This is a genomic window from Alkaliphilus crotonatoxidans (assembly GCF_054658015.1).
The window spans coordinates 57,672-115,342 of sequence record NZ_BAAHXS010000003.1 but is presented as its reverse complement, the minus strand read 5'-3'; the positions used below and the strand labels follow the sequence as shown (position 1 = coordinate 115,342).

General features: G+C 36.8%; 49 protein-coding genes and 2 pseudogenes (2 of these 51 cut by a window edge). 8 read left to right on the top strand and 43 right to left on the bottom strand.

Annotation, left to right across the window (positions count from 1 at the left end; translation table 11 throughout):
- From ACYQ1I_RS01545 to ACYQ1I_RS01475, 15 genes are all read right to left on the bottom strand, one after another.
- Positions 1 to 364, bottom strand: partial view of an ABC transporter ATP-binding protein gene (locus ACYQ1I_RS01545; RefSeq protein WP_459761804.1) — the 5' portion only. Its footprint begins 344 nt before the window's first position; only the first 364 of its 708 coding nucleotides appear in the window; it begins with the start codon at positions 362 to 364; the stop codon falls past the left edge of the window.
- A gap of 315 nt (positions 365 to 679) precedes the next feature.
- Positions 680 to 1,009 (bottom strand): hypothetical protein, encoded by a 330-nt coding sequence (locus tag ACYQ1I_RS01540; protein WP_459761803.1) that lies wholly within the window; start codon positions 1,007 to 1,009, stop codon positions 680 to 682.
- Positions 1,010 to 1,051: 42 nt separating this feature from the next.
- On the bottom strand, positions 1,052 to 2,344 hold the full coding sequence (locus ACYQ1I_RS01535) for an ABC transporter permease subunit (protein ID WP_459761802.1): 1,293 nt from the start codon (positions 2,342 to 2,344) through the stop codon (positions 1,052 to 1,054).
- Positions 2,326 to 2,649 (bottom strand): hypothetical protein, encoded by a 324-nt coding sequence (locus ACYQ1I_RS01530; protein WP_459761801.1) that lies wholly within the window; start codon positions 2,647 to 2,649, stop codon positions 2,326 to 2,328. Before ACYQ1I_RS01530 ends, ACYQ1I_RS01535 begins: the two co-directional genes overlap by 19 nt.
- A gap of 288 nt (positions 2,650 to 2,937) precedes the next feature.
- Positions 2,938 to 4,062 carry a sensor histidine kinase gene (locus ACYQ1I_RS01525; protein ID WP_459761800.1) on the bottom strand — a complete coding sequence of 375 codons (1,125 nt, stop codon included), beginning with the start codon at positions 4,060 to 4,062 and terminating at the stop codon, positions 2,938 to 2,940.
- Positions 4,052 to 4,750 (bottom strand): VanR-ABDEGLN family response regulator transcription factor, encoded by a 699-nt coding sequence (vanR, locus tag ACYQ1I_RS01520; protein WP_459761799.1) that lies wholly within the window; start codon positions 4,748 to 4,750, stop codon positions 4,052 to 4,054. The genes ACYQ1I_RS01525 and vanR overlap by 11 nt, the downstream gene beginning before the upstream one ends.
- Positions 4,751 to 5,005: 255 nt before the next feature.
- Positions 5,006 to 6,010 (bottom strand): D-alanyl-D-alanine carboxypeptidase family protein, encoded by a 1,005-nt coding sequence (locus tag ACYQ1I_RS01515; RefSeq protein WP_459761798.1) that lies wholly within the window; start codon positions 6,008 to 6,010, stop codon positions 5,006 to 5,008.
- Positions 6,011 to 6,257: 247 nt separating this feature from the next.
- Positions 6,258 to 7,697: a sensor histidine kinase gene (locus tag ACYQ1I_RS01510; protein ID WP_459761797.1), complete on the bottom strand. Its 1,440-nt coding sequence runs from the start codon at positions 7,695 to 7,697 to the stop codon at positions 6,258 to 6,260.
- Positions 7,698 to 7,718: 21 nt separating this feature from the next.
- Positions 7,719 to 8,408 (bottom strand): response regulator transcription factor, encoded by a 690-nt coding sequence (locus ACYQ1I_RS01505; protein WP_459761796.1) that lies wholly within the window; start codon positions 8,406 to 8,408, stop codon positions 7,719 to 7,721.
- A gap of 353 nt (positions 8,409 to 8,761) precedes the next feature.
- Positions 8,762 to 9,544 carry a lantibiotic immunity ABC transporter MutG family permease subunit gene (locus tag ACYQ1I_RS01500; RefSeq protein WP_459761795.1) on the bottom strand — a complete coding sequence of 261 codons (783 nt, stop codon included), beginning with the start codon at positions 9,542 to 9,544 and terminating at the stop codon, positions 8,762 to 8,764.
- Positions 9,544 to 10,299, bottom strand: coding sequence for a lantibiotic immunity ABC transporter MutE/EpiE family permease subunit (locus tag ACYQ1I_RS01495; RefSeq protein ID WP_459761794.1), 756 nt, complete (start codon positions 10,297 to 10,299; stop codon positions 9,544 to 9,546). Before ACYQ1I_RS01495 ends, ACYQ1I_RS01500 begins: the two co-directional genes overlap by 1 nt.
- A complete protein-coding gene (locus tag ACYQ1I_RS01490; RefSeq protein ID WP_459761793.1) occupies positions 10,299 to 10,997 on the bottom strand; it encodes a lantibiotic protection ABC transporter ATP-binding protein in 699 nt (232 codons plus the stop codon). Before ACYQ1I_RS01490 ends, ACYQ1I_RS01495 begins: the two co-directional genes overlap by 1 nt.
- Before the next feature lie 681 nt (positions 10,998 to 11,678).
- Positions 11,679 to 12,497, bottom strand: a complete 819-nt coding sequence (locus ACYQ1I_RS01485) for a TraX family protein (protein ID WP_459761792.1) — start codon at positions 12,495 to 12,497, stop codon at positions 11,679 to 11,681.
- The gene (locus ACYQ1I_RS01480; protein WP_459761791.1) at positions 12,494 to 14,086 is read right to left on the bottom strand and encodes a M56 family metallopeptidase; all 1,593 of its coding nucleotides are present in this window, start codon (positions 14,084 to 14,086) and stop codon (positions 12,494 to 12,496) included. The genes ACYQ1I_RS01485 and ACYQ1I_RS01480 overlap by 4 nt, the downstream gene beginning before the upstream one ends.
- Before the next feature lies 1 nt (position 14,087).
- Entirely contained in the window at positions 14,088 to 14,447 is a 360-nt protein-coding gene (locus ACYQ1I_RS01475; protein ID WP_459761790.1) for a BlaI/MecI/CopY family transcriptional regulator, read from the bottom strand.
- A gap of 342 nt (positions 14,448 to 14,789) precedes the next feature.
- Between ACYQ1I_RS01475 and ACYQ1I_RS01470 the strand changes: the two genes are divergently transcribed.
- The gene (locus tag ACYQ1I_RS01470; protein WP_459761789.1) at positions 14,790 to 15,341 is read left to right on the top strand and encodes a VanZ family protein; all 552 of its coding nucleotides are present in this window, start codon (positions 14,790 to 14,792) and stop codon (positions 15,339 to 15,341) included.
- Positions 15,342 to 15,934: 593 nt separating this feature from the next.
- On the opposite strand, the gene ACYQ1I_RS01465 is transcribed toward ACYQ1I_RS01470, so the two are convergent.
- A complete protein-coding gene (locus tag ACYQ1I_RS01465) occupies positions 15,935 to 16,411 on the bottom strand; it encodes a pyridoxamine 5'-phosphate oxidase family protein (protein ID WP_459761788.1) in 477 nt (158 codons plus the stop codon).
- 615 nt (positions 16,412 to 17,026) lie between these two features.
- On the opposite strand from ACYQ1I_RS01465, the gene ACYQ1I_RS01460 reads away from it, so the two are divergent.
- Both ACYQ1I_RS01460 and ACYQ1I_RS01455 read left to right on the top strand, forming a co-directional pair.
- Positions 17,027 to 17,269, top strand: coding sequence for a hypothetical protein (locus ACYQ1I_RS01460; protein ID WP_459761787.1), 243 nt, complete (start codon positions 17,027 to 17,029; stop codon positions 17,267 to 17,269).
- A gap of 214 nt (positions 17,270 to 17,483) precedes the next feature.
- Positions 17,484 to 17,618, top strand: a complete 135-nt coding sequence (locus ACYQ1I_RS01455; RefSeq protein WP_459762140.1) for an ATP-binding protein — start codon at positions 17,484 to 17,486, stop codon at positions 17,616 to 17,618.
- A 169-nt stretch (positions 17,619 to 17,787) separates the two neighbouring features.
- Here the strand turns inward: ACYQ1I_RS01455 and ACYQ1I_RS01450 are convergent, their stop codons facing one another.
- The 6 genes and pseudogenes from ACYQ1I_RS01450 to ACYQ1I_RS01425 all read right to left on the bottom strand — a co-directional run bounded on the left by ACYQ1I_RS01450 (position 17,788) and on the right by ACYQ1I_RS01425 (position 21,497).
- Positions 17,788 to 17,997: a KOW motif-containing protein gene (locus tag ACYQ1I_RS01450; RefSeq protein WP_459761786.1), complete on the bottom strand. Its 210-nt coding sequence runs from the start codon at positions 17,995 to 17,997 to the stop codon at positions 17,788 to 17,790.
- Positions 17,998 to 18,084: 87 nt separating this feature from the next.
- Complete coding sequence (locus ACYQ1I_RS01445) at positions 18,085 to 18,240, bottom strand: hypothetical protein (protein WP_459761785.1); 156 nt, start codon at positions 18,238 to 18,240, stop codon at positions 18,085 to 18,087.
- Positions 18,241 to 18,634: 394 nt separating this feature from the next.
- A complete protein-coding gene (locus ACYQ1I_RS01440; RefSeq protein WP_459761784.1) occupies positions 18,635 to 19,432 on the bottom strand; it encodes a DUF6273 domain-containing protein in 798 nt (265 codons plus the stop codon).
- Between the two features lie 2 nt (positions 19,433 to 19,434).
- Positions 19,435 to 19,560 (bottom strand): annotated as a pseudogene (locus ACYQ1I_RS01435) (hypothetical protein); the annotation flags it as partial.
- 28 nt (positions 19,561 to 19,588) lie between these two features.
- Positions 19,589 to 19,666: a hypothetical protein gene (locus tag ACYQ1I_RS01430; protein ID WP_459762138.1), complete on the bottom strand. Its 78-nt coding sequence runs from the start codon at positions 19,664 to 19,666 to the stop codon at positions 19,589 to 19,591.
- Positions 19,667 to 20,366: 700 nt separating this feature from the next.
- A pseudogene (locus tag ACYQ1I_RS01425) lies at positions 20,367 to 21,497 on the bottom strand (IS256 family transposase).
- A gap of 176 nt (positions 21,498 to 21,673) precedes the next feature.
- Here ACYQ1I_RS01425 and ACYQ1I_RS01420 point away from each other — a divergent pair.
- The 4 genes from ACYQ1I_RS01420 to ACYQ1I_RS01405 all read left to right on the top strand — a co-directional run bounded on the left by ACYQ1I_RS01420 (position 21,674) and on the right by ACYQ1I_RS01405 (position 24,426).
- Positions 21,674 to 22,426, top strand: coding sequence for a recombinase family protein (locus ACYQ1I_RS01420; RefSeq protein ID WP_459761783.1), 753 nt, complete (start codon positions 21,674 to 21,676; stop codon positions 22,424 to 22,426).
- 20 nt (positions 22,427 to 22,446) lie between these two features.
- Positions 22,447 to 22,929: a recombinase zinc beta ribbon domain-containing protein gene (locus tag ACYQ1I_RS01415; RefSeq protein WP_459762136.1), complete on the top strand. Its 483-nt coding sequence runs from the start codon at positions 22,447 to 22,449 to the stop codon at positions 22,927 to 22,929.
- Positions 22,869 to 23,147, top strand: a complete 279-nt coding sequence (locus ACYQ1I_RS01410) for a hypothetical protein (protein WP_459761782.1) — start codon at positions 22,869 to 22,871, stop codon at positions 23,145 to 23,147. The genes ACYQ1I_RS01415 and ACYQ1I_RS01410 overlap by 61 nt, the downstream gene beginning before the upstream one ends.
- Positions 23,148 to 23,211: 64 nt before the next feature.
- Positions 23,212 to 24,426: an IS256 family transposase gene (locus tag ACYQ1I_RS01405; protein WP_459761781.1), complete on the top strand. Its 1,215-nt coding sequence runs from the start codon at positions 23,212 to 23,214 to the stop codon at positions 24,424 to 24,426.
- A 310-nt stretch (positions 24,427 to 24,736) separates the two neighbouring features.
- On the opposite strand, the gene ACYQ1I_RS01400 is transcribed toward ACYQ1I_RS01405, so the two are convergent.
- The 18 genes from ACYQ1I_RS01400 to ACYQ1I_RS01315 form a co-directional block, all read right to left on the bottom strand.
- A complete protein-coding gene (locus tag ACYQ1I_RS01400; protein WP_459761780.1) occupies positions 24,737 to 25,642 on the bottom strand; it encodes a zf-HC2 domain-containing protein in 906 nt (301 codons plus the stop codon).
- Positions 25,642 to 26,124 (bottom strand): RNA polymerase sigma factor, encoded by a 483-nt coding sequence (locus ACYQ1I_RS01395; RefSeq protein ID WP_459761779.1) that lies wholly within the window; start codon positions 26,122 to 26,124, stop codon positions 25,642 to 25,644. Before ACYQ1I_RS01395 ends, ACYQ1I_RS01400 begins: the two co-directional genes overlap by 1 nt.
- Positions 26,125 to 26,766: 642 nt before the next feature.
- Positions 26,767 to 27,138 (bottom strand): VOC family protein, encoded by a 372-nt coding sequence (locus tag ACYQ1I_RS01390; protein ID WP_459761778.1) that lies wholly within the window; start codon positions 27,136 to 27,138, stop codon positions 26,767 to 26,769.
- Between the two features lie 178 nt (positions 27,139 to 27,316).
- Entirely contained in the window at positions 27,317 to 27,745 is a 429-nt protein-coding gene (locus ACYQ1I_RS01385) for a MarR family winged helix-turn-helix transcriptional regulator (RefSeq protein WP_459761777.1), read from the bottom strand.
- 631 nt (positions 27,746 to 28,376) lie between these two features.
- Entirely contained in the window at positions 28,377 to 29,816 is a 1,440-nt protein-coding gene (locus ACYQ1I_RS01380; RefSeq protein WP_459761776.1) for a serine hydrolase domain-containing protein, read from the bottom strand.
- A gap of 535 nt (positions 29,817 to 30,351) precedes the next feature.
- On the bottom strand, positions 30,352 to 31,632 hold the full coding sequence (locus ACYQ1I_RS01375) for an IS110 family RNA-guided transposase (RefSeq protein WP_459761775.1): 1,281 nt from the start codon (positions 31,630 to 31,632) through the stop codon (positions 30,352 to 30,354).
- Positions 31,633 to 32,055: 423 nt separating this feature from the next.
- Entirely contained in the window at positions 32,056 to 32,796 is a 741-nt protein-coding gene (locus ACYQ1I_RS01370) for a class I SAM-dependent methyltransferase (protein ID WP_151147792.1), read from the bottom strand.
- Positions 32,777 to 33,646: a nucleotidyltransferase domain-containing protein gene (locus ACYQ1I_RS01365; RefSeq protein WP_459761774.1), complete on the bottom strand. Its 870-nt coding sequence runs from the start codon at positions 33,644 to 33,646 to the stop codon at positions 32,777 to 32,779. Before ACYQ1I_RS01365 ends, ACYQ1I_RS01370 begins: the two co-directional genes overlap by 20 nt.
- A gap of 19 nt (positions 33,647 to 33,665) precedes the next feature.
- The gene (gene mef(A) / locus ACYQ1I_RS01360; RefSeq protein ID WP_027625762.1) at positions 33,666 to 34,883 is read right to left on the bottom strand and encodes a macrolide efflux MFS transporter Mef(A); all 1,218 of its coding nucleotides are present in this window, start codon (positions 34,881 to 34,883) and stop codon (positions 33,666 to 33,668) included.
- 430 nt (positions 34,884 to 35,313) lie between these two features.
- Positions 35,314 to 35,898: a recombinase zinc beta ribbon domain-containing protein gene (locus tag ACYQ1I_RS01355; protein ID WP_459761773.1), complete on the bottom strand. Its 585-nt coding sequence runs from the start codon at positions 35,896 to 35,898 to the stop codon at positions 35,314 to 35,316.
- A 198-nt stretch (positions 35,899 to 36,096) separates the two neighbouring features.
- Positions 36,097 to 36,783, bottom strand: a complete 687-nt coding sequence (locus tag ACYQ1I_RS01350; RefSeq protein ID WP_337986224.1) for an ATP-binding protein — start codon at positions 36,781 to 36,783, stop codon at positions 36,097 to 36,099.
- A 169-nt stretch (positions 36,784 to 36,952) separates the two neighbouring features.
- A complete protein-coding gene (gene istA / locus ACYQ1I_RS01345) occupies positions 36,953 to 38,248 on the bottom strand; it encodes an IS21 family transposase (RefSeq protein ID WP_459761772.1) in 1,296 nt (431 codons plus the stop codon).
- A gap of 294 nt (positions 38,249 to 38,542) precedes the next feature.
- On the bottom strand, positions 38,543 to 40,396 hold the full coding sequence (gene drmB, locus ACYQ1I_RS01340; protein WP_459761771.1) for a DrmB family protein: 1,854 nt from the start codon (positions 40,394 to 40,396) through the stop codon (positions 38,543 to 38,545).
- Positions 40,397 to 40,400: 4 nt separating this feature from the next.
- On the bottom strand, positions 40,401 to 44,063 hold the full coding sequence (locus tag ACYQ1I_RS01335; protein WP_459761770.1) for a helicase-related protein: 3,663 nt from the start codon (positions 44,061 to 44,063) through the stop codon (positions 40,401 to 40,403).
- On the bottom strand, positions 44,060 to 46,687 hold the full coding sequence (locus ACYQ1I_RS01330) for a DrmE family protein (protein WP_459761769.1): 2,628 nt from the start codon (positions 46,685 to 46,687) through the stop codon (positions 44,060 to 44,062). Before ACYQ1I_RS01330 ends, ACYQ1I_RS01335 begins: the two co-directional genes overlap by 4 nt.
- 81 nt (positions 46,688 to 46,768) lie before the next feature.
- Positions 46,769 to 47,926 (bottom strand): DNA cytosine methyltransferase, encoded by a 1,158-nt coding sequence (locus ACYQ1I_RS01325; protein ID WP_024832240.1) that lies wholly within the window; start codon positions 47,924 to 47,926, stop codon positions 46,769 to 46,771.
- Positions 47,926 to 50,823, bottom strand: coding sequence for an ATP-dependent DNA helicase (locus ACYQ1I_RS01320; protein ID WP_459761768.1), 2,898 nt, complete (start codon positions 50,821 to 50,823; stop codon positions 47,926 to 47,928). Before ACYQ1I_RS01320 ends, ACYQ1I_RS01325 begins: the two co-directional genes overlap by 1 nt.
- Before the next feature lie 143 nt (positions 50,824 to 50,966).
- Positions 50,967 to 51,179, bottom strand: a complete 213-nt coding sequence (locus tag ACYQ1I_RS01315; RefSeq protein WP_024832242.1) for a helix-turn-helix domain-containing protein — start codon at positions 51,177 to 51,179, stop codon at positions 50,967 to 50,969.
- Between the two features lie 230 nt (positions 51,180 to 51,409).
- Between ACYQ1I_RS01315 and ACYQ1I_RS01310 the strand changes: the two genes are divergently transcribed.
- On the top strand, positions 51,410 to 52,696 hold the full coding sequence (locus ACYQ1I_RS01310; protein WP_459761661.1) for an IS30 family transposase: 1,287 nt from the start codon (positions 51,410 to 51,412) through the stop codon (positions 52,694 to 52,696).
- A gap of 981 nt (positions 52,697 to 53,677) precedes the next feature.
- Here the strand turns inward: ACYQ1I_RS01310 and ACYQ1I_RS01305 are convergent.
- The 3 genes from ACYQ1I_RS01305 to ACYQ1I_RS01295 form a co-directional block, all read right to left on the bottom strand.
- A complete protein-coding gene (locus tag ACYQ1I_RS01305; RefSeq protein ID WP_459761767.1) occupies positions 53,678 to 54,706 on the bottom strand; it encodes a hypothetical protein in 1,029 nt (342 codons plus the stop codon).
- 455 nt (positions 54,707 to 55,161) lie between these two features.
- Positions 55,162 to 56,403 (bottom strand): FRG domain-containing protein, encoded by a 1,242-nt coding sequence (locus tag ACYQ1I_RS01300; protein WP_459761766.1) that lies wholly within the window; start codon positions 56,401 to 56,403, stop codon positions 55,162 to 55,164.
- A gap of 76 nt (positions 56,404 to 56,479) precedes the next feature.
- Positions 56,480 to 57,671: the 3' portion of a caspase family protein gene (locus ACYQ1I_RS01295; protein WP_459761765.1), read on the bottom strand. It continues 356 nt past the right edge of the window; 1,192 of the gene's 1,548 nt are visible here — the last part of the coding sequence; its start codon lies off the right edge, out of view — the gene reads right to left on this strand; it ends in the stop codon at positions 56,480 to 56,482.

The following is a 57,671-nucleotide window of genomic DNA, read 5'->3' as shown; positions in this document are numbered from 1 at the left end:
GCCTAATGCCCATATAATCAAAATACTCATCAAAGGATTTAGGATTGGGAACCGCCCTTTCGTTGATATCTAAAAAGAACTTTAGAAATTCCCGCCCAGTTAAAAATTCTGGTACCGTGGGGGTAGAAAGCACATAGCCAATATCTTCTGCCGTTACTTCTCGCTCTTCTCCCTCCTCTTCCAAATAAAAGCGTCCACCATCCATTTTAATATCACGATTTAAGCAATTGAAAAGCGTGGTTTTACCTGCACCGTTCCTGCCTAACAGACCGTAAATTTTACCTTCCTCAAATACAAAGTTAATATCCTTTAGAACTTCTTTCTTCTCAAAATGTTTTGATAAATGCTCAATAACAAATTTCATATTTAGACACCTCTTTTCTAATCCTTAAATGAAGTTGCATTTTGATTAAAACCTAATTTTTATATCTTAATTAAACAGCCTATTGCTATTATAATCTTATTCTTTTTCTTCCAACAGGCAATTCTTTGGTCTGGTATAGCCGATAGAAAAAACAAGTATGACCAAAATAATGCTAAAAGTTATAATTGAGATTACTGGTTTAACAAACCATGATAACAAAAAATCCAAATATACCAATTATAAATATCATAACAAGAATTTTTTTTATCCGTCCTATGGCTATTCTAGGATCATATTTTCTCCGTTCCTCCAAATTCATTGCCAATACCATTTTAGCCATTTAGACGATTTTTTGACGTCCACTAATGAAAAAAATAAGTATATTGTAAATGCAGCAGAAGCAATTAAAAGAATACCCCTCTGGAATTTATCCATTAATTTCACCTGCTTTTCTTTAATAGTTTTACTAGATGAAACATTTAAATTACCAAATAACTTTATATTATGGTATTTTAACATACTTTTAGCTCTATTCATACATTTCATGTGAAATTGCATAGAATTCCCATTGCCATTCTCCCTTAAATCTCCCAAAACGGCTTTAATGCAAATTATTTTTTTGATGTTTTTTTGGCCAACAGCCATGATTTTTTATGCCAAAATAAAGTGGGAAGGATGGTTTCATCTTTAGTTTTCTACTTGGTGTTGTTTAAAGCTAAGATATGCCCCTAATACCATTAGTAACGATAGTACACCTGCAACAACCAACGTAGCAGAAGGTAGCATAATTACTTTTTTAAAGAGATAAAATGCTTCAAAGGTTTTAAAATGGTGTACCCCTATTAAGAGATTAGTAGGTAGAAACATCAGGATTGTCTGCACCATCGTACCAGCAAATATATCGAGGGGCACTGTAGGAAACAGCATAACAACCGCACCAGCGATAAGTGATGTAAAAGGTGTTTTACTTCTAGATGAAATGAATAAAATCATTGAGGTTAAAAATAATAGGCCAACAAAGCTGATAGCCGATACTGCTAGATAGCTTGTCAGATAGGTAAATGCGTAAGGACTTGGATTTACCGCCCAATTTTGCAAAAAAGATTTTGAACCTGCTACCCCAAAAAAGGAGAATATAATGACAATATTAATGAATTGTATTAATAACCATGATACAATTGCAAGTAAAAATGCTACGATCATCTTTGCTATAATTAATTTGCTCTTACCATACTTTGCGCTCAGAAGAAGTGAATCTGTTTTTTTCGCATATTCGTTAGAAAACATTGGTGTCAGTACTACAATTAAAAACAAACCAACAGTAAAAGGTAGAACCGTTTGTATAGCATGAAGCCTTGACCACCCCCACCTGTAATCGTAATAGGCTTCATATTCATTACTTAAGTAACCATACATTTCCTCTGCTTTGGAGGCTAAAGCTTCACCTTTTTGACCTTCATAGGTTTCACGATAATATTCAGCTATTTCCTTACCTGCTCGATCAGCCGACATATAAAAGTTCGATGCCACTTCAGGATCTTCTAACCTCTGAAAGGCTCGACTATTCAAAATATCTTGCTTAACAAATCTTCCGATATTTTCAGGAGAATTGATAGTTTCTTTAGAAAGCCCGTGAGCAAGCAATTCCTCTGTTATCCTCTTGCGCTCTTCTTCGTTAACCTGGTTATCAGGATTATTCAATATTCCATTTTTCAAATCTTTGATATGCTGTGTCCATGTATCATCAATCAAACCTGCAAAGCTTGATTGTTCTTGTTGAAGCTCCATTACTTTTTCCTTGTTGTAAGGCATACTATATGTTGGTTCATTTCCGAATGTTCCAAAGAATATCATCAATATATCAATAAAAAGAATTACTATAAAAATTCCTAAAACCACGGGTCTACGAATACTTTTATTTATCTCAAATCTTATTAATTCTTTCAAAGTCATCACCTCCGCTAATTTTCCACTTGCCATTGTTGAAATGTTCGACATGCAATCAGCACCATCGAAATAGATGCTGCTACAGCTACTGTCAATACTACATATTGCATCAAAACTGCATTTCCCAAAATATAATAAGCCTTAAAGAACATGAAATGATTAGCAGCTATTAGTACCTGAGAAGGCATAAAATACAATAACTCACCTATAATTCCTTGGATGCCCCCTATAACTGGAAACAACAGTACCATACCACTTACCAATAATGAAATAAAAGAGGATTTAAAATTCCTAGAAAAAAATATTAATTTCTCTAAAAATGCAAAAACGAAAACCACCAATCAGCTAATAGTTCCCTGTTTGGTGGTCAGTTCAATATTAATATTATGGCAAATAAAACCAGCACATTGGATATTTTCTAGCTTTGATTCTAATATAACTTTCTCTTCACCCTCCATTGCCCCATTAACACTCATAATAATAAACAGCTCATTAAAAGTCTACCTCTATTCCCTTGATGGCATGATATTCTAAAACTGAAATATTTTTAACCCTTCTATAATTAATCATGAATACCAATTGAATAAAGTACATACTATTACTTATGTTTTTAGTCTCTCAAGCTTTTACGATGGAATCTTTACAGTAAATTTGGTATGTTCTAGATTACTTTCTGCTGTTATTGTTCCATTATGGGCAGTAACAATTTCTTTAGCAATAGCCAGACCCAATCCGGCTCCGCCTGTGTTGGTTGAACGAGCAGAATCCAATCGATAAAATTTATCAAAAATAGTATTTAACCTTTGGGAAGGAATCTGATCACCCTGATTGGTAAAAGTAATCATAATATTCTCTCCTTGCTGAGCTGCAGAAATATAAATAATACTGTTTTCATAGCTATAGGTGATTGCGTTTTTTAAGATATTATTAAAAACTCGAGCAAGCTTATCAGCATCTCCCACTAGGATGAGGTCATCAGGCACATCAATGGATACTTGTTTCCCTTGGGGTTCAAGCATAGGGTAAAACTCGTCGGCTAACTGCTGAAGCATAAAAGCCAATTTTATTTTCCCTTTATTCAAAACAATGGACTGCAGATTGAATCTTGTGATCTCAAAAAACTCGTTAATTAATTCCTCCAGTCTAAAGGCTTTCTCTAAAGCGATGCCAACATATTTAGATTTTTGCGCTACTGGCATTTCCGGTGCTTCATCTAAAAGACTCAAATATCCAATGACTGAAGCCAGGGGAGTTTTTAGATCGTGGGCCAAATAAGTGATCAGATCATTTTTCCGTTGCATTTCAGTTTGCACCAATTGCTGATTTTTTTCAGAGACCGCCTTTATCTTTATTAGCTGTGTTTCAATCTCGGAATATTTTTTGGGTAGCATTAGGTCAACATTATTTGAATTCATAAATGAACTTATTGATTCAGAAATAAAAGCAATATCTTTATTACTTCTATACCGCTCATACAGATATGCCGCAATACTTGCGCACAGTCCTAAAATTACTATAAAAGTAAAAAATACTTTAATAAGAAATTGCTTTAATTGAGCCCAATTTTCAAATATAACGCCCAAATTTCCACGTATTGGAAAATCAGTATAAATGTTAAATCGATTATAGAACCATCCTTTAATGAATCCGTGTAATTCCTGATCTACCAGGCGAATAGTCCCAGTATAGATTAAAATAAATGCTATAATAATAAGCCCAGCTTTTAAAATATTTTTTTCGCTATTTTTCAATTTTGTAGCCAACCCCCCATACCGTTTTAATGTATTTGGGATGCTCCGCAGAATCATGCATTTTTTCCCTCAGGTGCCGAATGTGTACCATCACCGTATTATTATTGTTACTGAAATATTTGTCTCCCCATACCTCTCGGAAAATATCCTCGGAACTGACTACACGCCCCCGGTTGGAAGCCAATAGCCACAGGATAGAAAATTCCGTAGGTGTTAAAGCAACATTTTTTTCGTTCAACATACATTCATGTGTATCCTTGTTTAATACTAATCCGGAAAATTCAATCACCTTTTCTTCATGTAATGATTTTCCAGCATTATATTTGGTAAACCTGCGTATCTGGGCTTTGACACGAGCAACAAGTTCCAAGGGCTGAAAGGGTTTTGTCATGTAATCGTCTGCCCCCAATGTTAATCCGTTAATTTTATCGATTTCTTCTCCCTTTGCAGTGAGCATAATGACTGGGAAATTGTAGGCTTCTCTGATTTTTTGACAAAGAGTAAAGCCATCAATATCAGGCAGCATGACATCAAGTATTGCAATATTCAGCTCTTCTGACCTAATGCACGCCAAGGCGTCCTGACCGTTATAGAACTTATATACTTTAAAGCCTTCATTTTCTAAATACACTTCGATCAGATCTGCTATAGCCTGTTCATCGTCTACAACTAAAACATGGGTACCCATAGGTCTCATCATCCTCTTCATAATTATAAAAGTATTCATTACCATTATACTGTTAATTTAACCCTTTCTAAATAAAATTAAGGGTAATTTTTATACTTTTTTCCGCCAGATTGGCTTATTATTATAAATTAAATTCAAAGTTATCCGCTTTACCTAATTAAATCCTTATTTCACATTTAGAGAATAATTCATTTTTATCTATCGTTACAGTCCTGCACAATTCTTTAAATTCTTCTAATAGCTGACGAACTTCCCTTATCTTTTTAGATAGTTTGTATACACCGTGAATGCATCTATGATGTGATACTGTTCTGTATAAGGATTACCTTCTGCACCTGCAGTCACTAAGATATATTCAGTTCCATTTTTCTCAGCTAAGCTAGCCAAACACAATCCAGCTTCACCGGTATATCCGGTTTTACCACCGATAATCCTTCCACCATCGAATTCATAGGTATCTATCCTCTTCGACAAAGTGCTGTAAAAGGTGATTCCACCAGAGTGTAGATTTGTGCTGGCAGTAGAATGACGTTCGGAGGTGAAAATCTGACGAAAGGTTTCATTCTTCAGTGAATACTCAAGCAATGTAGCAATATCCTTTACTGTAGTATAGTGATTCTCGTTGTGAAGCCCTGTTACATTGGTAAAATGGGTATCCTCCATCCCCAGCTCCTTTGCTTTCTTGTTCATCAGTTTTACAAATTCTTTTTCTGATCCGGAGATACCAATAGCTAGCCCTATGGAAGCATCTGCACCGGAAGGCAGCATCGTTCCATATAGCAGATCAATTGCTGAGACTTCTTCACCAGGTAAAAACCCAGCCATCGAAGCATTAGCCGCATATAGGTCGGGAAAGATTTTCTTTGGAAGGATCATCGTCTCTTTTAAATCAGAAATATTTTCAATTGCTACTATTGTAGTCATGATTTTTGTAAGAGAAGCTGGATAGATTCTTTCCTCACTTCTAATGTTACTGACTACCTTCTGGTCCTTTAAACGTACCAGCATTAAATAGGGGCTATACAGCTCCGACCCTGATAAACTCTCATTTACTTTTTCTTGTTTATCTCGAGGCAAGGTGTTTTGCTGCTCTAAATCTGATGACGGAATTCTAATGTCCTCAAATGATTTACCTATAATAAATGGCACATATTTACTGACACCTTTATATACTCCTGTTATCAAGAACATTATAATAACAATTGAAATACATAGTCTAAAGTACTTATTTTTTTTGTTTTTTCTTCTGTTTCGACGCATAAAAACAACTCCTTTCATGATCTATTTAACCATAGAAGAAGGAGTTGTGTTTTAATTTCCGCTTAGTAAAATCTTAAGATTTCCTTATGACAAGCAGTCATTAATGTAAAATGTATATTGTTTATGTCGTCAAACAACGATTTTTCATTGTCAAAATAACTTAATTTTAATTGCTCCGTATATCATAAACAAAAAAATGATAGAAAATAAATGAAGTGATAGCCTATACAAAGTATACATTTCATGTCTATTTATCATCTCTAAATACCTTATGGTGAAATAGCACACAAGCTCCACCATATTCTGTGTTGCATATTCTTATAGAGCCTCCCAGCTGTTCAACCAATTGTTTAACAATATAAAGTCCTAAACCAGAATGTCCGTCTTTGCTTGGACGGGCTACATCTCCTCTATAGAACTTGTCAAAAGCTCTTTCCATATCTTTAGCGCTAAAACCGCTACCAGAATCACATATCTCATAAGATATGCGTTCTTTTTCAGCCTTTACAGATATATTGATTTCACCTCCTGCGGGGGTATATTGCAAGCTATTAGATACAATGTTATCAAGAATTCGCTCCAATTTTTCCGTATCAATCAAAAATGGATTTCGCATATCACCTTGCATTTTCAACATAATTTCTATTCCCTTTTGTTTGGCTTGCAATTCATAATGATGTATCTTTTGCTCCAAAAAATCAGATAGATTTATCGCAACAAGCTGTAATTGTACGTATGATTTCTCTAAATCAGATGTGTATTGCATTTGCTGGACAAGTGCAGCGCTTTTTTCGGAATTTCCTTTTATAACAGATAGATATCTATGAAGCTTTTCATTGTCACTAATATCAGATTCTAATAATGCTTCGGAGTATCCTCTTATAATAGAGAGCGGTGTTTTTAAATCATGTGCTAATGATTCAACCATTTCCATTCTCTCTTGTTCCATCTTCCATTGTGTAGATAAAGATTTCTTTAGCCCCTCTTTCATCTCTGAAAAAGCTTCGCAAAGTTTACCAAGTTCATTTTCTGAATGATAGTTGATTTCAAAATCAAGATCTTTTTCCTTTATTTTCCTAGATGCATCCATCAATATTTGTAATGGATGATTTATATTTTTTACAAAAACTTTCGAAAACAGCCAAGTAAATACAACTATATAAAGAAATGGAGACAATAACGCTATAATAAGAATCGCAATTACTAATCTACCACTATTTTCAACATACGAAAGTTTTAATTTATAGGAAAGAGTAACAGCTCCTGCAATTTCTCCACTGTCATTAATAATAGGTACGACATGGATAAAATTATCTTGATGCCTGAAAGTAGTATTAAGTTGGTTATAAAGTTGCCTTTTTGTTTCAAATAGATTTTCCTGATTGGTACCGTATAATATATTACCTTCTCCATCATAGACTTGATAAGCTATGCCATCTCCACTGATTACATTTTGCAGCCCTTTTTCTCCTAATTGTGATAGTAGGGCTGTATTTTCTTTACGAATATATTGATCAATTCCAGGTATTTGTTGTTCATAATAGTTTGCAGGGTAGATACTCTTATGTTGAACTTGAAAATATAAAGCGACAGCAAAAATATAGGTAATAACTGTCGCTATGATGCTGGCAATCACAATCCATGTAAAAGTGAGCCTAAATTGGGTTACAAGCGGTCTGCTTTTCATATTGTGTTTTTCACCCCTTTCTTAAACCCTATTCCACTTATACCCAATTCCCCAAACTGTGGAAATATATTCATCGGTTGTACTGGCGGTAAGTTTTGCCCGGATTTTTTTAATATGTTCCACGACTGTTGCAGAATCACCCTCGGAATCATATCCCCAAATTTTTTCATAGATATGTTCTCGGGAGAATACTTGCCCGGCATGGAGCGCTAACAGTTCAACAATATCATATTCACGCTTTGTCAACATAATATTTTCTCCATTAATTTTTACAGTGCGTTCTTTTATATTTAGACTAAGCTCTCCAAAATATAGTACTGCACGCTTATTTTCTTCATTAATATATTGAGACCGCTTTTCCCTCCGTAAATTTGCATCAATTCTCGCCATCAGTTCCTTTAGCCCAAAAGGCTTTACGATGTAATCATCCCCTCCTAAAGTCAACCCTTTGATTTTGTCGGTTTCTGATTGTTTTGCACTCAGAAAGATGATGGGACACAATACATCATCTCGAATATTACGGCAAACCTCAAAGCCATCAATTCCAGGCATCATAATGTCTAATATTATAAGGTCAGGCTGCTTCTTAGCCAATTCTATACCTTTCGGACCGTCGTATGCTACTAATACTTCATGTCCCTTCGCTTTTAGTTCGTCCTCTAGTAGCATTACAAGTTCCTGTTCGTCATCAATTATCAGTATTTTGCTCAATGTATCACCTCCAGTCTGGTTTAGCTTTATGGAGAAAAGACAATTTTAGTCTGCCCAATTTAGTATCTATTGATTTTCTCACCTGTCAAGTCTGTAAGCTTATAAATAGTGTATCTAAAACATCTGACTTCACGCTTCAATTTCAGCGATTACCTGCTTCCTTTTACCGTTGTGATAATAAATATAATCTACCTTTGATAATCTCCCCAAGGTATATTATCAAATTTCAAAGGTTCTTTTGTCATAAGTGTTTCATCTGATTTTAGCACAAATCATCAGGTAAGCGGGTACATCCACTTAATATGGTAATAAAATAATCATAATATTAAATATATTTTTGTAAATTCTTAATCTTAAGCCTTTCTTCCTTCCCATTTATTAAACCAGGTGATTCCGCCAGCCAATGTAACCGCAAAACATATTCCTACTGCTACCAGACCTATCACTAACTGATTTATAACAAAACCTGATGAAATGCTCTCCGGAGGTATTTGCATATCAGATGTAAATTGTAAATAAGGATTTAGAAGTCTCGTTAGTCGTACCGGCCATGCCCATGGTATAAACTGCCATACTTTATCTCCGAGGCTGGTAGAACCCATTAACGCAGCATTTAACAGACCGGCTATGCTAATACCAATAGATGCTCCCATTCCCCATGTAAAACTAGCCCACAGCTGTAATGTCAATATCGGAATAGTTCCTATAATACAAAGTATAGCTGCCGCTATAAAGATAGGCCAAGCTATAGGAACATTTAGAATTAACTGCAAACCAATACCAAGTACAATCAATGCAATTAATGTACTTATTGTTGCAGATAGAATTAATATGACAAGTTTCCCCATATACAAACGGCTCCGAGGTATTTTGCTACTTAAAAATCCATTGAAACTACCGGCAAGTTCTTCTTGATATACAATAAATCCTGAAACAATACCAGCACCTAATGGAATAATAAATGAAGTCCATGCCTCAAAAAACACTTGAAAAGCGAGTATTTGTGTATTTTGATCAATACCTCTTAAAGTGATATATCCTATAATCAGAGCTCCATAAATTATAGGTATCAAAAAAGTTAGCCATCTTATAGGAGTTCTCTTTGTTTTCAGCCATTCTGATAATAATATATTCATCATCTTACCTCCCTCTTACTAAACCATACTGCTGTTAATATCGTCACAACAACAAACACTATTAACGATATTCCTATCCCGGCTGGTATAACAGAAGGATCCCGAAGTGGATCAGCAGCTTCCAATAAAACACCATTTGGGTGTACACCAATAATAGGAGACATCAATCTTGTAACCCAACTCCACGGAAAGTATATCCAGTAAGATTTTGCTGCAGCAAAAACTCCTACTAACATCCCTGCAAAACCAACTGCCATACTAAAAAACATCCCTTTCCAAGTGGCAGCCCATAGCTGAATTGGAATAAGTGCCAATGAAACAATCCATGAAACTATGCTCGCAGTAAAGATTTCTATCCATGGAACTGCTCCTTTTGCAGTAATAAGCCCAGCTATGACAACTGAAATTATGAGCACAAGGCTTGAAAGAAAAGTATGAATTGCCATACCTGCAACTTTACTAATCCATATAGAAATGGGTGATATATTGTGAGCAAGTAAGGTGCGATAATTTCCTGCCTTTTTCTCTTGGGAATCAATTAGGGCTGCAAATAAAGCTATACCAAGAGGTAGAAAAATAACTGGCCACCAATTAAATACTAAATTTGTAATGAGCTCCCATGGTCTTAAATAATTGGGAGGCATTAACAATTTTTGTGGTACTGCTTGTAGTACAAAAAAAAGTGGAGCTAGTAATATAATTTTTTTGGTAATTGTTCTTTTATATTTAATAAGTTCAGATTGTATTTTTCTCATTATTTATCCCTACCTTTAATAGCATTCATAAAGATTTCTTCAAGATTATCTTCAGGATTTACTTTTCCTTGGTACCGTAAACTACCATCACTTATAATGCCTATGGTATCTACCACCTGAGCGACCTCAGATAAAATATGACTTGAAAGAATTACTGTAATACCCTTTTTAGGGAATGAAGCAAATAATTCGCGTAATTCCTGAATACCTACAGGATCAAGTCCATTAGTAGGTTCATCTAAAATCAATAATTCAGGATCCCCCAAGAGCGCAATAGCAATCCCTAATCTTTGTTTCATTCCCAAAGAAAATTGTGATGCTCGTTTTTTTCCGGTATTTGTTAAATCTACAGTTTCAAGAACATCATAAATTTTTTCTTTAGGTATACCCATGAGTTTTGTATAAACCATAAGATTTTCGACTGCTGTTAGATTTCCATATAGTGAGGGGGCTTCAATAAGGGAACCAATTTTCGCAAGGTGCTGACGTTCCCATTCTTCGCCATCAAAAATAATTTTGCCTTTTGTAGGTCGCAAAAGTCCTATGATCATTTTGAGCGTTGTTGTTTTTCCAGCGCCATTAGGTCCAAGAAGTCCATAAATACTGTTTCGTTTTATTTGTATCGAAACCTCATTTACTGCTAATTGTTTCCCAAATTGTTTCGATAAATTGTTTGTTTCAAGAATTAAATCATTCATTTATAATCTTCCTTTCTATTGAGTTGTTTTCCTTACAATACAAAGATTAATAGATAAAAATAAAGATTCTATAATATTTTTAAAAATTTATACAACAGATAGATAAAAAACAGATAGATCGTTTTTAAAAGAGTGACTATTTATGAAGTCTTTAACACATATGACATCAAAAATCTAATGGAATATTTTCGGATAGATAGAAGATAAATCTTATCAGGTAATGGCATAGCCCAGATTTAACTGACACCAGGTATAGCTATAGCTCGGGTTCGTCTAAAGCCAATGTATGAGCCATAGGGGGATTCGCTAAGAAGCTACTAATTACAGTCATTAAACCTTCTCTTTCAAGTTTTGAATTCTAATTTTGAGGTACAAAAAAGACGCTCATTTTAATGAACGTCCTTCAACAAATATTTAGTTACTTTAATCAATTCTAAATACAAGCAGAACAATGGCATTTTCTCACATTACTTCATTATCAAGGAATACCTGGCATGATTTATCCTGTTTTCTGGTTCATCATGCTGTCAATAAGAAAGATATTCTTCGCAGTAGGTGTATTTAAAAGCAAAGTATATCATGCTAATATTCTTTACTGATGTTGAAATAGGAAGTGTTTCTGAATTTTGTATAATCCTGTACACTTTTTATTATTTTCTGCTCTAATAATCACCATTTTTATCATACAAAGGGAGTTCTTAAATATCCAATCACAGCTAAAATAAGAAAATGCATCGGATAGAATATGTACATAAACCGCTGAAATCCCTTGCCGGTGGTTCCTTTTTCGCCGGTATAAAAGCCAACCGTCAGAATGCCGAGATAGGGTCCGAGCAAATTCAGAATACAGGTTCTTAACATTTTCAAATCTTCCAGCGTATAGGCAATCAGCCTGTAACGGGCAAGAATAAGCACTGGAATAAAAATTAGTGCCTTTTGCCATGTCGGTCGGTTTCTCACCGCATAGAACATGAAGATAATAAAGATGTAACCCTCACTGCCTTCAAACCGAAGAAGCCGAGCTAGAGCACCTGCCATCACGATAACACCGATTCCAAGCAGCTTGTATCCCTTTCCCGAACATTTTTCATAACCCCAAAGAGTCAACAGACCCAATCCCAAAGTGAAGAGGATATTCAGAGGAACTTCCCTCCAATCTCCGGCGATACCATACATCCGATTTTCCGCCAGTTCAAACAAAATATAAGGGCCTTGAGCGAGAATCGCTGTGGAAAAAATGCGCAAAATATACTTTTTGATGCTTCGGGTGTGCAAAAAGCCCTCAACAATGCAGAACATAAAAACAGGGGCCGCCACTCGACCTAAATAGAATAGCAGATGAGGAGCCCATGACATTGTCCAATTACTTAAATTCTTCTGTCCAATAGAAGCAAGCCAATCTGCCATAGGGGCAATTGTATTTTCCACCGGAAAAATCCGTATAAAATGGTCGAAGAACATAGAGACAAGGGCGAGAGTTTTAAGTTGTTTGCTGTTCATCGGAAAGATCCTGTCATTTCATCCTCGACAGCCGTAACCTGCTCAACTAAAGAGTTGTTGTCCTGTGTAGTTGCCGTACCGTAGGAAATGTCCGTATCATAGCGATGGCTTCGCTGTATTTCCTTGGTGCGGCGGTCAAATTCACTGTCTCCTTCTCTCAAAACCGTTACGGAAGTGATTTGGCCTAAGCGATTCCGGTGTACGGAAATATCCACCGTACCTTCCTCCCGTGTCTGTATCGAACCAAGCATTTCATCGGTATAGGTTCGTACCGCTTCACCCTTATAAAGATAATAGCCGTCCGTCCCTTTGATAATACCTTGGTTTGCATACTCCTGCGCAACCGTCTCCTCGTCTAGACAAAGATCAACGATTACTCGAAATGCACCTTTTTCAACTTTGAATTCTTTTGCCAGTGCAGCCTTCACCTGATTTGCAATAACATCTGGATCATTAGAATTATCAGCCTCCAACACATCAAAAATTACGTTATCGGCACGCTGATTTGCATTTTCACCCAACGCAATATCTCTTGCAAGCCCCGCCTTGATACCCCATCGGGAGGATGTACTGCTGCAATAGCTACTCAAATAAGCCGAGAAGGGAGCCTGTCCTCCGGTTGCAAACGCAAAGGTGCTAACCAGCACAAATAATACGGAAACCACCAAAATCGTGGCTGTTGCCTTCTTATAGCTCATAATATTTTTAATGCGATGCTCTACTTCTGTTTTGGAAAAGGCACTGTACAGCAGCGTGCGTCTACCATTAATCGCCATAGAAAGAAGGCTTGTGGCATAGCTTTTCCGTTCTTCCACACCGGTCATTCTAAGCACAGCAGCGTCACAGGCTACCTCCAAATCTGAAGACAAGCATTTTGACATGAGCCATACTAACGGGTTATACCAGTGCAGACACAAAGCAAGCAGCATGACTGCTTTCAGCCAGTTATCCCTACGTTTGATGTGCATGGTTTCATGGGCAAGAATATGCCGCAATAACTGAATCTGCCGGAAATCCATGCCCCCAGGCAGATATATACGGGGATTCAAAACACCACAAACCAGAGGCGAAGCGATTTCGTCATTGGTGAACACAAGGATATGCCCCATGCCCATGTCCCGAAGAATTGTGATGATAGTTTGGTTATGCTCCACCAGCAGGCTGTTTTTCAACTTCCTTGAATATCGGATCTTTTGAGACAGCAAAACTCCCATTGTGGTGATAACCCCTAAGGCAAAAACAGCTGTCAGTACAAGCTGCCAGTTTAGCGGCAAACCGCCGGTGCTCTCCGTAAAGCTATAGAGCACCGCTTCCGAGGCGGTTGTGGCTGTCTCTTCCGAAAGGTCGGTCACATAAACGGTCGGGCTGTTTGAAAGCTGCATCTGCCACTCCGGCACAGGCGCGCTGATAGGACTGGACAAGGAAAAAGGCACCAGCAGTCGAATAAGTACCAAGCCCCACAGTAGAGGGAAAACAAACTTGGGCAAGTAATCTCTCAAAAATCTCCTAAGTAACAATACTATGACAATGATTACGCTTCCGTACAGGGCCATCAGGTACAGCGGCATATCCATCCTGAAATGCAGCATGTTATTTCGCCTCCTCAATCAGTTTGGCAAGGCGTTTTGCTTCTTCTTCTGAAATGCCTTGATTTTTAAGAAAGGCCGAAAAGAACAGTTCACTAGAGCCGCCGAACATTTTATCGATGAGTTGCTCCGTTTCACTCTGCTGTACTTCGTCTCTGGTAACCAGAGGCTTGCACATAAAACCGGGCTCCTCCCGTTCGATAGCACCTTTTTCAATACATTTTTTGATAACTGTGTAGGTGGTGTTCTTGTTCCAGCCTACACGCTCTGTTAATACTTCTACGATGCTGCGGGCAGGAATATTACCTTGTTCCCATAAAACCTCCATGACCTTAAGCTCAGAGTCAAAAAGCTTGACATTCATAAAATCATCCTCCTTTTGATTGTTTAGACTATTGGAATAGTCTAAACACACAATTAGACTATCACGATAGTCTTTGCTTGTCAAGAGGTGCTTAAATTTTTTTTCGAAAGGTTTAAAATAGCGCTTTACATGTCCAAAGGAATTCTTTGTTTATTGCGGTTTATGCGAAAAGGTTCTTCGGCCCCAAAAACCCCCTACCCTATGGAATATAATGACCCTTAAAGTCAGTTTTTGTGCCTTGACTTTGAGGGTCATTATAAAATACCATTAAGTAGAAAATAAAGAAATGTTCACACGCTGAAAATAGAGTCGGATTCTTTATCGAAGGAGGACAATATTAAGATGTCACTGCAAAAAAAATATTTGTTAGCAGCTTTCTGTGCTTATATATCTATACTGATATATTTCCTGTTTTTCGGCTTTGGCCGTCCGCAGTTTAATGGAATTCTTGCGTATAGATATGCCTTAATACCTGCTCGGATTCCCTTGTGGTTGCCCAAACATCTCTCAATAGATATATTAAAACTATGGATTTTTGCTCTTGGCAATCTTTTAGCCTTTGTTCCATTTGGTATATTTGTACCAATGTTATTTAAAAATCATTTTAGGACATACATTAAGTTTATTGGGGTATTTCTGCTCTTTATTCTAAGCATGGAAATTATTCAAATGCTAACTTATTTAGGAAGTTTTGATATAGAGGATGTCATTGTCCACACGATGGGTGCAACAATTGGCTTCTGTTCATATAAAGCAAGCCAACGTATGCATGATTTAACATGGAAATTTGCTGTCATGGGGCTATCCATTTTGAGCCTCTCTTTGCTGGCTTTCCTAATAGCGTGGATATATAATAATACAATCACACCATACCTTGATTTCATCTATAACTAATGATTAGCTAATATTCTGTTAGTATAATATAGATAATCATGGGAAGTATCAATCAAACTTTTCGAGGTGGATTATAAAGATTGATTAAAAAATATATTGTCGTATAAAATTTAAGATTCACATTTTAAAAAGTAAAGCGGCCTATATTGTTCTAGGTACAAATTTAGATGGATATTATAGATGGGTATAAGGATATTTTTTGTTATATATTTTCCATTGTTTCTTGCCGTCTAACCGGCGTTATAATCTACTGTAAGATTTTCAATAATATCTTTACAACCACCATAAGTTTAGCAGAACATTTGATATTACAGGATAATTTAAATTATTATATTATAAAATCAAACAACTCCTCACCGGCTTATGGTATAACTGAGTTAGTAAACTACAATTTAACCATTCACCTCAAAAGGAGTTGATTTTTTTAGATAATATGAAAAATTTAAGTCTATTTCTTCAACAAAGTATGCGCCAGCAATAATCGCCGAATGGCATTCTCAGCCGATAATAAATTCTTTTCTCCTCTCTATATCTTTTCGATATAGCTTCTCGTATAATAAGTTAATGGATTAATAAATCAAGCAGTAAGCCCTTCATTTTGCCACTTTATTAATAAAATCGATTTCATACTTATGTTCACCGTATTTTTTTTCATTGTCAAAAATAGTACCTTCTGTGAGGCTGATACGCAGAACGATTGAGTTCGGATCGTCCTCACCGCCTTCCTCATCGAACCAGTCGAAGATTTTTTTGAATTCCGCTCTGATTTTCGCATTCTTCTCGTCCTTGACCCAACCAAGATTTTCAGCTAAGCCCCGGAAAGTGTACCAATCCATTCCGCAGACAGAAACTTCGTTGTTTTTCTCAATTTGCAAGGTTTTAGTTTTTCTTGCGTCCGTTGAAACATAAAATGCACCGTCTTCATAATAAGCACAAACCATGCGGACAGCAGGACGGGGATTACCGGCAGCATTCGGAGATAATGATATTGTAGCAAGGGCAATAATTACTTCTTTACCATTTCCGCAGCGCTCTTCCATTAGTTTGATTGCATCGTCGTATTTGCTCATTTTTTAATTCCTCCAATAATATTAATTTTTCCTTTATAGTAAATCAAGATGTAAATTCTACATCTTTCCATTCCAGGCAAAATGGCAAAAACCAAGTGTGTCTTCATGCTTGTCCCACACTCGTTTCCGGCGATGATCAGAGGAGAAGTATCAATTCTTATTTTTTTGATATTTAAGGCTATTTTAACATAATATTACAATATTATCAACAGTGGCAAGGTTCAGTATCTGAGTTGAGTTAGTATAGTTTATATTCTTGCCTTAACATTTCTATTAATTGCAATACCAGTTCTCTTTGTTGATTTAAAAGATCCCTTGCTTCAAATTTAATGGTTGTCCTTCTCTTGCTATATGCTACAGTTTGAATCAAACAACTTATTAATTAACAGTAAGTTTCTCAAATTCATTTGGAGATAGATATCCGATGCTGCTAGAATTCTCTTGTTGTTGTAATAAGACTCAATTACTGCATTATCATATGGCTTACCCTTTGCACTATAGGATTCTTTGACTTCTTCTTAACTTTCCATTGTAAAATCGATGATAAAATACCAATAAACAACGGTTGAAAATTCACTCTGAAAAACGGTACACTCTTTCCAAAGGGGGAGAGTTATGGTACAGATAGAGGAGATGTTTATGATTAAAGAATTGAGAAGTAAAGGAATGTATATTAAAGATATTGCAAAGCTTACAGGAAGAGATTCTAAAACTATTAGGAAATATATCAACACCCAAGAACATAAATACAAAGAAAAACCTAAGAAGGAATCAACGTTTGATCCATATAAAAACTATATCCTCAGCAGGATGCAGGAGGGCTGTGTCAATGCAGTGGTTATTTTCGAAGAAATTTAAGAGATGGATTATACAGGGGAACCACTATCCTTCGGGACTTTATGAAGCCCATCGGGAAAAATCCTCGGCGAAAGCCAGTAGCAGGTATGAAACCCTCCGGGGAAACAGGCCCAGATGGATTGGGGAGAATTTACCCTGGAGGATGAAAAAATTGATACCCTCATCGGGTGCCATGTGCGAGCCATCAAAACCAACATGAAATTGGCAAAGCTGCATAGAAGATTTTGAATTTGATTTTCAGCCAAGCGTAAATGAGAAACGAGTAAAGGAGTTAATGACCTTGGCCTTTGTCAATCTAAGGAAGAATGTGATCTTACTAGGGCCTCCCGGCGTAGGGAAAACCTATTAGCCGTAGGCTTGGCAGTCCATGCCATCAAGAACAGACACACAGCCTACTTTCTCAGTACCCATGAGCTGATTGGAATGATCAAGAACAACATTAGGAGTGGAAAAATCAGGGTTGACACTACACGCTTTCCATGTAAACCTAATAAGTACAACAATTTTAGTTTAACTCTTTATATTTTAACTTTTTGGATTACATCAATACCTAGATCAATTAATAGAGTATTATAATTTATGGTAAATTCTACTTTTGCCCTGCCTTTACGCTTATCTAATTTTTTAATAATCCCTTCCTTGCCAAGTAAAGGGCCTTCCATAATCCTTATTCTATCGTCTATAATTAAGGCTTGTGATATATTTATTAGGCCTTCATGATCAACCATATTTAATATCTGCCTGATTTCATTAACACGGACACTTCCTTTCAAGTATCAATATTATATCCTACTTTTCGTGTCCATGCTTTTATACTAACACCACTGTTTTAGCTCTCCGTATTTTCTAGTCCCGATAAAATCATATTGATGACTTAGGTTTAAAGCATGAAAATTAAATTCATTTTCTTCACACCATTTCTTTGCTGACAAGCCGCTTAAGCGGTATGCTTTAATACGCTCTATCCACATTAATCTAGTATTCTTCTTTACTCATGATTATCATCCTCCTTTTAGGAGCATCATCTCATGTCTATGCTCAATTAGAATGTGGGTTGTAGTTGACACTTACCGACTTCCTTCAGATTCCACCTCACGATGGATACCCTTGCCCTTGGCTAGTGGTTGGTGCTATCACCCCCCCACAGCGGACTTTCACGGCCAAGGTAACGTGCATATCGCGCGAACAAACGAAATGCCCTCTGTCTATATGACATGGGCATTTGATTATTTATATAATATGAAAACCTCACAAAGAAATAATAAAATAGTTGTACTCGACCTAATGGTGATTATAATGCAATCTCTCACTTAAGCTGATTCTCAATCAAATTGTAGTTGTCTGTATAATTTAAGTCAATTTTCATCAAAGCGATTCCAGCTTTATCCACAGAGCGGGACGAACTCCGCCGCTATTATCACCTGTTGAAGGGTGAATCGTGTTGCTATTGTAGCGGAAGGTGCCGTTTCCCTGAATGCCTATATTGCCGTCGCCGTGGATATATACGGCTCTTCTATTGTCACGCCCGGGCGACCGAAGCCACCACCACCATACATACCCGTCGAATGTCGATCTTCGCTTGTTGTTGTTTTTGTCTGTCCTTTGAAACCAGTATCGTTGTTTGGCACTACGGTTTTCAAGATTTTTACTACTGTCACCGAAATATTTGCACACTACTTCTTCAATGCTTAGAAGAAATATGTAATCCCGAGTATCTTCTCCGCCTCTTGAACTGTACCACTGATTGTCGTGGTTTTTGTTCAATACAGGAATGATTCTTGATTGTTCGGCCGCGGTGAATTTGTTATAAAACTCACCGTTAAGATATTTTCTTAGCGAGCAGTCAGCCCATGTCACATCACCAGCGCAATTATTATAGGGGTGTTGTTCGATCATATATTCAGTTATAATCAAGGCCGCATTGCCTTGTATATCAAGAATGCGCCAATGATAACTGCCAAATGGTATTACCCCGCCAATATTAAATTCTTCCATTTTCCTTTCCTCCATAAAATTAATTTTGGAGACAGTCAGTGAATCCACAATTTCTAATAAGCCTTCATCATCCGTTAGTGCGAATATCGCGCTTCCAAGGTTTAGATGTTCGATAAAGGCTTTAACAACACTGCGAATCGTTGAGAGAGCAGTTATTTCGTGCCTCAATGTCAACCAAATATTTCGATTGCAGCGTACACATCCACGTTTTGCAAAATCTCGGCAATTTGCTTAAGAGGTATCTTCAGTTTGCGTAGAATAATAATTTGATCCAGGCGTGTGATTGCTTCCATATCATATACACGATAAGCAAAATCTTACTTTTTAGCAGGTCACCCCGATTTGTTCGTAATATCTAAGTGTCTGGGTTGAGATTGAATATTGTTTAGATACGTGACTGATGGTTTGGTCAATAGAAAATATTATTTTTTAATCGCACTCAACTAACAATTATTAACCGCCATTGGCGGTAGGGTTTACTTTTAGCCCGCGGCAGCACCTACAGACACTTTTCCAGCTTGTCCATTATATTAAGTATATCACAAGAATTGGCAAAATTAACAAAATATTTTGGGTAATTTTCACCCTTACCGCATCGTTTTTCTGTTTTATCTTTTAAAAAATGAACATATGTATGTTGTACTGAAACTTACAATAGTTTTCCTGCCCAAACTGCAAAACATTTATACATTATGGACATTGAGCTTGTATCTCACAAGTAAGGCATCCTCTACTTGCACATACATCCTCAAACTTTTTTTGAGCAATTTTCTGAGCCTCTAACAAATTATATAATCACTATGACCATAAGAACTCTTTTCCATCATTTCGGTTACACTAGTACTTTCTAAGCTGTTCATATACTTACTAAGGTCTTCTTCATCATTTAGCTCAACACAGATTTTTTCATAGTAATCATTGTTATATGCATCTGCTCCTACGATTCGCAACCTATAACAACTGTCTCAGCATCTTCCAGCTTACTAAACTCTTTCCCATCAAAAGGACCTGTCAAGAAATTTGTGTAAAGTTATTGCCTAGTATCGTAGATGTTGGGTAATTCTGTCTTTAAAAATACCACTAGCTGATTGAGTACTTTTGCTCAATTCTGGACTGGTCGATCCCATGTTTTCTTAATATCGGTGACTCTAAGATAGACCAACTTGAAGAGTGCTGTCTCACTGGGAAAGGCTCCTTTTCGATTGGTTACCTTCCTTAATTGGTTATGATAGCTTTCTATGGTATTGGTTGTATAGATGATTTTTCTAATATCACTGGGATAGTTAAAGAGATTTTCTACCGATGCCCAGCTGTTTCTCTATACCGCTAACGCGGCAGCGTATTCTTTCCACTTAGTCTCAAAGTCTTGGAATAAGCTGTTAGCTTCATCTAAACTAACCGCTCGATAGACTCCTTTGATATCTTTAGCAAATTCAGCCCAGTGCTTACGGGGGATATATCTGGTGCTATTTCTCATGAGATGAACAATGCACCGTTGTTGGATTGCACTAGGATAGATGGCTCTTATGGCTTCTTCTAGCCCTGGAAGTCCATCTAAAGAAATGAAGATTATGTCCTCTACACCACGGCTCTTGATTTCTTCTAGTATCTGTAGCCAGTGTCTACTGCTTTCATCTTCGGATAACCAAAATCCTAGAACATCTTTACGACCCTCTGGATCAATTCCTATCACGTTATAAAGGGCTTTCTGGCCTGTACCTGACTCTGTTTTTACTGGTGTGTACATGGCATCTACAAATACAAAGGGGTAGCACCTTTGTAGCGCTCTATTACGGAATTCTTTGATAAGGGGAATAATTTTGTCGGTAATCTTTGAAACTGTTTCATGGCTGATATCAAAGCCATAAATGTCTTGGATTGTGGCTTCAATATCTCTTTGGGATTGTCCTTTTGCGTACATAGCCAGGATTTTTTCTTCAATTCCTGCGACATCCTTCTGGCCTTTAGGAACGATGGCAGGATCAAAGGAGGCTTCCCGGTCTCTTGGAACATTAATCTGAGTATCTCCCAACTGACCGATCACGGTTTTGGTACTGTGACCATTACGGCGGTTACTGGTGGTCGCTTGATTGTTAGCATTTTTGGCGTAGCCAAGGTGATCATCCAGCTCTGCTTCGAGCATGGCCTCCAGGGTATCAGCAAACATGTCCTTAAGAGCCTCCTGAATGTCCAGGGCAGACTTGATCTCATAGTTTTGAAACAGATACTTCATTACTTCGTCAGAAGCGGGATTACGTTTTTTCTTAGCTATAGTGTAAGCCTCCATTTTGAATTAGGTAGATTATATCATAAATCTACTTTACACAAATAATCTTACACCCTCGATGGTAATTTATACGATGATATGAGAGCAAGTGCTATTCCTTCTGTTTCAGGAGGTGTAGCAAAATGTTAAAATGCGCTATATATGCACGTGTAAGTACAAAAAGAGAAGAGCAAAAGAACAGCTTGCAAAATCAGCTTCATCTAGGTGAGTCTATTGCAAAAGAGAAAGGCTTTACAGTAGTAAAATGTTATATCGATGATGGCAAGAGTGGGTCAGGGTTTAAAAATAGATCTGGAATTCAAGATCTCATAAAGGATGCTCAAGCAGGGATATTTGATGTGGTTATTGCTAAATCCGTATCTCGCTTAGGTAGAGAGGTAGTTCAAAGCCTGCAGACTGCTGATAAAATTGAACGATCCAAAGTTCGTTTAATTTTGCCAGAGGACAACTACGATACTGCAACCAGTGATAGTAGGCTAATGTTTGGGATAAAAGCTTTATTAGCTGAAGAAGAAAATGCCAAGCTATCTCTCAGAATCAAATATGGACTATTCTCTAACGCGAAACAAGGCAAGTATAAAGCTTCGCTAGCACCCTATGGCTACAAAATGGATTTCGAGACTAAACGCCTAGTTATTGATGCGGATACTGCTGAAGTAGTTAAAGAGATCTTCAATCTCTACCTTCATAAAATCTGGAGCATGAGTAAGATCGGCAACTACTTAATGAGGCGTGGTGAGGCTACCCCTCGGGCAGTATCAGGTGCAAGCAATGCAGGTAACCGCTGGCATCAACAAACCATTAAAGGCATCCTTAATAATCCTGTTTATATCGGCAATCAGTCCATCATCGTTCTGAAACTACTAAACATTTAGGTGCTTCTGAAACCTATAAGATTAGGAATGAAATAGCACCATCTGAGCAAATAATCGTTGTAAATACTCACCCGGCGATTGTCTCAAAAGAAGATTTTGATGCTGTTCAAGAACTCATGAAGAAAAAAGGAATTGATCGAAGTAACGGTAAGGAGAGTCTATTCGCCCATATAGCAAAGTGTGCTGATTGTGGTTGTGGTATGCACTATAAGTCAGATCGGAGAAATGGGGCTTATATTTACGGAGGACATGTTAAGCACTCTAACAGCTATTGTACCTCTCATATTATCTCAGAGAAGCTGCTACTTGATACCATTAACAAAGAGGTAAAAGCTCTGGTTAAGAAAACCGTAAACATCGAAAAGCTCTATGGCTTAGCCGATGAAAAGGCCAAGCGTCTCAAAGCTCCAGCGAGCAAGAAGTACGCAAGATTGAAAAGCAGATGGAGCAACTTAACCAGCAATTTGATAGCCTGCTCAGCTTGCATGCTGAAGGAGCATTAACTACTGCTCAGTTTAAAACAAAGAATGATGCTATCTCCCAGCAGCAGTTAGAGTTAGCTAATCAAAAGCAAGCTCTGAAGTTAAAGATGGGCGAAAAGAAAGACCTAGATATCAACATCCAGGCCTTTAGAAAAGAAGTAGAACGCTTTATAAACCTCGATAGTTCGGACCTACAGGTATTAAAGAGCGTTCTGCAAAGACTCATTGCGAGAGTGTAAAATAAATGGTGTAAACTTCGAGGTTGATATAAAATAAAAATATCACTAAGGAGGGTACACCATTATGTCATTTAAAGGATTAATCGACAAATCAAAAGTTAGGGAACTCATGAAAGAAGGTAAACTCAAGGATATTTCTGATGTTCAGTCTTTACTTAAGGAACAGTTTAAGGACTTAATTGAAGAAATGCTTGAAGCTGAGCTGGATCATGAACTTGGATATAGCAAATATGATTTTAAGAATAAAGATACTGATAACGCTCGAAACGGTAAACGTTCTAAAAAGGTACGCTCTGATTATGGAGAAGTTGAAATCGAAGTTCCCCGTGATCGGATCGGTGAATTTGAACCTACTATCGTAAAAAAGAATCAGCGGGATGTTTCAAGCATCGATGACCAAGTAATCAGTATGTATGCCAAAGGCATGACTGTACGAGATATTCAGGATCATCTTCAAAATCTTTATGGAATAGACGTTTCTCCTGCAATGATTTCTCAAATCACTGAGAAAATCATGCCTGTTATCAAAGAATGGCAGCAGCGCCCTCTTAAGCCAATCTATGCCCATCTTGTTATGGATGCAATCCACTACAAAGTCCGTCAGGACGGGAAGATCGTTAGCAAAGCGGTCTATATCATCATAGGCATTGATTTGGATGGCATGAAGGATGTCATTGGTATGTGGGTTGGTGAGAACGAGAGCAGTAAATTCTGGCTTAAGGTACTTAGTGATATGCAGCATCGAGGTGTAGAAGATATTCTAATCGCTTCTATTGATGGCTTAGTAGGCTTTAAGGAAGCTATTGAAGCTACTTTTCCCCAAACTGAAGTACAGCGATGCATTGTTCATATGATTAGAAATTCAACAAGATATCTATCATTTAAAGATAGAAAAGCCTTTATTAAGGATTTGAACCCCATATATACGGCTATTGATGAAGCAACCGCCCTGGATGCCCTAGATAAGCTAGATAAGAAATGGGGCGAAAAATACTACATTGCTATTAAACCCTGGCGGGATCATTGGAATGAAGTTTCTACAATGTTTAAGTATCCGAAGGAAATTAGAAGGCTTATCTATACAACAAACGCCATCGAGAGCTTTAACCGACAACTCCGCAAAGTTACGAAGTCAAAGAGCATTTTTCCTACGGATGATTCTCTCCTAAAAATGCTCTATCTTTCTATGATTGATATCACTAAGAAATGGACGATGCGGACTAGGGATTGGGCTAAGATTATCGGTCAGTTAAGCATACATTTTGAGGGGAGATTCTAATCCCCCCTCGTTCTTAATCGTATATATGAACTTCGGAATGTTTACACCAATTTCTTGACAGACTCCTCATTGCCAAAATTGAAGTCCATGAGGGCGGAAAGATTACGATTCATTACAATCTTTCCTGCCCCTCATAAGGGCATATAAATCTATTATATTAGATTCTATTTAGCCTTTTCAAGCTTCACTATCACTTCAACATGGCCTGAGTTGATAGCATAGATGTCTGAAGTTGATTTTTTGCGCCCGGCGTATGCGGGAACATATCTACTACTTTTTTTGCCTATCGTTAGGCGGAAACATATCCACCTTAACGACCCTCATATTTTTTATTTTTATACTGTCTAATTAAGTTTACAGCCATTTGAAAAGCAATATATAGCGGAATCATAACTAGCAATATTGCATAAAAATCCCGTGTCGCAGTATATGATGAAGTTGTAAATCCTTTAATAATCAAATGACCTAATAGGTAGGATACCGCTAAAAAGAATACTTTCATTGTAAAATTTAGCACTTTTTTATTATGATACAATATAAGCATAATTAATCCACAAGTTGTAGCAAATACTATGGCAAAAAGTGCGTAATAAGATAATAATAGTCTTGGTAATGTAATAATCCCGCCGTTTGGATTTATATCTTTACCATACATCAATATATCTTCACTTCCATCTGTCTGGTAATAATATACAGAAACAACATTTTCACCATTTGGATTTAAAATAGTATTATTTGTATTAGATTTTTTTATATTTCTATTCCATATGCTATTCCATGTAGTAATATGATAGACATAACCAGCGTTGTCATCTGTAGGATATCTATTGATGTCATATCCATATACAGTATCCTCAAATTGAGCGAGTACCGACCCATTACCAATCTCATTTATTGTTACACTTCTTTCGCTAAAAGGAATATACTCTGGCGCGGTCAAGAAAGCAATAGTTATAACAAAAAGCATAATTGAAAACATCATTGACAATAATGCCGTCTGAATTTTCTTCTTGCGTAATGTTGATTTTATCTTTAGTAAAGGAGAGGTATTCCTATCTACTGGCATTTCATTAAAAGTACGCATCTCATTAAGATAATTCTTGCATTCCTGACACTGATCAACATGTTCTTCAACCATAGTACATGAGTCATTACTAAGCATATTTTCTAAATATAGAGGCAATACATCTTTAATAACATTACATGTGACTTTCATCAATAATCCCTCATTTCTTCTCTAATCTTATTTCTAGCTCTATGAAAAGTGACACAAGCCCAATTATCTGTTTTACCAAACAAACTGCCAATCTGCATAAAGCTCAGTTCTCCAAAAACTCTTAGAGAAAATACTTCCTTATATGGCTCAGATAAGTTATGGAGAATTTCATGAATTTTCATCGACTCTTCAGATGAAAACACCGATTTTTCTATATCAAAATCATCTTTCTTTTCAGGCACTGAGTCTAGCTCTATCAAATTCTTATGTTTTCTTATATATGAATAATATGAGTTTTTGGCTATTTGAAATAGCCACACCTTGATATCACAATTTCCTTTAAAGCTTTCAATGGACTTTATTGCTTTTATAAATGTTTCAGATGTCAAATCTTCTGCTATATGTTTATCTTTTGATAGACTATATATGAAGAAGTAAACATCCTTAAAATAGTTATTATAAATCTCTTCAAGCTCTGTCACTTTTTCACCTCCTATCTATAAGACGCACGGGATTTAATAATCTTACAATAAATTATAAAAAAATCTCAAAATTTAAGCAATCTTTGAGATTTGAAAATATATTTGGGATAAACACTTACATCTATTCTATCTCCACGACCCTACGGATGTAACTCTACTTCACTTTTTGATTTAATTTCTATCACTCGATATGCTCCCCCAAACGTAAAAACATACTTTAGGTCGAGTAAACAAGATAGATGTACTCATTCAACCCCAGTATAATCAAGGGTTACACCCTTGTTATCAACACAATAGTCTCCACATGCCTTGAGAGTACAATAATGATGTCGAGGACAGCTGGTATCCCCTTGGTGGCAGGGTAAATTCTTAGAATATGCTCCAATATACAATTTTAAAATTGTAAACAACAAAACCTTCAAACTTTTTACTTGAAGGCTTTATTCATTACAATCTATTTATTTCTATTCTATGGTCTTCCTACTTTGGGCATATTTTATTCCTTAAGATCTTTTAGTCTTTCTTCCGTTATATATAATTAATATCATACGGAATCAACATTCCTTTTTGTAGCTCATACTCCAGTTCAAATACGCTTGGTTATCCTCTATAAGCAAAATAATGTAACCATCCCTAGTGCTATTATAACGGCTTTTGGTTCCCCACAATCTGTATCTTCATCCCATTTGGATCTTCAATGAAAAAGAACTTTGCTGATGGCATTGGTTCAATAATCTCTGAAAGAATAATTATATTTTGTTTCTTTACAAATTGATACATATTTTCCACAGAATCCACAGAAAATGCCCAAGAAATATCCTTCCCTATATCTATAGTATCCTTATTAATGTCCTGAATTAGTTCTATTTGAGCTTCATCATCCCCTAAAAATGCAATTTCCAATTTTGGACTAGGTTTCAAACGTCCTTTTATTGGAAGTCCAATAATTTCCTGATAAAATTGTACTGATTCCTCTAAATTTTTTACAAATAAAGTGCTACAACAAAATTTCATAGTATTCCTCCCTAATTTTCCATTTAATTTTTCATTGTTCGATGATATTGCTTTTTATAGTTAGTGACTTCCTTCTATTTTTTGACCTTCACCTCCGTTCTCTTTCTCCATAATTCTATCAACCAGTTGTGCAATAAATTTTGGTAGAATTAATGAAGTGGAAATAAAAATATTGATCTCATTTTTTTGTGCTGCTTATATTTTTAAGTATAATTTCTAATCCTTGTAGGATTTGGTGATACTCCTCTTCCTTAAGGTTACTTTTATATATTTCAGTCAATTCATCAAAGGTTGCATTTATCATTGGAGCAATCTCTTTTCCTTTATTTGTTAAGAAAAGTCGATAGGATCGCTTATCTTCTATGTTTTTTTCTCTTTTGACATAACCATGTTTTACTAAATTGTTCACTGCCTTTGTCACGCTTGGTTTTCCAACATTTAACAAGTTGCACATTTCTGTTTGAGTAATACCTTCATTTTTCGTAATTACATATAAAAAATCATGTTGTCCACTTCTTATATCATAATTCTTAAGTTTTTGGTTTATAAAGCTTTGAGTATTTCTATAAATTGCTGCTGCGTATCTTCCAACGGATTCTTTTTTCAAATCTTCATCTCCTTGTATAGTTTCCTTCGAAACTAATTTTAGTATAACAGAATTTAGTTTCCTATGCAACCATTCATAAATAAAATACACAATATATATACCTTTAAATCACGATATCCCATAAGAAATTGATTAATCAAACCAGTTATTGACACATAGCATAGCAATTTTATGTATCTTTTCTATCAATTCAATAGATATGTTCCCCCAAACAGAAAACCATTGAATGTCATCTACACACCCAATGGTTTAAACTATTGATATTGCTAAGTTTTATTGCTTTTCAAGCTTAACGATTACTTCAACATGGGTTGAGTTGATGGCATTGGTGTCTGAGGGCTATTTTTTAGCGTATCTGTTCGCGGGAACATGTCAATCGGTTTTTTTAATCATTTTAAAAAATCGCCGTTCGAAGAAACATATCCATCCTCAGCGTAAGTCATTTACTTCTTACTCAAGCTGGTTTCGGATAAATATATTTATTTACCACCATTATTACACCTCTTTTAACTCCTATTTCTCATTTCTAGAAATATTATATCTTATTTTATTTCTAACGAGGGATCCCTGAGAATTCCATCCAAAAACTTCTACCCCTGTTTTGGGGACAATATTCTTGACTAAACCACGGTCAAATATCGTGCCTTGATGAAAGTAAAAAGATGCCACGTTTTACGATTACTATCACATTGATCATTGTTGCAGTAATTAACCAAATATAAATGCTCGGCATCATCAGAAACGTTCTATATATACTCATAACTCTGCCGTTGGTGATGAATGTTATTATCCAAGGAATTACTATTAATATGACTGCAGGCATAAGCATAAAAGAACTACGAATAATATATTGTCTGGAACTTTTATCTTTCCATTTATCCAAGTTTCTCAGGTTGTAAATACCTTTACCTAAGGCAAGTATGAAAAGAAATCCGATCATAAATTCGAAATAATTATAGGTTACAGTAGGTGATTCTGATTGACCAGTTGTAAATAGTTTAACCAAACTATCAGTTATAGTCCCATAGTTTGTAAAAGCATTTAGTCCATTATTATACAGAACAACAATGCCATAGCCATTATCTAAAATCATTTGTTCATCAGCTTGGTAAGTCCATAAAGTTCCACTATGCCCAATAGTTTTTCCCTCTTCACCTTCCCTGACGGACCAGCCCAATCCATATTCTGCATTCACCTGAGGCGTTTGCATTTCCTTCAAACTTTCGCTGGTGATAATTCGTTGTCCATTATAAGCACCGTCATTCATATTCATAATAAGCCATTTGGATAAATCCGTTGCGGTAGATACAATCCCGCTCGGTCCATTGATAAACCAATCAGGTTCGTTATATGCAACATTCATTCCGAAGATATTTATGTGACCAGTAGCTAGGTTTTTTGCCGCCTGGAATTGATTAGTGTTTGAAAAACTCATCGTATCATTCATTTGCAATGGCTTAAAAATATGTCTATTTAAATAATCCGAAAACGTTTCGCCACTTTTAATCTCAACAAGTCTTGCCAATATCCAATAATTAGGATTATGATAGTTGTATTTTTCTCCCGGGTCATTTTTCAATTTTACATTTTCAAATAATTTCATCGCTTCCGACAAGGTTTCTGGTTGAATAGATAATTTCATCTCTGGAAAAGTTTCATCTGATAAACCGCTTGTATGACTTAACAAATGCCGAACCGTGATGTTTACGGCACGAGAATCATTTATTTCAAGTTCCGGCAAATACGTTTTTATAGGTGTATCCAAATTCACCAACCCCTCATCAACCAGTTGCATAACAGCCAAAGCAGTTATTGGTTTACTTAAGGAGGCAATTGGAAATTGGGAGTAAGCATCTAGACCATCCCCGTATGCTTTAGCGAATACAAGCTCATCTTGATAAGTAATGGCGACAGCAAAACCCGACAAATTGTTTTTGTCCTTGGCGGATTGCAATAAGGCATCTACTTTTACGGCATCAAAACTCTCATCAGTAAATGCCGTAACCGCCTTTACTTGCATTAAAATAGCCATGCAGACTACTAAAATAATTATATATTTGCTTCTTTTCATCTGATCATCCTCCCTCAATAAAGTAAGAATATCTTCCAAATGCTCGCTTATTCTCAAAATTTCATAGACACTGTTTTACACCTAACAGCACTTCCACCTTATAAAAGGATAATCACAGAATATTCTAACAGGGTGAAGCCCATCCTAACGACCAAACGACTGGATAAGTTTGGAAATTGATATGACCGTGCATAACGTCTCCACATCATTCATGGTCGCTCACCCTCCCATTTCTCTCCGGATCAAATTCCATACATTCCTTCGTCCTGCGTATCCATGAGGTGGAGGTCAGATATGCTTTCTAACAGGGTCACATGCCCGAATGGAGTAAATTAAGTCTGACTCTGCACTGTTGGTATTTGTAGTCTCCAGAATAACAATGAATAAACAAGCCCATTTGGCTACATAAAATCCTTCTTCTTAGCTTGTTGACCCCACGCCATTCCTGGGATAGACAGTCAAGTGCTTTCCTTGACAGGCTATCCCAGGAATGGGACACTGCGTCAGGCTAAGAAGAAAATACTAGAATTATTTTTTAAGCTACCTGCAATGTTTCTAGTTGAGGTAACCCTCGTAATAACTTGACACCATCAAATGCGCATTGTTTGTTACCGATGACAAATAAGACACGTAGTAATTTACAACATAAAGCGATGAGCGACTGTTGTTCCTTTAATGGACGTTCAGGGCGTTTCGTGTAATATTGATGCAGGGCTTTAAAGGTTGAGTTATGGGCAAGGGGGCGAATCGCTAAATATAAGGCTCTGCGTAGTCGTTTTCGCCCTCGTTTCGTGATCCTTGTCTCGCCCTTATATTTCCCTGAACTGTATTCACGAAGCGATAGCCCTGCCAGATTCACTAATTGTTGTGGGTGATTATAGTTTCTTAGATCGCCTGCTTCTGCGTAAAGTGTGGCAACGGTAATGGCACCTAAACCAGGGATGTTCATCATCTCAGTGGCACCAGGGATTTCCTTTACCATGTCTTCTAAGTCTTCATCAAGCGATTGAACTTGTTGTTTGTATAAGTCATACTGTTCAAGAAGACTAGCTAGTTCACGTTTGGCAAACGTTGTGCTTACTGTTAATCCAACACTTTCGTTGGCAGCTAGCACAAGCTGTTCTGCTCGTTTGATTCCAACACCACGTCTGACGAACGGCTTCCATCTCAAGACAATTTCTTCCGGTGTCATGGCTTGAATCTCAGCAGGCAATGGAAACAGCCGCAAGGTGTGAATGGCAGCTTTCCCTTTCCAATCCGCAAACACATCAAGAAATTCAGGAAAGTAACGATGAAGCCAATTCTGCGTGCGACCTTCGATGATCATAAGTTGTTTGACGAGTTGATCTCGTAATTTGATGCCTTCTCGTAATTCGGCGTAAATGCCTTCGAGTAGGTTGGGTACAGAGTATCGCCCGTCTTTCATGAGCTGTGCAATCACCTTCGCATCTTTTGTATCATTCTTTGTTGGCGAGTTATCATCAAGTTCTTTGCTTTTCTTAACATGCATCGGATTGACGAGTACAAAGTCATAGCCACGTGCTTTGAGATAATAGGCGAGATTAAACCAGAACTGTCCTGTTGGCTCTACACCAAAAATGACATGGTCTTTCTGGTGTTCTTTCATGTGGGATTGAACCCATTTCAACAATCGCTCAAAGCCATTGATTCGGTTGTCAAAGATCAATCGTTTACCAAATTCGATTCCTCGATCATCTTGTGCACGTGCGACGTGTTTGTCTTTGGCAATATCAATACCAATAATTAAGGTTGATGGTGTGATTTGCGTAATTTTTTGATTTTGCGTATAATTCATTTTGAGTCCTCCTTGGTTTTCTAATTTCGGAGTCGATGCATCGACATCCTGTACTATACCAAGGAGGCTCTTTTTTGTTAAACCTCAAATTTCTTCATTACAGGAATGCTTTCTATAGTTACATTAAAGCTAGGATATATCCGAATTTGAGAGAAATATTAGAATGAAGATTAAAATAGTCTGCAACCTTCATTTATAAGGGTTCTAGCCGTTCCAAGCGTACAATTGTTTCTGTATGGATTGAGAGGACAGAATGAATGTCATTTGTGTATGTCCGTTCTCGGAAACATATCCACGGCTATCGGTAGACGGAAACATATCAATATACCTCATGGATTATTATTTTCACTCCTTGGTGTGGAGTTATTTTCAGATAGCATCATATCGCACTCCTTTGCTGTTTATGTTGCGGGTGTTTCAATTTTATCTTTTCTCTTTTTTGTTGGCCGATACAATCAGCATCATGGGACGGCGCATTTCATCCTGCATCCCCGGAATATCCATCATGTTTTCCGGCGGCTGCGGCTCCACAATATGATTTATTATAAAACCATTTGAAAGCAGTGTATTTAGATATGTGGTCAGTGTTCTATGATATTTTGTAACCTTTTCTCCCAAAAACACAGCTGTCCGTTTGCCCTCATAATAATAATTATCCACCGGAAAATGCAGTATTTCTCCTTTTTCGTTATAATGCCAGTCTTGTGTTCCATAGGCAGTAAAAACAGGATGTTCAACCGTAAAAACTAGCTTACCACCAGACTTCAGTATTCTATATATCTTTTTTACTAAAATCTCATAATCTGCTACATAGTGAAACGCAAGTGAACTTAATATTACATCAAAACTCTCCTCTGGGAATTCCACATCTTCTATAGCACAGCATTTATATTCAACCTGTGGAAAATGTGTTTTTTCTTTGGCTACCTCGAGCATTTTATGAGAAATATCAACACCTACAACAGAAGAAGCACCGTGTTCCATCGCATAAATACAGTGCCATCCATAGCCGCATCCTAAATCAAGCACACGCTTATCTTTAAAATCCGGCAGCAGCTTTCTCAATGTTTCCCATTCTCCTGCACCGGCTAGTCCCTGCTGTGAGCGACTCATTTGACTGTATTTTTGAAAAAATATATTATCATCATATTTGTTTTCTTTCATCTGAATTCCCCTCGTTTAAAAAGTTATTTATCTCCGTTGCAATTTTTTTCACTTCTTTATAAAGCTTCTCGGTCATATCGTAGCATTCAAAAAGTGAAAGACCGAGTACTTCAAAAATATGATTAACCCTTTCGGCATATTTTTCAGGTTTATATTCAAAAGTTTCAAGCAGTTTTATAGCTTTCTTTTCGTTAATGCAATAAGCATTATTGCATGCAAATAGTACTTGATTTAAGCATGAAATAATACGAAAAACATGGCCTGCAATATAATATTTATCCTCTGCTCCCGCATTTGCTTTTACAAACATTAAAGAGAACTCTGCTTCAAATATAAAAAAGTTTATCAAGCTCTTCTTTAGAGCACCAGGGTAAATTTCCGCCTGATTTTTTAATTCGCATAAGCTTTCATTTTTAGCATATTGTATCTTGCTGATAGCCAATTCTCCACGATACATAGCACTTATATAACCATGGGGATGCCCGGTCTGATAATTTGCAGTAACAATTCCTTGCTCCGTATCCTTGATTATTTGTTCCACCCGTTTTATATCACGTAAAATCAAATCAACATGATACCCGTTCATAACTAACCATCCGCCGCCATTAATCCAATCACCCCACGCTCCGGGAGGTACAACAAGGTTGTTTCTATTCTCATCATCCAACTCTGTAGCAATTTGGTTAATCGCTGTCAGGTCAAATGATTCTTGATTGTAATAAATTCCGATATCTATATCAGAATCCTCTGTATGGGTACCTCTTGCACGGGATCCCCCTAATACGATGCCTTCTATATAAGGCAAAGAGGATAATTTTTCTGTCACTGATTGAATAATATTATATATCATACGAACACACTCCTTTATTTTATTTTGCATCTAATTTTCTAATCTCAGTTATCATTGGGCAAACTATTGCAATGCAAATAATTAAAATACCTGATAGTAAAAACCAATGATTTACACCGATTCTATCAGCAAAGAATCCAGAAAGAATTAACCCAATTGGCATAGCAAGAGACATGATACTTCCAGTTAAAGAAAATACACGTCCTAAATATTCAGGCTTAATTTTCTCCTGAAAAAGAGCTGTTTGCACACCGCTGTAAAACGGAACCGAAAGCCCCATTATTGCACAGCAGACTACAAATATGAAAAATCCACTTTGGGGAAGTAATCCTGAAATGGTTAAGCTTATCCCCATCATAAAAATGGATGCCGTTATTAATAAGATTCGCTTTTGGTAATTCCCAAATAACCCTAATAATAGACCCCCTATCAACATACCAGAGGCATAAGCAATCTCCGTAATAGAAATATGCATCGGTGTACCATTAAAATATTCCATAGTGATTAAAGGATATAAAGCATTTATGGGCATATAAACAAACATATATAATGTTCCAACGAGTAATAAAGCAAATAATCCTTTATTTTGCCGTAGTACAGCCATTCCTTCTTTCATTTCTCGTATGAAATTTGGTTTCAAACTTTGCACTTGATCACCCAGCTTAGGAATACGTACAATTGCTACCGTAATAGATGCAATCACAGCACCCAATACATCGATGGCAATAATAGCATTTAGTTCCCAAACGGAGTATAAGAGTGCTGCAACCGCCGGACTAACAATATAGCTTATAGACTGCAAAGACTGACTATAGCCTGCACATTTCGTAAGCTGTTCTTCTGGTACTAAAAGTGGCGTAACCGCATTGAGAGCCGGGGTGTGAAAAGCTGTTCCAATGCTACGGATGAACAATACTACCATAACCATCCAGATAGGTAACTCCATATACAATGCAACAATAGCTAGCACGGCCCCAGCTGCTGCGATAATTAAATCAGCACCAATCATTATCTTCTTCCTATCATGACGATCCACTAATACACCAATGGCTGGTCCAAAGACCGCATAGGGTAAAAAACCTACTAGTGAAGCCATAGACAAGACCATCGCAGATCCTGTTTTCTCTGTAAGGTAAAAAATGATCGCCATTTGCAGGATGGCACTAGTGATTAATGATACTGCCTGCCCTGCCCATATTGTATAAAACTTAAGTTTCCAATTGTTGTATTTTTCCATTTGTATCATCTCCTGCATATTATTTTGCTTGAATTTTTATTTTGAATAGCATTCTAGGCAATAAAAAATGCAGGCCTATGTCCACAATGTGGCTTTTGGTCTGCATACATACAATTTGGAAACATTCATATTAAAGACATAGTTAAATAAAGGTATAGTTTAATAACCTATATCCTCACCGTAACTAATGAATGCTCAATATCGTATAAATAAGCACAACAAAAAAGCCTATCATCGGGGATAGATTCTGCTTTTTTTATTGCCAGCTTATCTTAAACGCATTGAGGCTGTCATAGTTTCGGTTCCTCCTAAATTCTTATTTGGATCATCATATATTTTAACACAATAAGTCATTTTAAGCAACTTTTAAATTAAAAAAATCCATTAAAAACCGCCAAAGGGTGTTAGCCCTTAATTGGCGGTTAATATTCTATATCTCTTCGTCAATCTCAATCCCAGACTTGAATTCAACGGTGAGCTTATCTTCATATATCGTTACTTTTTCAATAAGCCGCCTTACCAACTGCTCATCATATTCCTCCAACTCTGCGGATTGTTTATTCAAGAAATCAGTCATTTCAGCGATTCGTTGCCTTTTTCCTTCTCGCTCTGCATTTTCAACAAGTGCATTTTGCTTCAATTCTCGAAGGCGGTAAATTTCATCAGCCACATCTTCATAGTCATTCTTGGATTTTGCTTGAATAAGAAGCTGTTGTTGTAATTCTTCCAATTTGCTATCAATGTCATCAGTGGCATTATCATTTTCTCCATTAAATACAGTAGCTATATTTTTCTGTAGCACCTTGAGGAATGAGTCTTTGTTAGCCAAAAGTTCGTTAATAGCCTTAACAACTGCTTTCTGCAATGTTTCCTCATTTATGGTAGGGGCAGTGCATTCAGACCCTTTTTCCTCCAATCGGCTGACGCATCTCCAAACAATAGATTTGTAACCTCGGTTATTCCAATGTACTCGTCGATAAATATCACCGCACCGTTTGAAACCGCGAATTTTCACGCGTTACCCCACGCCCGTTTCTGGGGCGAAAAGTGGTAGAGATTTAGACCCCCCTACCCCAGAAACTGCAGAAAATCTCAGAAGTTAAGCTAATCTTAGGATTTTGTGAGATTTTTGCATCTATTTAAAGCCGTTAATCGGCATCGTTTTCAAATTTGAGTATTAACCCTTTTCTAGAAAAGAGGTGAGTATTTTAATTTATCTGTCAATCAAGCGAATTATCTGACAATTGACCGTTATTCTATCTAACAGAGTCTGACAAAGATGTTTGTCTTCCACTACATCTAACCACGCAGATATTTCACGATTGGTAATAAAAATGATACTTCTTGTTTCATTAAGAAAAGTAACTGCTCGATAAAAAGCCTGCAACTCTGACCTTGTTGGTTCTAGATAAAATACATCATCAATTATGATCAGGTTGCACTCCCGCATATAGGAGAAGGCTGCTCCTGCTTTTGGGTTTATATCTTTGTTCTCCACAATAGATACAAAAGTATCAGTGGATGCATAATAAGTTTTATGTCCCTTGTCGATCGCTGTTTCTCCAAGATGAACAGCAAGACTAGTTTTGCCTGTCCCGCATTTACCAAGCAGAATAACGTTTTGTTCTTCATTGAGCCATGTCAAATGGGATAATTGTTTTATCTGCCATTCCAAACCTTTGTTTAAATTCGATAATTCAAATACCTTGTTGGGTAGTTTGCTTGCCCTTCTTAGCTTGATCTGTTTTTGTCTGGCTCGTATCTCTAGTTCTTTATGTAATATCATCTGAAGATAATCTAGGTTGGACAGCTTCTCATCATTCAAATCAATATATCCCCTGGCAATATTCCATAGATTTAGCTTCCTAGCCAACTCGCGGATTTCAGTTATATCAGCCATCAATTTCCCTCCTTATCTCCTTGCTATGTGTCAGATGATTGAAATACTGCTGATTTGGTAAGAACTTCTTCGCTATCTGCTCACCATACTTATACATTATGTAAGCCAAAAGTTCATAGGCATTGCAGCGTTCAGTCTCAATGCAATATCTTACCCCATCAAGCATTTGCTACATCGAATAAAACTTCGTCATGCGATTTAAGCGAATGCAATGGCTATTAAAATATTTTGGTTGTTCCTGTTCCATCCGCTGTATAAATTCCTGAGCGATTTCATGCTCTGCAAAATATTGTTTTATAAGAGCATGAGAGACCCTGTTTCTGTTATTATTTCCTTCAGGTTTGAATATCTGTCCAGTACCTTCTGTTACTGGATACTTAGCTAATAATTCATTAGTATCAGTATCATAAAATAGAAGTATTTCACCATCATCCTCTATACGTATGCGTTGATGTGCATCCATCACACCGACATCAATCTGATAACGATTCGCTTTATAGCTGACCACTCCATTGGAATCAAAGGATGCTACAGTACTTGATACCTCTGAATATGGTTTAACATGAAAAAGCTGTTTTTGTTCTTCAATAAACATTTCTCGTGGCACTTTTCTAGTCACAGTATGAACTCTCCCGTTGCCTTCTCTATCCAACCATGCAAGAGCTGCACTGTTAAGACTGTCAATTCCGGTATATACCCTCCCCTCCAGAAAACTTTGCTTAACATATCCAATGACCTCTTCTACCTTACCTTTACTCTGAGGATCTCTTGGCCTGCATAATGAAACACTGTAGCCGATACGCTTTACATATTCTTCAAAGGCCGGTACAAATATAATATTACCTAGATTTTCGCTAACCACATAGACCCGATCAAGATCATATAGAATTGTCTGTGGTCTTCCTCCAAAATATTGAAATGTATAGTTATGAGCTTTAATGGCTGTTTCGGTCGTGAAGGGATCCGGTGAAAAGCAAACAAATTTCATTCTGCTATAACTCAAAACCATACAAAAGAAATATACCCTTACAATTCTTCCATACATATCTTTAAGTTTATATTGACCAAAATCAGCCTGAGCTTCATATCCTGGTGGCGAGACTTCACGTGGCGAGATTTTCCGCTTACTGGTATGCTGATACCCATGCTGTTCCCTTAAAGCTTTCATGTAGCGATAGAAAGTAGCTCGTTTAACTTGTAAATCAGGAAAGGCTTCAATTAATTTAAGATAAATATTGGTATCTCGGATTTGTGGGCATATTTTCAACTGTTCCAGTATGTACTGACGGTAGTTATCCATGTGGTACCTTTCCTTTTCAGCTTCCCTAGCATAATCCTCTTTGCTCATATTCCAGTATTTACTGACAGAAGTATAGGTGATCCCCAGCGCTTTAGCAGTCTTGGTCTGGGCGAGTCCAAGTTCTTTGTACTCTTGGATTTTTTGATATTGCTCGAAACCGATCATTTTTAATTCCTCCTTTTGTTGTGTTATCCAAGTAATAATGTGTATATCAGTGCAAGCAAAAGCATCACCCCCTTAAAATAGCACGCTAAATAAGCTACTTAAATATCCTGTAGGATTTAAGTAGCTTATTTAGCGTATATAGCCCATACATTAATTTATATACCCTCTAGTACAGAAGTTTTCGTCAACAGCATTATGTGTATATTTATCCTATCAATAATTATTTTCAAGTTATCCAAATAACATATCTTGTAAAGACATGTATGTATTCTTTTGCCTTACAAAGATATAATTTTATTTTTGCAGTAACTCGCTATAAAATCCTATGCCTCTATCTTCAAATGTTCCAATAAGCATACCTCGATCAAGAAATCCGTTGCGTTCTTCACAACAAGTTTCTGGTAAAAGTACACAAGTATGGCAAGCAGCAAGATTTAGGGATTCAAGTCCTTGGCCTTGACTTAGAATACATACAGGATCATTTGAACATGCTTTTGCTCCAGCAATCGCTTTTCTAAAAATACGCGGAAATGCATCCGATTTCCCTTGTCTGACTAGTCCGCCTAATGTGCCTTCAGAATCGCCGCTAGCTGTATAAATAAATATCCCCGCCATTTGTTTCCCTTCAGATTCCTCAGCGCAGTAAATACGTTCGCTTAGATTCGCTATACTATAACCACACTCAAAACTAAGTTGCCTGATCAGCAAATGGGATATTGTGTGAAGCAAAATAAACTTCGGGGATATGGTTCGAGGGTTGCCCTGTCCAATAAACGACATAGCATAATTTTCATTAATTCGGTGCACGCGCTCAATTACCGAAGGATTATTCAAAATCCATTCATCAATATCATTTTGTGCAAACTCAATGAATATTCCTTCCCCTCGAACCTCATAAGCAGGATACCATCGAGTATCTGGTTCTTTTACATGGACAAAACCCGCATCATTCTTCCCAACAACAGGATTGATTCGTGAAAATCCGATTAGAGCATTTACGACTTTAACTTTATCGATAAGTGAAATAGACTTGATGTGAGGAAGATGATACTCATCTATTGGCATTTCTTCTCTTGAAAAATCTCCAAATAACCCGGATGAAGAGGACACTTTTCCGCTTAATGCTGCATATTCATCAGCACGATACTTTACGCTCGTTACATCAATTTCAGATTCATAACAATCAAGCCATTTTCTAATTAGAATACTCTCTATTTCAGATTCTGCAGCACCTATTTCCAATGCAATTTTTTTCGTCCATCTTGGCAATCGACTTTTTATAGTATTAATTTTATCCCCAGGTTCTTCGTCCTCAATAATGGTCAAACAATCTGCAAAAGCTTTACTTTTTTCTATTTGAGCATTTAGCTTATCCGCATATGGAGGAATCACAAGAGAGCTATATACCACAGGAAAATACACCGATGATGAGCCTCGTTGTACAGTTCGCGGATAGCAATCACATTTTTCTTTGATATGTTTGTGAGGGTGATTACCTTCACAACGGAAATCATTCGATCCTGATGCTTTATCAAGTTTTTCAAAACAGTCCTTATCAAAGGCACCCCTAAGAGTCGTTGAGGCGCCGCAAGAACAAGCTATATTCAATCCTTCCAGACCTTCACTTCCTGAAGCACCTGTTTTAAACTTTAGGGTAGGGTTGGCACATATCGGTTTTTTGCTTTGTATATGCACCCATTTAATCCAAGGAAAATCATTAATATGACCGTGTTCGCAAACAGTAACGATTCTAGCTACAACCAAATCTTGACGGCATTCCAAACATTGCATGTGCCTTACCATATGCTCATCATTTTCAAGTGCTCTAGCCTTTGATCGTTTCTTATATTCATTAACCCACTGAGTTATAGGCTGAAACTTTCGGCACTTCGGGCAAAAATACCATTCAGGAAATCTCATATATGATATATCTACAGGCATCGCAAAATAGTCTACGCCAAGTGCCTTTGCAAACCGTTCGTCATCGATTCTCAATTTTCCACTCCAGTATTCCGGCGCCGCCGTAATAAGAGTCTGATCAGGAAAGTCAACCATAGCACCAACCCCATATTGCAGAACGGCTTGGGTAGCGCGCACCGAATGTGTAACTTTATTAAGATCGACTTTTTCTTTGATTTTATTTACCATTGACTTATCCCTCCCAAATAATAACCTTACCTTTAACTGGAGTATCTACATTTCTCATAGAGGTAAGAGTTTCAATCGAATTGTCTTCTCCAATAGTATTATACGGTTTAAGTAAGCGTTTCATATCTGTGCCAGGAGGATTGACCATGAATCTACGTCCAAAAAATAATGGTACATTCGCTTCCAGACACAAATCAACTTTCGTTTGCCATTCAGTAATGAAGGAGCTCATTTCGCATTTCACTTCATCAGCATCATAATTCACTCCGCTATCGACACGTTTATTGATATTTTTAATTCTATCAAGTATAAACTGCTCTGCACCTGAAACAATATCTGAGAAGTATTCACTGTCAAAGTTCACCGCGTCCTTATCCTCGTTCAACCCAGCTTGTTGCCGTATAATCGAAACAAGCAAGGCGTGTAGAGCTCTTTCTCGAGCGGGTTTTGAAAACGGTGTCGCTCCAGTCGGCTCTACAAAGCGATAAAACGACTCATGGTATGCTCTGAATTGTTCATAATGAGAACGATCTCGATTCTTAGTAGCATCGTATTGCACGAATACCACACCCGGAAATGAGCGTCCGACACGGCTGGATGCCTGAATATATTCACTTGTCAGCTTTGGTTGCCCAATCATCAACATAACATTTAGTCTAGCAACATCTATGCCGACAGAAATCATATTAGTAGCCAGGAGAATATTAGAAGCATAACGTTTATCGTCAATATTCTTCCTCGAATATTCCACTTTTTCTAGTTTGTCTAGTGTTTCGTTAAGCTCAGTTGTTGTTACACGACTTGTCAATTCATCAGCACTAATAATCAACCTACGCGATGTGAACATACGATTTGCTGTTCGAATAATAAAATCCTTGACGTCATCTTCTACAAGTGTAGATGCTTTACCAAGATCTTTAAGGCTGTTAAAATACGCTGTTAAAGTCCACATTTTATCCTTTACTTCATCTGGTAGGTTCATCATATAAATTCTTTGTAAAAGAGCAGCCATAACTCGTATTTCAGTCATAGCCTTTGTTTTTCCAGACGGCATAATCCCAACATATTTCCGACCGAACACGCCTTCTTTATATGATATTTTAGCTTCCCGGGCGAAAAATGAGTCATCTGAATTTAAGCCAGGAGCAGGGAATTGAACAACTTCACGATTATACAGAACAGAACATTGCTCCTTAGCTCGGCGTATTGTTGCAGTTGAAGCTATTATTTTGGGACGTATACCTTTACTGCTGCATAAAGCATCAACAGCAGTTTCATACAGACCTACTATAGTTCCGAGTGCACCTGAAATCAGGTGAAGTTCATCTTGAATAATCAATTCAGGCGTACGATTACTAGTGTCTGTTGCAAAGAATGATCCAATGCGTCCGTCCCAAGGTAGCATTGCAAATTTGTCCACTGTTCCGAAAAGCAATGTTGGGGGATCTTCGTATAGTTCTTCATCAATTATTTGAATAGGCAATCGCGTAGTAAAATCGCATTCATCTTGCGGACAAAACATATAGAAATGCTTATTGTCCCTCATACTGTAGCCCCACTTACCGACAAGTTTTTTGTCCTTCTCATCTTTGACAAGTTTTGTGCCGCACCAAGGACATTTTAATACCTGGAATTTATTATGTCTGTCTTTCTCACTCCGGACATAGTAATGCTCTTTTACATTCAACAACTTTTCTAAATGAAACTTTGCATCTTCATTTCTGTTTGGAATATGAGTTCCACCTATCCACAAGCCAATAGTAACTGGCTCTTTACCTAACATATAAGAAGGATACCTGTGGCGTTTTGCTTCACAATCTCTGCGGATATATTCGCAAGCACATATCAATGTAGAGGCACGAGTGAATTGTTGAGCTGCAAGCAAACGAAGTGTATAACGCATCATCACTGCAGTACCACCTGATTGTTTAGGGTGTTTTAACCGACGATAGAAAATCGTAAATGCAGTTAACCCGAGATATGCCTCTGTCTTACCCCCGCCAGTAGGAAACCAAATAAGGTCTACAATGTCACGTTCAGGCGATGCATCATCAACTATTGAGTTAATATCCATCAGTAAAAATGCAATCTGAAAAGGTCGCCATTTGCAATCTCCATCGTCAGCTTTTCTATAATCCATATTACTCAAAATTGAAGCAATTTGCATATCATCAGGATAACGGTCTTTGTCAGCTGTTTCTGCTTGCATTTTAAGGTGTATTCTTTGCATAAACATTGCTCTGTTTGCCAGCATAAAAGCATTATATGCAATATCATTATCTCGCAATGTTTTAATTCCTGAATACATTCGATTACAAGCGCGTTCGCATTCTGCAATATTTTTAGCTGCTGCCGATTTATATCGTATATCAAGTATTTCAGCAATATTTTTAAGATCTTCAACCCATTTTTTATATAAGTCAACCATACTTTTTAAATCGGAGAGTTTATGCGATTTATCCGTTGGATTTAAATCTGACAAATACTTCATTGACAGTTTTTCCGAACTAATTTTATCATTTACTGGTAGGTTGAAATCCATCGGCGCAACCTCTGCTATCGGGAAGAATTCACTCCAAATACTGCCTTTACCTTCATCATTGATATTCCAATCAACTGAAACACCAAGACCTGTACCATACACTTTTTTGTGTCGATATTGCAACTCAAGTGAATGTTCTTCATCATCCATTGTTTCCGGATCATCATTAAGTTCCGTTTCTACAAATACAAATTCATTCTTTTCAGATGAAACGTTAATAAAAGGTTGAAAAATACAATTGTTGGGTTTTGCTGGTGTTTCCCTAAGATCGTTAACCAGCATAACAGTTATAGACCATAGATTGTCTGAGATTCTTGTACGCAACGCCGTGATTTTAGCAGTTGTACCATCTAGTTCTCTATTATTATCTATATAATCACTTTGCGAAAAATCCAGTGTAAACTCAACCATATGGGGGACACGAACATAACCGTTTCTACAAAAATCAACAAAACGATAAGCTATTCTTTTTAATACAAAAGACTCATTCTCAGGTATTGTGTCCCTTTCAAAGATGTCTCTGACTTCTTTTGCATTAATCGAAGAAATAAGTTTAATTATCTTCAATTCTTTATCATAAACCATTTTATGCTCAAGCTCAGGTGGTATGGAGTAGCTTTCGGAATTATCTGGAACATAAGGGATTATGCAGTCGGAAACTTTTGCTTTTCTATATGTAGCAAAATCAGCACTGCCATGTACTAAATCTGTTTTTCCCCTTACAATAAAAGTTATCCCCATAGACGAAGGCATATACTGAGAAGAAAGGCTTATTTCTTCATCTAAGTTTTCTTGAGCAGTTTCGTCGTATTCACAGTTTCGTATCGCTTTTGTTATTGTCTCATTCGGTTCATCATTCTGCGTAAAAGAATCCTCAAATTCGTATGCGATTCCTTCACCGTTTTCTTCCTTTGGTATGGTTTCATCGTTATCTTGACTGATTTCGTTCCCTTGCGGATATAATATACCTACTGAGTAACGGCTTGTCGGGCTGCTTGAAATAAGCTCGTGTTCAGCATCAGGTATGCTGAATTCCGAACCAGGCCCTAGAAGCTCAGACTTAGTTAATTGAATATATTCTTCTCTAGCTGCAATCATCTGCTCTCGAATTTCATTATTTGTCATATTGTAACCTCCCAATCCGTAATCGGTTTATTGATTAAGTTAGCAGAAACAGTAACTGGTTCTTCAAGCAAATTTAGTGTGGCCAACTCTAAAATCTCAGACAAATTTTCCACATTATCGTATACTATTTCAAGAATACTTCCTATAGGTGGTTTGTGTCCGCGTAGCTTGTCTAAAATAGCTTTTCCGATTAATTCTAGTATTTCTTTTCTTTGCCGCCGTACAATGCGGCATGCTTCGAAATAACTGTGCGTGTCATTAAGAAGGTATGGATCCTGAGTAAGTTGGGCTATATGTCTTAACGTAATTTCATCTCGAGGCCCCACTATATGACTTTCTTCGATAAGCCACTGACGAATGGAAGCCTCTTGTAATGAGCTTCCGAGTTTTTGAAGCCTTGTTGCAATATCCCTATATGAAAGGTCATAAATTACTTTGTATTCGCGCAAAATATCTTTCCAATAAGATGCCTTTTCAGTCGCATCCGAAACATCTGAACTTAAGCGACCGCTTATCTGTAAATTCTCATATATATAATCAACCATATTTCTGGCATATCCGTCTCGTTTTAGAAATACAAGCTGATCCCCTGCAGAAAGACTTTCCGCAGCAATTTCAGATACTGTTCCAGTTACAGAATCAAAAACAACTGCTTTGTAGTACTGGGAAAATAATACTTGTTCATCGCTTACAAATCGCCCTATAGCGCATACTTCGGATGTTAATGTGTCTCCAGCATTGCCAGAAACGTTAGAAGTATACTTATTGATATCAAGTATACTTATATTATTTATATACTTTTCCAAATCCACTTCCTCATCAATAAATGAGATTAAGTCATTGTTCTTATCTTCATTGTTTTCCAGGTCATCATCAAATAGATCATCTTGAATAACACCGATTCTGGAATTCAATTTATTCTCAAAAGTTTCCGCTTTGTATTTTTTGTAATTGAACCAGTGCGTTTCGCATTCATAAAGCAATACAATAACATTTTCAGCCGCTCTACATTTTACCGGATCAAACCGTTTTCCGCAGAAATCACCTATAGCTATGATCTCGTCATAGCATACAGAGTTATCAAAACGGTTGGCGGTTACTATAGTTATTCCTCTTCTGTAAAATATTTCGTCCTCACAGAGGATATTGACATAATATGCTTTTGGTACAACAAGAGCAATTTTTTCTGCGTTCGAAGACTCGAGGTATCGCTTTAAAGCATTATATTTAGAACAATCTGCGAAGCAAGATTTGTACAACTGTTCTATAGCATCGATAACATATATACAATGATATTCTACAGATTCTGCATTTTCTGCTAAATCCCTAAGTTCACGGATCCGGATAGCAGGAGAAGTCACACTGGCCTTCAACATGCCGTTTTCTATAGCTTTTTCGAGCTTTTCAATAGGAAATACAGCTGTGATTAAGAGGTTAAGGAGGGAATATGCTTTAATTAGAAAAGAGTTCTTATTATCGTCATTCCATTCAGAGTTCTTTATTGCATATAACGCTTCTTTGATTTTACGAAAATTTTCCCATGAGCATCCGCCATCAACAATCTCTGTCTTAACTGTATTATTAACAATATTCTCAATTTGTCTGTCAAGTTCAAGGGTTAGGTTATTTATCTCTTGTGGAGGAAGAGAATTTTGCAACAGAAATTCCCTTGTACACGCAAATACTGCAGCTCCCCCCTGCGATTCAATAATATCTTTCGCACATTCTGAATCAATTTCTACCGCAATATGAGAAAATTTAAGAGTTTTTCTTCCCAAGAGGTCAATCAGTTCGAAAGCACCATTTGATACTGCATCTGCACCGATAACCATCAACCCGACTGTTGTATTTCCATGTTTCTCTAACACCAACTCACGAGCGGTCGATATTTTCCTCGTTATCTTCAATACTGGTTCTGTTTTTGCTGGATTGTTACCTAGTTGATATTCTTCACCGCTGTCCGCATAATACGATGCTGTAACTATATCCAGCAATCCTACGCTCATGTTATCTCCATAAGAAATGCGTAAACCTTTAGATAAACGGGCAAAAGTGTCACGTTCGGTAACAATAACCACAGAAGCACCAGTAACACTTGGCACCTCTGTTACTGGAACTCCTAATATATGCGAAATGAAATCAGCTCTTTTGTTATCTTGTCGCCTTATTCCTCTTCCGTCGGTCAAGCTTGAAGTCCCATAGTAGGGTTTTATTAAGTTTTTATTATCCTCAAACGGAATCCAAGAAATTGTTTTTCCGTTTTTCCCTCTGCCATCCTGCTCTAGAGTAATGTATTGGGTTCCATCTCTGAAATCCAATCCACGCCAACGATACCGACCATTTCTGAACAGAACAATATCACCTTCATTTAAAGAATCAATAATCGATTCGGAGTTAGTCCTATCAAACGATACAGATGCTAATGCAACCATAATAAACGATACAATATCAAAGCAAATGGAACCCGTATGCAACGCTACGCTGACTGAATGGCCATTACCAGACAAAGCGGACATGAAAAATTCGGCATACTTTTTGACAATTAGCTCTTTAGATATAAGCGAGTTTTCAAAGTATATGTCGCACTTATCAGTTAAGCAAAAGCGCTTCTTATCATTTGTCATGGTACAGCTACCTCCGTAACAAAATCACTTCCTGTTGAACCCCTCAGCTTGTTTAGCCCCTTCCTCCAATACCTCAAAAAATCAGCTGCGTTTTTTTTTAATTCTTTTCTCTTTTACTATATACATTGCTTGTTTCAGTACTATAGCACTCGCCTTTACAAGGTCTATCGGTACAGCATTGCCAATCTGCAGAGCAGCCGCTGTAAGCGAGTTACTGAATATGAAATTGTCTGGAAATGTTTGCAAACGAGCCGCTTCACGAATTGAAATTGCCCTATCCTGTTCGTAGTGTCCATAGCGCCCCTTTGAATAGCTTAGGCATCCTCCTGTCATTGTAGGTGCTGGTTTGTTAGCATCCATAATACCGTAAACATCCTTATGTCCTGAAAAGACATTGCCATTAGCATCCTTTTTTTTATGGCACTCCAAGACCAAATCTTCTGGTAATCCGTCACGCGAACCACCGTTGGCCCGGATTGCCCGTATGCGCTGAAGGTTGATATCGCTCAAATTAGCGCACTTATGATTGTGAATTTCCCCTTCGGGATCCACGTAGGTTTCACCCGCTCTAATGGGCGGTAGATCACCGATGGCTTCTTGTACCGTTTTCCACGGGAGTAAACCGTCAGTTTCTTTCTCTGAGTGAGTTGGCTTCGGAAGCTCGAATTGAAACCCGCTATCATTCAATTCCTTGTGAATGTCTTCTCGCACGGCATGTAGCACAAATCGCTTACGTATCTGCGGAACTCCGTAGTCAGCAGAGTTAAGAATGCCTTCTACCACCAAATATCTCTTTCTCAGACGAGTTAGAAATTCGTCGAGGATTTCCTTGTTGGATTTGGTCTTAAGGCCTGGCACATTCTCCATCAGTATGAACGGTGGTTCCAATTCCTCGATTATTCGCAAAAACTCAAATAAAAGTTTTTTGCGTTCAGCAAGGGTTTTCTTTATGTTTTTTGGGTTTTTACGTGAGAAGTTTTGGCATGGAGGACAGCCAGCGAACAAATATATGTCATCCTTTTTTATATCAGCAGCTTTAAGTATTTCCCAACCGCTCAAATTGCAAATGTCATCATGCAATACTTTTACCATGCTAAGCGGTTGATAGCTTTGATAGGTTTCTACTGCGCTACGATCAATTTCAACCGCAGCTTTTACTTTAAAACCAGCCAAAGTAAGTCCACAGGATACACCTCCGCAGCCTGAAAATATATCTACTGCTTCAAATTCAAATCTCATTAATAACCTCCCTCACTTTCAATGTCCAACGCGGCGATAGTTTTCAAACCCGCTGGAGTGTTGATTTGCGGAGGGGTTTCCGTGTTTTTGAAGGCTTGGAGCTGTTGAGCGCACATTGCCTTAAAGTCGCAACTAACACAGTTCTGTGGACAAGCTCTCATAGGAAAGTCACCAATGAGTATCCCTTTGACAGCCCATTCAATAACACCGATGGCGTTGTTTACGGATTGGTTGTCCACTGGCACAGCTGTACGCTGATTGTCTTTTAATGTATGTATATAACCTGTTTCCACATTTTCGCCTAAAACCTCTTTTGCCGCCTTTGAGTATAATTGCACCTGAACAGACATATCCCGCCAATCATAAGATGCAACGTCCTCAGGTGTTTCCATCGACTTAAAGTCGATAACATCCGCTGTAATAATACCTCTTTTTGGATCTTCCAGCAGAAGCAAATCAATGGCTCCTGTTATCAATGCATCCTTAACTGAAATTTCAAAACGCGCCTCGTCTTGCCGCAAGCGTCCAAAGTCGGATGCATATCTATACGAATATTCAGTCATTATGCGCTGTACAAGTTGCTTTGCACGTTCATATGAACCTGGACGGTTGACGGGATCGTTGCTTGGGAAAACATGCTTCAACATGAAAGTTGATTCCACGATTTCCTCTACTTCATCCGCTGTGGGTGTCCTATCTTTGAATTTCTGATGCAACCGTTCTAAAATAGTGTGACTCGTTTTCCCAAACCCGAATAATTCTGGTACTGCTGCATTGTAACCGTATATGGTAGAGAGCTTGTAAGAATACGGACATTTCAAATATTTTTTTACAGATGAATAGTCTGTCGGTAATTCGCTATCAGCAAAACGTGGAGTAGGCTCCATCTTTTCAGCTAACTCGTCAAATGTCAAATCTTCTCGCATATTCGGATGGTTTAAATTTATGATAAATTGCGACCGTCGTTTTCCACGTTTCAACCCTGGATGTGATGTACTACCGCTCATGTACAAAATGCGTTCAGCACGAGTAATAGCAGTGTAAAAAAGACGAGCTTCATCTTGGACACGACAACCATAAGCGCCACGGCTAATTGCATTCATCATGAGTGGTTGTGGTATCAATCCATTATATGTTTCATTTCTGCCTGGGAAACGTTGCGACACCAAATCAGCCACGAACACAACAGGAAATTCTAAGCCCTTGACCTTATGTATAGTGGAAATGTTAACAGCATCGTCCTTTGTAATGTAGTCAATTGGTTCCAATTCATAACTGTTCTGTGCAATGTTAGAAAGGAAATTTAACATTTCGCGATAACGTCTGGGAGAGTCAATGCTGACATAGGTTTGCTCAACATCCAATATGATTTTGCTAAACAGTCCCAAATCACGCAATGCTATTTCATTGTTTTCAATAGCACGAAGCATAAGTGCATCCAACAAGTCATGTAAAAACTGCTGTGGGTACACCTTGCGCCTTACACTCTCGCACGGGGCATGTATCTCTTGCTGCCAGTGCTGTAGCACCTGAAGATATTTGACCTTATTCGCTTGTGGAAAATTGGGCAACACTTGCTCATTAAATATCCTTTCTGCCGCTGTTCTATCATTTGTACTATCACGTAATAATTCCATTATTGACAAAATACACTGTGCGTATGGGCGATCAAAGATCCCACCTTCTCCTGTAGTTTTGCATGGAATACTCAAGGCTTGCAAAGCATTTACAAATTGAACATCACGGTTTTCACCATAGGAATTATGTATGCTGCGAAGCAAGATGGCAAAATCACTATAAGTTAACCCGCGTCGGCTTTTCTCGGTTCCGTCTGGATTGTATTCAATATAAGTAGTTCCAATAAGAGATTTAATCCGATTTGCTATCCATTGTGCCTCTTCATCACGAGTAGTAAACCAGAGTTTACGAAGGTCTTGTATATTTCTATCAGAATTGGAGCTTATATCTTTTGGCAATCGTTCGTAATTAAGATTTGCCTGCACAAAACTATTTGCCGTTTCAACAATCGCCTTGGTGCTTCTAAAATTGATAAGCAATTTATGTATAGAAACATCGTTATATCTGTCTTTAAATGTCAATATATTCTGGACATTTGCACCACGCCAGCCGTAGATGGCTTGGTCATCATCTCCAACCACAAACAACATGTCCAGATGATTGGCGAATGTTTTGATGAATTCCTCCTGAATGGGATTAATGTCTTGATATTCATCGACAAAAAGATATTTGTATTTTTCGATATATGATCCACCTTTGAGAGAGATTTTCTTTAATTCATCAACCGCTAACCTAATAGCATATGAAAAATCCATATAGCCATCGTTGAGCAGCTTTGAGGCTAGATTCGAAAGCTGCGTATACAATACTGTGTCATGTTTTGCAATATCACTCAATGGAATATTCTCATTATTAAGTGTTTGCCATGCTTTTGTGAGTTCATTTATCGTTTTGAAATATCCTCCATTACTCTGAATTTCTAATTGGTAGAAGCGCGACATTACAAACAGAATCAACCCGTTCTGATCAAGGATATCAAACTGGCGATACCTCGCATCAATATTGCCAATCAGTTTTTGGCAGAAAGAATCCAATGTTCCTATGAACATAGCACCTATATAGTTTTCTGGCAATCCGAATTTATGTAGTGCCTCTGCCACTCTGCGTTTTATTGATTCGGCGGCCTTCTCCGTAAACGTAAAAGCGACAATGCTTTCGGGAGACTCCCCCTTAGAAACCAAATACGCAATTTTATAAGCAAGCGTTCGAGATTTTCCCGAGCCAGCGCAAGCCAAACAAAGGATATGCTTTGATTCGTCTACAACTGCGTTGTACTGTTCATCTGTTAAGTTAGTCCGCAGGATTTCTTCAGTAGTCATGATAACCTCCATATCAATTTGTATTTTTTCAGTTAAGTCGCTATTTTTCTTTTCCAGCTAAAACTCCAAAGAATTCTGATTCTAATTTACCTATATCAATTATGAAATAACCTCAAATGGGTCTGAACATTGTGATACAAGCATTAACTCCGTTTGGTATCATCCATTTCCATGATATCACAGACGTCACACTCCAACGCTATACAGATTTTTTGTATTATTTCTGTACTAACATTTTCGTTTTTACCAAGCTTTGTGATCGTAGCAGAACTAATGCCTGCAAGTTTCTGTAAGTCTTTCTTTTTCATATCTCTATCAATAAGAAGCTTCCAAAGTTTTTTATAACTAATTGCCATCATAATCACCTCTATGTATGTATAATTACATAATATCATTAGCCTTTAATTGCAAATCGAAATGCAACCCTTTCAATTGAAATTAAAATATATAAAGCGATAAAATGAATAAATTCCAGGTGGTTGCAATCTGGCTTACAAAAGATTGGTCTTGAACCAATCTTTTTATTTACAAACCTTTTCTCTGCCATATATTCTAAATGGGTTGGCGGCAAAAAGGAGAGTAAAATATGTCTAAGTTTTTTACATACGAAGAGAGGCTAACCCTTCAAAAATACCTAAAAGAGAGTGTATCATTTAAAGAAATTGCTCGGAGATTGCATAAGAATCCGACAACGATTTCCAGAGAAGTCCGTAAGCATCTTGCAGAAGTAGCCACTGGATATCCAGGGTTTCCATACAATGCTTGCAAAAACCGTATTAACTGTAGAAAGAAAAGGCTCTGCGGCAAGGAATGCTCGAGGCTTTCAGCAGCATACTGCAAACTCTGTCAAAAGTGTAACCACAACTGCCCTGACTTCATTGAGGAAATCTGTACTGCAAGATTTCGGGTACCTTACGTCTGCAATGGCTGCGAGCAGATCAGTAAGTGTACTTTGATGAAAAACCTCTACCATGCGGAGCATGCTCATGTTAAAGCTCATAAAATTATTTCTGAATCCCGTAGTGGTCTGTGTGTCAGCGAAGAAGAGATAGCCAGACTTAATGCAATTATCAGTCCGCTGGTGAAGCAGGGACAATCCATCCATCAGATTTATGTTACTCATCAAGATGAAATAATGTGTAGTGAAAAAACCATCTATAACTACATCGATGCCTGCTTGCTCGATGTGCGCAATATTGATTTACCCAGGAAAGTAAAGTTCCGCGAGCGATATAAAAAGCCGGAATTTAAAGTAGACAAGGGCTGCAGAATTGGTCGCAACTACGAGGCGTTCCAAAGCTTCATTGACGATAATCCTGATACTGCGATCGTCCAAATGGACACTGTAATTGGTTCCCAGGGTGGTAAGTGCCTACTAACAATACATTTCGTAGAAACTAATCTGATGCTTGCTTTCCTGAGGGAATCCAATACCTCTCAATCGGTAATTGATATATTTAATGACCTTGATCAACGGCTCGGACGTGAACCGTTTCGAAAACTGTTTCCTGTTATTCTTACGGACAATGGTAGTGAGTTTTCCAATCCCAAGGCTATTGAGTATGGGCCTGATTTGCGCACACGGATTTATTACTGCGATGCCGGTTGTCCTCACCAGAAGGGGGCTATTGAAGTCAATCATTGCCTGATTCGTAGAGTGCTTCCTAAAGGGACAAGCTTTAATCACCTAGTTCAGGAAGACATCACAACGATGATGAATCATATCAATTCCTACAAAAGAAAAAAGCTGAACAATCGTAGCCCATACGAAACGTTCAGCTTCTACCACGGAGAAGAGGTTTTGCATAAACTCGGATGTTCACCGGTTGCAGCCGATAACATCACGCTAAAACAAAGTCTTCTCAAAAAGTAACATTAGAAACTAAGTACTGCGCTGCCAACTATCCATGCTTAATCCATAAAACAGGGGTGGATTCTCCGATTACAAAAAAATCGAGAGGGAGTCGATCTCTGTTTGGCATGCCCATTTTAACCCATAATACACCAGATTTTTCGGAAAATCAAACTGCATTTGGGTTACAATAGTGGCTTTTTGTTTTCAAAACTGGCTTCTCGAGTACAAAAACTGCGTTTCGTTTACAAATATTCAGTTGTCGGTTTCAAATATTGCGTTTCACTTTACAAAATGGCATCTCGCCTTTCATTTAAGTATAATATCATTAGCATCATCATATTGCAAACATTTTATTTACGTTCGCATGATTTTTGATTTGTATTCAATAATTCTTACTCCAAATCCTTCTAAATCCTATGCTATAATCTCAGGTGTATAGAATGTTACATCTATCCTGTCTCCTCAACCCTACTAATTTATCTATTCTGTCCACTCACCCCTACCTAATTTCAGACTCATTTTTACTACAAAAAAACACCCTCGATATGTTTCCATGTACCCATATCGAGGGCTTAGGTCGAGTGGACAGATTTACTTTAATTATATGAAACCCAGTATTTTAAAGGATTTCCGGACTTTATTTTTTAGACATCAATACTACGCACTCAACATGCCCTGTTACTGTAATTCTGATGACCATAGCACATAGTGCTCCCTCGATATCAACTTATATTTCCAGTAATTTATTTATTTCAAGTTAGTTTTTTATAATATACTGTATTTATTTCAAAACGGCTTTTAAGTATACTGCTGGTCTTACGATACTTACTTCGTTTTGAAATACTAGCTCCCTCTCCTAGAAAATTTATCAACTAATTTGCTGTTATTGACAATATATCAATCTCTCCCTGGCATCTTTGTAAAAAACGTCCAATCTATCTCTACATATGGTAAAAGTTTATTCTTATACAAAATAACTATCCCTTTTATAAGATGATTTTATAGTTCCTTAATCAATTCTTCATATTCCAATTTTTTGATGGGCCGTTCAAAAAGAGCGCTTATTTTTGTAAAACATTCATTTATATCTTCAAGATAACTATTTGTATACGTTACTGTTGGCACCTTATACTTAAAAAAATAGCTATTTCTCTTATCGTTTTCCTTTTTCCAATCCTGCTTTACTTCTTTATGTATTAAATGGGTAGAATCTGGACTCAACTCTATCGCCAGCCTATCTCCTGTATAATAGTTTATAATTAAATAATCTGCCCTATATCTATGACAAACTGCTTTTTTATCCCAACGAACTTCAGGTAGAAGTATTGGAACCTTTGTCCAATCCTTTTGTCCATTAACATAATCTATATATTTATCTACAAATTGTCGCTCAAATGGGGAACCACTCCTTTTGAAATTTTCATAAAATTCAATAATATCATTAAAGGATCTCACTTTCATTAAATTTGCATTATATGTTTGTCCTTCAACAATTTTTCCTTTCAAATAACCTTCCTCTCTTAATTGCCCCAATGTTAAATATGTATATTTAACTTTAAGTCCTTTTAAAGGATAACTTTTCCACTCATAATTTGTTAATAATTCATTTCTAGGTGCAACGAAAACACCTATAACATTTTCATTGTCTCCTAGATATAATTCTCTATCGCAATCCTCTAACTTAAATTTCGTATATTGTTCAGAATTTTTTACATAGCTTCTTTCTAAAAATAATACTATATATTGGCGTATAGTCTCATTTCTCATTATGCTTTTTAGTTCCATATTACTAGATCTGAGCAAGCCACTTATCCACGCATCTCTATATTCCGATGCCGAAAAAAATTGCCTTGATTTTATTTTTGCAAATTCATTAGACTTAGATCCTATTTTCGCTTCAAGACTTTTTATTATATCTAAATCAGAAATATTTTCTTGTCGATATTTCCTATATTCGCTTGCTACTTCCTGTCTCAATTTCAATATTCTTTCTGTATATTCCGCTTCTCTTTCATACTTTTGTAACATCCTTATCCTCCACTATTTTCTCTATTTAGAATGTATAAGCTACCAGAATACATTATTCACAAACAAAACTATTCTGTTATTGTAATTTATTCTATAATCACTATCATTTTTAATCTATTGCATCTATATTATCTTTTAAGAATTTTTTTTGAAAACCTCTACCATTTTCTAAAATCTTCAATACCTTACCTTACCGTAGCAACAGAAACATATTTCAGTACAGCTAAACCTAAAGACACACTCACATATTACTTTCAAAATTTCTGAACTTGTTTGCTTTCCCTTGAGGACAAATCTCATCGCTGTAGTTCTTTTGAAATTAACTCTGAATGTTTTTACTATTATCTCTTAAGGCATTCCCAACAAACTTACACACATATATGCTTTCATCTTCTCTATGTGAAGATAATAAATCTATTTCTGAACGTATTTTAAATAGAATATTTAAATTATTTTTATACCTTCAATAGTTTTCCTGATTTTAATAGTGCTTTAGCAATATTATCTATATCTCCATAAATGGTTCCATTGTCAATACCTAAGAGGTTAAGTTCTTGCAAAATATTAGAATAGTTGTCAATCTCAATCAATATATCAGGTACAATTTCTTGCACATTTAATTCACAATAATTATAAACACCATCATTAGTATAGATATATGGTTGATAGATAAAAAAACTTTGTTGGCTAGATATTCTCCCAAAAAGTTCTGGAGGTTGGTAAGTAAAATAAATGTCTAAATTTATGTTTATTTTACGAGGATAGTTTTTTAGTTCATAAAGTGTTGCTACCAGTAAAATCATATATAATAAAGCAATAATATCGCAATCATTAATTCCACATAACAACTCCGTGTTTTTCAATAAGGCTGAAATAATACCATTTTCTATATCGGATTCAGAAATTACTTGTAATAAGTCATGGTAATCTTGGATATTTATGTCCTCTGATTTTGATAATAGGGATTTTATTTTTTTGTAAAGTTCTATTGTACATGCATCCTCCTCCTCATATACTTCGTTTATGTTGCAATAATTAATTAATAGATTTTTAGTCCAATCTTTTAGAGAAGTAATATCAACGGACCGAAAATGACTATGAATAGAATTTGCTAATGCCAGTGCAATATCATAGTCTGTTAGGAGTTCTTCAAATAAACTCTTTCCTTGTAACATGATAATAATATTTGTAATATTTATTAAACGTTGTTTCTTCAAGACATATGTTTGTGCATAAGGCGAGTGAAAAGGCTTTCTAGCTTGATTGAGAATATTGTGAATTAACATTTTCTGTAAAGAACTATCATTTTCTAATTCTTCAAGTGTTGAGGAACCTAAAAATTCTTGTAAAGAAAATTTTTGCTCAGTTTTTCCGTCACAGGCAAAGAAAAGGGCAACCAATGGTGAATAGCTCATATCTACTAAATTGGTTGGAATACCGTGATGTTGACAAAAAGCTAAGAAATACTTTTTTTCATGTTCTGATACTTGTCCGATTATTCTATTATAAAATGCTGAATGAAGATACTCCATATCATAAATTTTATCAGAGTTCCAGCCACCTAAATAGGGACGGAAACCACTCGCTTTAATTGAAAAATACGGCTCATTTTGTCCCCTGTATATATATTCAGAAATACCTTTACCTTCTAAAATAGAAAGATATTCTGAGATACTTTGTGCTTTATATGTTTTCATAATAATACCTCCTATTGTATTCTTTCTTTAAAATTGATTTGTATATTTCCACAATTATTGATTAGCAAAAGTTAAGTTAATTTATTAGAGATCTAATAAGTTGTTCTTCTTTTTGCAACTTTTCTAAGTCCTCATAATATCTATCTTTAGTGATATTCATACATTCAATTCTATTTTCCGGAGTTCTTGTATTCAAGCCATGTTTGTTATAAAACATGGTAAAATCGTGAATTGTTCCCGCGAGATTCGTACAAGCCTGGCACCAATTTTTTATTTCTTGAGGCGGAAGGGAGAGCTCAGATTCTGCAAAATACCATTTATCAATGAGTAGTACTAGTTTATTCAGTTCTTGTACAAAGTCATCTTCTGTTTTTGTTTTATTTAAAAACTCGTTGTAAATTCCAATAACTCTTTCTGATAGCGAAATTAAATTGCTCATTATTTCTTTTGTTTGAGAAATAAGAGAATATTCCTCACCAGTATTTTTTTGTTGAAATATTTTTAAGGTGTTGTAGTAAGTATGAAAATTAAAATGTATACAATTTATAATTTCACTGTTTTTAGATAGCCTATACCAATGAGCTTTATTTTGGTTTTCATCTACCCAAGTTGTATGGCAAAGATAATTAGCGTTGATTATATCAAATTCGTCTCTACCAAAATAACAGAATACAATATTAGCCAATTTATTTTTCCATTTATTTTCCTGTTGTTTACTTGTATATATCTCTAAATCCCTTACTTTTTCAATAATTTCTTGATTCACAAGAGAGATTTCCTTAAAGGATAAAGGACTTTTAAGAATTGCTTTGACGGCATATCTTTTTGCAATAGAACTATGCAACGGTTCTACAGCATAAATTATATAATTATCAGTTTCATCATAATAGGTTCCTAATTGATAGGGGATATATTCTTCAACAGGAAATAGGATTGTTCCTCCTATGTTTGCTCTGAAATTAGGTTGCTGTATTTTATCTGGATTGTTTTTATTCCAAATATCCAAGTATAAGAAAAGTAATTTTTGAATATCATATAAAGATTTATTTCCTTTTTTGATTAATAATCGATCGGTGAGAGCTTCACACAAAAAACTAGTAAATAGGCTTATAGGCTTAGCTGGATGCCCCCAAGAAAGTTGAGTGGCGTTGCTAGATGAAATAACGGCGTATCCTTTTCCAAAAAAATCAGCAATATTCATATTTGAATAAAATCTAGAAGTTTCATTTACTTCAAAATTCCCAGATAGACAACTATCTAAAATTATT

Bases quoted from the DNA above. Each gene is read 5' to 3' on its own strand.
- ACYQ1I_RS01320 (WP_459761768.1), bottom strand. From the start codon at position 50,823: ATGACTACTGAAGAAATCCTGCGGACTAACTTAACAGATGAACAGTAC.
- ACYQ1I_RS01405 (WP_459761781.1), top strand. From the start codon at position 23,212: ATGTCATTTAAAGGATTAATCGACAAATCAAAAGTTAGGGAACTCATG.
- ACYQ1I_RS01315 (WP_024832242.1), bottom strand. From the start codon at position 51,179: ATGGCAATTAGTTATAAAAAACTTTGGAAGCTTCTTATTGATAGAGAT.
- ACYQ1I_RS01390 (WP_459761778.1), bottom strand. From the start codon at position 27,138: ATGAAATTTTGTTGTAGCACTTTATTTGTAAAAAATTTAGAGGAATCA.
- ACYQ1I_RS01460 (WP_459761787.1), top strand. From the start codon at position 17,027: ATGGTACAGATAGAGGAGATGTTTATGATTAAAGAATTGAGAAGTAAA.
- ACYQ1I_RS01420 (WP_459761783.1), top strand. From the start codon at position 21,674: ATGTTAAAATGCGCTATATATGCACGTGTAAGTACAAAAAGAGAAGAG.
- ACYQ1I_RS01375 (WP_459761775.1), bottom strand. From the start codon at position 31,632: ATGAATTATACGCAAAATCAAAAAATTACGCAAATCACACCATCAACC.
- ACYQ1I_RS01310 (WP_459761661.1), top strand. From the start codon at position 51,410: ATGTCTAAGTTTTTTACATACGAAGAGAGGCTAACCCTTCAAAAATAC.
- ACYQ1I_RS01495 (WP_459761794.1), bottom strand. From the start codon at position 10,299: ATGAGAAAAATACAATCTGAACTTATTAAATATAAAAGAACAATTACC.
- ACYQ1I_RS01515 (WP_459761798.1), bottom strand. From the start codon at position 6,010: ATGCGTCGAAACAGAAGAAAAAACAAAAAAAATAAGTACTTTAGACTA.
- ACYQ1I_RS01370 (WP_151147792.1), bottom strand. From the start codon at position 32,796: ATGAAAGAAAACAAATATGATGATAATATATTTTTTCAAAAATACAGT.
- ACYQ1I_RS01485 (WP_459761792.1), bottom strand. From the start codon at position 12,497: ATGAACAGCAAACAACTTAAAACTCTCGCCCTTGTCTCTATGTTCTTC.
- ACYQ1I_RS01305 (WP_459761767.1), bottom strand. From the start codon at position 54,706: ATGTTACAAAAGTATGAAAGAGAAGCGGAATATACAGAAAGAATATTG.
- ACYQ1I_RS01300 (WP_459761766.1), bottom strand. From the start codon at position 56,403: ATGAAAACATATAAAGCACAAAGTATCTCAGAATATCTTTCTATTTTA.
- ACYQ1I_RS01450 (WP_459761786.1), bottom strand. From the start codon at position 17,997: ATGGTTGATCATGAAGGCCTAATAAATATATCACAAGCCTTAATTATA.
- ACYQ1I_RS01410 (WP_459761782.1), top strand. From the start codon at position 22,869: ATGGAGCAACTTAACCAGCAATTTGATAGCCTGCTCAGCTTGCATGCT.
- ACYQ1I_RS01350 (WP_337986224.1), bottom strand. From the start codon at position 36,783: ATGGCTGATATAACTGAAATCCGCGAGTTGGCTAGGAAGCTAAATCTA.
- ACYQ1I_RS01500 (WP_459761795.1), bottom strand. From the start codon at position 9,544: ATGAATATATTATTATCAGAATGGCTGAAAACAAAGAGAACTCCTATA.
- ACYQ1I_RS01365 (WP_459761774.1), bottom strand. From the start codon at position 33,646: ATGATATATAATATTATTCAATCAGTGACAGAAAAATTATCCTCTTTG.
- vanR (WP_459761799.1), bottom strand. From the start codon at position 4,750: ATGGGTACCCATGTTTTAGTTGTAGACGATGAACAGGCTATAGCAGAT.
- ACYQ1I_RS01330 (WP_459761769.1), bottom strand. From the start codon at position 46,687: ATGACAAATGATAAGAAGCGCTTTTGCTTAACTGATAAGTGCGACATA.
- ACYQ1I_RS01465 (WP_459761788.1), bottom strand. From the start codon at position 16,411: ATGAGCAAATACGACGATGCAATCAAACTAATGGAAGAGCGCTGCGGA.
- ACYQ1I_RS01400 (WP_459761780.1), bottom strand. From the start codon at position 25,642: ATGAAAGTCACATGTAATGTTATTAAAGATGTATTGCCTCTATATTTA.
- ACYQ1I_RS01475 (WP_459761790.1), bottom strand. From the start codon at position 14,447: ATGAATGTCAAGCTTTTTGACTCTGAGCTTAAGGTCATGGAGGTTTTA.
- ACYQ1I_RS01445 (WP_459761785.1), bottom strand. From the start codon at position 18,240: ATGTGGATAGAGCGTATTAAAGCATACCGCTTAAGCGGCTTGTCAGCA.
- ACYQ1I_RS01470 (WP_459761789.1), top strand. From the start codon at position 14,790: ATGTCACTGCAAAAAAAATATTTGTTAGCAGCTTTCTGTGCTTATATA.
- ACYQ1I_RS01325 (WP_024832240.1), bottom strand. From the start codon at position 47,926: ATGAGATTTGAATTTGAAGCAGTAGATATATTTTCAGGCTGCGGAGGT.
- ACYQ1I_RS01480 (WP_459761791.1), bottom strand. From the start codon at position 14,086: ATGCTGCATTTCAGGATGGATATGCCGCTGTACCTGATGGCCCTGTAC.
- istA (WP_459761772.1), bottom strand. From the start codon at position 38,248: ATGATCGGTTTCGAGCAATATCAAAAAATCCAAGAGTACAAAGAACTT.
- ACYQ1I_RS01490 (WP_459761793.1), bottom strand. From the start codon at position 10,997: ATGAATGATTTAATTCTTGAAACAAACAATTTATCGAAACAATTTGGG.
- ACYQ1I_RS01335 (WP_459761770.1), bottom strand. From the start codon at position 44,063: ATGACAAATAATGAAATTCGAGAGCAGATGATTGCAGCTAGAGAAGAA.
- ACYQ1I_RS01540 (WP_459761803.1), bottom strand. From the start codon at position 1,009: ATGGCTGTTGGCCAAAAAAACATCAAAAAAATAATTTGCATTAAAGCC.
- ACYQ1I_RS01535 (WP_459761802.1), bottom strand. From the start codon at position 2,344: ATGGCAAGTGGAAAATTAGCGGAGGTGATGACTTTGAAAGAATTAATA.
- ACYQ1I_RS01510 (WP_459761797.1), bottom strand. From the start codon at position 7,697: ATGAAAAGCAGACCGCTTGTAACCCAATTTAGGCTCACTTTTACATGG.
- ACYQ1I_RS01380 (WP_459761776.1), bottom strand. From the start codon at position 29,816: ATGAAAAGAAGCAAATATATAATTATTTTAGTAGTCTGCATGGCTATT.
- drmB (WP_459761771.1), bottom strand. From the start codon at position 40,396: ATGGTAAATAAAATCAAAGAAAAAGTCGATCTTAATAAAGTTACACAT.